The sequence below is a fragment of the Amycolatopsis sp. cmx-8-4 genome (genome assembly GCF_046548675.1).
In the GTDB taxonomy this organism is placed as follows: domain Bacteria; phylum Actinomycetota; class Actinomycetes; order Mycobacteriales; family Pseudonocardiaceae; genus Amycolatopsis.
In genome coordinates this window covers 57672-105149 of the sequence record NZ_JAEBDZ010000031.1, presented here as the reverse complement: position 1 = coordinate 105149, position 47478 = coordinate 57672, and the positions used below count along the sequence as shown (strand labels likewise).

The 47478-nt window shown below is 69.4% G+C and carries 43 protein-coding genes and 2 pseudogenes (1 of these 45 cut by a window edge); 26 read left to right on the top strand and 19 right to left on the bottom strand.

Features of this window, described 5'->3' with window-relative positions; translation table 11 throughout:
- A pseudogene (locus tag ACLJQZ_RS41000) lies at positions 1-219 on the bottom strand (IS256 family transposase); the annotation flags it as partial.
- Positions 220-439: 220 nt separating this feature from the next.
- Between ACLJQZ_RS41000 and ACLJQZ_RS40995 the strand changes: the two are divergent.
- On the top strand, positions 440-1708 hold the full coding sequence (locus ACLJQZ_RS40995) for an IS110 family transposase (protein WP_410626271.1): 1269 nt from the start codon (positions 440-442) through the stop codon (positions 1706-1708).
- Between the two features lie 848 nt (positions 1709-2556).
- On the opposite strand, the gene ACLJQZ_RS40990 is transcribed toward ACLJQZ_RS40995, so the two are convergent.
- Positions 2557-2925 carry a DUF6355 family natural product biosynthesis protein gene (locus tag ACLJQZ_RS40990; protein WP_410626269.1) on the bottom strand — a complete coding sequence of 123 codons (369 nt, stop codon included), beginning with the start codon at positions 2923-2925 and terminating at the stop codon, positions 2557-2559.
- 427 nt (positions 2926-3352) lie between these two features.
- A complete protein-coding gene (locus tag ACLJQZ_RS40985) occupies positions 3353-3919 on the bottom strand; it encodes a hypothetical protein (protein ID WP_410626267.1) in 567 nt (188 codons plus the stop codon).
- Positions 3920-4147: 228 nt separating this feature from the next.
- Here ACLJQZ_RS40985 and ACLJQZ_RS40980 point away from each other — a divergent pair, with 228 nt between their 5' ends.
- Positions 4148-6943, top strand: coding sequence for an AfsR/SARP family transcriptional regulator (locus tag ACLJQZ_RS40980; RefSeq protein WP_410626265.1), 2796 nt, complete (start codon positions 4148-4150; stop codon positions 6941-6943).
- A 300-nt stretch (positions 6944-7243) separates the two neighbouring features.
- Here ACLJQZ_RS40980 and ACLJQZ_RS40975 read toward each other — a convergent pair whose 3' ends face one another.
- From ACLJQZ_RS40975 to ACLJQZ_RS40925, 11 genes are all read right to left on the bottom strand, one after another.
- Positions 7244-9952, bottom strand: a complete 2709-nt coding sequence (locus ACLJQZ_RS40975) for a tetratricopeptide repeat protein (RefSeq protein WP_410626263.1) — start codon at positions 9950-9952, stop codon at positions 7244-7246.
- A gap of 4 nt (positions 9953-9956) precedes the next feature.
- On the bottom strand, positions 9957-10289 hold the full coding sequence (locus ACLJQZ_RS40970) for a CU044_2847 family protein (protein WP_410626261.1): 333 nt from the start codon (positions 10287-10289) through the stop codon (positions 9957-9959).
- 224 nt (positions 10290-10513) lie between these two features.
- Entirely contained in the window at positions 10514-10972 is a 459-nt protein-coding gene (locus ACLJQZ_RS40965; protein WP_410626259.1) for a DUF3558 family protein, read from the bottom strand.
- On the bottom strand, positions 10887-11834 hold the full coding sequence (locus ACLJQZ_RS40960) for a WXG100 family type VII secretion target (protein ID WP_410626257.1): 948 nt from the start codon (positions 11832-11834) through the stop codon (positions 10887-10889). The genes ACLJQZ_RS40965 and ACLJQZ_RS40960 overlap by 86 nt, the downstream gene beginning before the upstream one ends.
- Positions 11831-12208 (bottom strand): hypothetical protein, encoded by a 378-nt coding sequence (locus ACLJQZ_RS40955; RefSeq protein WP_410626255.1) that lies wholly within the window; start codon positions 12206-12208, stop codon positions 11831-11833. The genes ACLJQZ_RS40960 and ACLJQZ_RS40955 overlap by 4 nt, the downstream gene beginning before the upstream one ends.
- A complete protein-coding gene (locus ACLJQZ_RS40950) occupies positions 12205-12516 on the bottom strand; it encodes a hypothetical protein (RefSeq protein ID WP_410626253.1) in 312 nt (103 codons plus the stop codon). The genes ACLJQZ_RS40955 and ACLJQZ_RS40950 overlap by 4 nt, the downstream gene beginning before the upstream one ends.
- Entirely contained in the window at positions 12513-13037 is a 525-nt protein-coding gene (locus tag ACLJQZ_RS40945) for a YbaB/EbfC family nucleoid-associated protein (protein ID WP_410626251.1), read from the bottom strand. The genes ACLJQZ_RS40950 and ACLJQZ_RS40945 overlap by 4 nt, the downstream gene beginning before the upstream one ends.
- A 324-nt stretch (positions 13038-13361) precedes the next feature.
- On the bottom strand, positions 13362-14027 hold the full coding sequence (locus ACLJQZ_RS40940; RefSeq protein WP_410626249.1) for a hypothetical protein: 666 nt from the start codon (positions 14025-14027) through the stop codon (positions 13362-13364).
- A gap of 241 nt (positions 14028-14268) precedes the next feature.
- A complete protein-coding gene (locus ACLJQZ_RS40935; protein WP_410626248.1) occupies positions 14269-14688 on the bottom strand; it encodes a hypothetical protein in 420 nt (139 codons plus the stop codon).
- Positions 14689-14767: 79 nt separating this feature from the next.
- On the bottom strand, positions 14768-15007 hold the full coding sequence (locus ACLJQZ_RS40930) for a hypothetical protein (RefSeq protein WP_410626246.1): 240 nt from the start codon (positions 15005-15007) through the stop codon (positions 14768-14770).
- Positions 15008-15542: 535 nt separating this feature from the next.
- Entirely contained in the window at positions 15543-15878 is a 336-nt protein-coding gene (locus tag ACLJQZ_RS40925; protein ID WP_410626244.1) for a hypothetical protein, read from the bottom strand.
- A 275-nt stretch (positions 15879-16153) separates the two neighbouring features.
- Between ACLJQZ_RS40925 and ACLJQZ_RS40920 the strand changes: the two are divergent.
- The 15 genes and pseudogenes from ACLJQZ_RS40920 to ACLJQZ_RS40850 all read left to right on the top strand — a co-directional run bounded on the left by ACLJQZ_RS40920 (position 16154) and on the right by ACLJQZ_RS40850 (position 30307).
- A pseudogene (locus ACLJQZ_RS40920) lies at positions 16154-16926 on the top strand (GP88 family protein).
- 162 nt (positions 16927-17088) lie between these two features.
- Complete coding sequence (locus ACLJQZ_RS40915) at positions 17089-17712, top strand: hypothetical protein (RefSeq protein ID WP_410626243.1); 624 nt, start codon at positions 17089-17091, stop codon at positions 17710-17712.
- 124 nt (positions 17713-17836) lie between these two features.
- Complete coding sequence (locus ACLJQZ_RS40910; RefSeq protein ID WP_410626242.1) at positions 17837-19339, top strand: ATP-binding protein; 1503 nt, start codon at positions 17837-17839, stop codon at positions 19337-19339.
- 348 nt (positions 19340-19687) lie between these two features.
- Complete coding sequence (locus ACLJQZ_RS40905; protein WP_410626240.1) at positions 19688-21796, top strand: hypothetical protein; 2109 nt, start codon at positions 19688-19690, stop codon at positions 21794-21796.
- Positions 21797-21895: 99 nt separating this feature from the next.
- Positions 21896-22852 (top strand): PP2C family protein-serine/threonine phosphatase, encoded by a 957-nt coding sequence (locus ACLJQZ_RS40900; RefSeq protein ID WP_410626238.1) that lies wholly within the window; start codon positions 21896-21898, stop codon positions 22850-22852.
- Positions 22849-23838 carry a bifunctional DNA primase/polymerase gene (locus ACLJQZ_RS40895; protein ID WP_410626236.1) on the top strand — a complete coding sequence of 330 codons (990 nt, stop codon included), beginning with the start codon at positions 22849-22851 and terminating at the stop codon, positions 23836-23838. The genes ACLJQZ_RS40900 and ACLJQZ_RS40895 overlap by 4 nt, the downstream gene beginning before the upstream one ends.
- Before the next feature lie 16 nt (positions 23839-23854).
- On the top strand, positions 23855-24565 hold the full coding sequence (locus ACLJQZ_RS40890) for a hypothetical protein (RefSeq protein ID WP_410626234.1): 711 nt from the start codon (positions 23855-23857) through the stop codon (positions 24563-24565).
- A gap of 191 nt (positions 24566-24756) precedes the next feature.
- Positions 24757-25356, top strand: a complete 600-nt coding sequence (locus ACLJQZ_RS40885) for a hypothetical protein (RefSeq protein WP_410626232.1) — start codon at positions 24757-24759, stop codon at positions 25354-25356.
- Positions 25357-25368: 12 nt separating this feature from the next.
- The gene (locus ACLJQZ_RS40880) at positions 25369-25722 is read left to right on the top strand and encodes a hypothetical protein (protein WP_410626230.1); all 354 of its coding nucleotides are present in this window, start codon (positions 25369-25371) and stop codon (positions 25720-25722) included.
- Between the two features lie 214 nt (positions 25723-25936).
- On the top strand, positions 25937-26173 hold the full coding sequence (locus ACLJQZ_RS40875) for a hypothetical protein (RefSeq protein ID WP_410626228.1): 237 nt from the start codon (positions 25937-25939) through the stop codon (positions 26171-26173).
- 187 nt (positions 26174-26360) lie between these two features.
- The gene (locus ACLJQZ_RS40870) at positions 26361-26777 is read left to right on the top strand and encodes a hypothetical protein (RefSeq protein WP_410626226.1); all 417 of its coding nucleotides are present in this window, start codon (positions 26361-26363) and stop codon (positions 26775-26777) included.
- Positions 26770-27204, top strand: a complete 435-nt coding sequence (locus ACLJQZ_RS40865; RefSeq protein ID WP_410626225.1) for a hypothetical protein — start codon at positions 26770-26772, stop codon at positions 27202-27204. The genes ACLJQZ_RS40870 and ACLJQZ_RS40865 overlap by 8 nt, the downstream gene beginning before the upstream one ends.
- A gap of 425 nt (positions 27205-27629) precedes the next feature.
- Entirely contained in the window at positions 27630-28673 is a 1044-nt protein-coding gene (locus ACLJQZ_RS40860; protein WP_410626223.1) for a DUF4192 domain-containing protein, read from the top strand.
- 404 nt (positions 28674-29077) lie between these two features.
- Positions 29078-29584: a single-stranded DNA-binding protein gene (locus ACLJQZ_RS40855; RefSeq protein WP_410626222.1), complete on the top strand. Its 507-nt coding sequence runs from the start codon at positions 29078-29080 to the stop codon at positions 29582-29584.
- A 258-nt stretch (positions 29585-29842) separates the two neighbouring features.
- Positions 29843-30307 (top strand): hypothetical protein, encoded by a 465-nt coding sequence (locus tag ACLJQZ_RS40850; RefSeq protein ID WP_410626220.1) that lies wholly within the window; start codon positions 29843-29845, stop codon positions 30305-30307.
- A gap of 76 nt (positions 30308-30383) precedes the next feature.
- Here the strand turns inward: ACLJQZ_RS40850 and ACLJQZ_RS40845 are convergent, their stop codons facing one another.
- A complete protein-coding gene (locus ACLJQZ_RS40845; RefSeq protein ID WP_410626218.1) occupies positions 30384-31004 on the bottom strand; it encodes a hypothetical protein in 621 nt (206 codons plus the stop codon).
- 871 nt (positions 31005-31875) lie between these two features.
- Between ACLJQZ_RS40845 and ACLJQZ_RS40840 the strand changes: the two genes are divergently transcribed.
- The 4 genes from ACLJQZ_RS40840 to mobF all read left to right on the top strand — a co-directional run bounded on the left by ACLJQZ_RS40840 (position 31876) and on the right by mobF (position 39341).
- The gene (locus tag ACLJQZ_RS40840; RefSeq protein ID WP_410626216.1) at positions 31876-33192 is read left to right on the top strand and encodes a hypothetical protein; all 1317 of its coding nucleotides are present in this window, start codon (positions 31876-31878) and stop codon (positions 33190-33192) included.
- 65 nt (positions 33193-33257) lie between these two features.
- Positions 33258-33560, top strand: coding sequence for a hypothetical protein (locus ACLJQZ_RS40835; protein ID WP_410626214.1), 303 nt, complete (start codon positions 33258-33260; stop codon positions 33558-33560).
- Positions 33561-33631: 71 nt separating this feature from the next.
- Positions 33632-33862, top strand: coding sequence for a hypothetical protein (locus ACLJQZ_RS40830; protein ID WP_410626212.1), 231 nt, complete (start codon positions 33632-33634; stop codon positions 33860-33862).
- A gap of 364 nt (positions 33863-34226) precedes the next feature.
- Complete coding sequence (mobF, locus tag ACLJQZ_RS40825; RefSeq protein ID WP_410626211.1) at positions 34227-39341, top strand: MobF family relaxase; 5115 nt, start codon at positions 34227-34229, stop codon at positions 39339-39341.
- Between the two features lie 120 nt (positions 39342-39461).
- Here mobF and ACLJQZ_RS40820 read toward each other — a convergent pair whose 3' ends face one another.
- Both ACLJQZ_RS40820 and ACLJQZ_RS40815 read right to left on the bottom strand, forming a co-directional pair.
- On the bottom strand, positions 39462-39896 hold the full coding sequence (locus ACLJQZ_RS40820; RefSeq protein ID WP_410626209.1) for a histone-like nucleoid-structuring protein Lsr2: 435 nt from the start codon (positions 39894-39896) through the stop codon (positions 39462-39464).
- A gap of 81 nt (positions 39897-39977) precedes the next feature.
- Positions 39978-40400, bottom strand: a complete 423-nt coding sequence (locus ACLJQZ_RS40815; protein WP_410626207.1) for a hypothetical protein — start codon at positions 40398-40400, stop codon at positions 39978-39980.
- A 264-nt stretch (positions 40401-40664) separates the two neighbouring features.
- On the opposite strand from ACLJQZ_RS40815, the gene ACLJQZ_RS40810 reads away from it, so the two are divergent.
- From ACLJQZ_RS40810 to ACLJQZ_RS40790, 5 genes are all read left to right on the top strand, one after another.
- The gene (locus ACLJQZ_RS40810) at positions 40665-41699 is read left to right on the top strand and encodes a tyrosine-type recombinase/integrase (RefSeq protein WP_410626205.1); all 1035 of its coding nucleotides are present in this window, start codon (positions 40665-40667) and stop codon (positions 41697-41699) included.
- Complete coding sequence (locus ACLJQZ_RS40805) at positions 41696-43969, top strand: tyrosine-type recombinase/integrase (protein WP_410626204.1); 2274 nt, start codon at positions 41696-41698, stop codon at positions 43967-43969. The genes ACLJQZ_RS40810 and ACLJQZ_RS40805 overlap by 4 nt, the downstream gene beginning before the upstream one ends.
- Positions 43959-44336: a DUF6262 family protein gene (locus ACLJQZ_RS40800; protein WP_410626202.1), complete on the top strand. Its 378-nt coding sequence runs from the start codon at positions 43959-43961 to the stop codon at positions 44334-44336. The genes ACLJQZ_RS40805 and ACLJQZ_RS40800 overlap by 11 nt, the downstream gene beginning before the upstream one ends.
- A gap of 62 nt (positions 44337-44398) precedes the next feature.
- The gene (locus ACLJQZ_RS40795; RefSeq protein ID WP_410626201.1) at positions 44399-45661 is read left to right on the top strand and encodes an MFS transporter; all 1263 of its coding nucleotides are present in this window, start codon (positions 44399-44401) and stop codon (positions 45659-45661) included.
- A gap of 370 nt (positions 45662-46031) precedes the next feature.
- Positions 46032-46499 (top strand): hypothetical protein, encoded by a 468-nt coding sequence (locus ACLJQZ_RS40790; protein WP_410626199.1) that lies wholly within the window; start codon positions 46032-46034, stop codon positions 46497-46499.
- On the opposite strand, the gene ACLJQZ_RS40785 is transcribed toward ACLJQZ_RS40790, so the two are convergent.
- Both ACLJQZ_RS40785 and ACLJQZ_RS40780 read right to left on the bottom strand, forming a co-directional pair.
- Positions 46435-46911 carry a hypothetical protein gene (locus ACLJQZ_RS40785; RefSeq protein ID WP_410626197.1) on the bottom strand — a complete coding sequence of 159 codons (477 nt, stop codon included), beginning with the start codon at positions 46909-46911 and terminating at the stop codon, positions 46435-46437. The genes ACLJQZ_RS40790 and ACLJQZ_RS40785 overlap by 65 nt on opposite strands.
- Positions 46908-47478, bottom strand: partial view of an integrase gene (locus tag ACLJQZ_RS40780; RefSeq protein WP_410626195.1) — the 3' end only. Its footprint extends 1259 nt past the window's final position; the window shows 571 of its 1830 coding nt (coding positions 1260-1830); its start codon lies beyond the right edge, outside the window; the stop codon is at positions 46908-46910. The genes ACLJQZ_RS40785 and ACLJQZ_RS40780 overlap by 4 nt, the downstream gene beginning before the upstream one ends.

The following is a 47478-nucleotide window of genomic DNA, read 5'->3' as shown; positions in this document are numbered from 1 at the left end:
CCGACCCGACTCGGCCTGGTGCTTCTCGTGCCCGAGATGCTCGGTCATTTCCTCGTTCAACGCTGTTTCCAGCACGTTCTTGGTGAACAGCTTCAGCAAGCCGTCCGGGCCGGTCAACGCCAGCCCCCGGGCCTTCGCCTCGGCCACCATCGCCGCCGCAGCGGCCTGCTCCGGCGACAGCTCCCGCGCCGGCTGGGACTCACTCTTGCGTGGACTCACAACCTCAGATGTCATCACTCACAGTGCCCATCCCGCCGGACCTTGGCCCGGCGTAGTAAGGGAACTATGACGAAGCGAGTTGATCAGAACGACGTCCTCCTGATGTCGTGTGCGGGCTTGCAGTCCCAAGACATCGAGGAGGACGTCATGGTCCAGGGTAGTGGCCTGTCGCGCGGCGACAAGCGCCGGAACGAGCGGTTGGCTCCTCCTGCGGCAGCTGGTGCCGCCGCAGAACGCGATTTTGGGGATCGACCTCGCCGATGAGAAACAGGCGATGGTGCTGACCGATCACGACTCACGAGTGCTGGCACGCAAACGGGTCCGGGCCAAGGCGTGGCGGCTGGGATCAGCACTGGAATGGGCCCGCCAGGTGGCGCGCCGGCGCGGGTTCGTCGATGTCACGGTGGGCTGTGAGCCGACCGGGCACCGGTGGCGGGTACTCGACCAGCTCGCCGCCGAACTGGACATGCCGCTGGTGTGCGTCCAACCGCTGTTGGTGGGCCGGGCAAGGGAAAGCGAAGATTACACGCGTGACAAGACCGACGATAAGGATGCCGTGCTGATCGCGCGACTGGTCGGCGAACTGCGCTGTTACGTACCGGAACGGGCGGATGAGACCTGGGTGCGGCTGCGGCATCTCGGTGCCCGGCGGGAGCGGCTGGTCGCCGAGGCCACCGCAGACGTGCAGCAGCTGCGCGACCTGCTGGAGTGCGCGTGGCCAGCGGCACTGGGCTGCGCGGCCAAACCGTTCGAGTCCAACAGTTGGTGCGCCGCGCTCACCGTGGTGCTCGGGCGCTGTCACGGCCGGCCGGAACGGCTGACCAGAATGGGCTTCGATCGGTTTCTGCGGGCAGTCAACCGAGAAGTCTTGCACTGGGGAGGACGCCAGGTCTGGCAGCGCATCGTCCGCGCCGTGTTCACCGCGTTGTCAGACCGCGCCGGCGTGACCGCTCAACGGATCGGCGCGCTCGAACGAGCCGGCTTCGTGCTCGCCGACTGGCACGCCACTAAACGTCGACTGTCCGAAGTGGAGACTCGCATGGTCGACGTCCTGAACCACCTTGAACTCACCGACCTGGTCACCACCATCCCGGGACTCTCGGCCGTCGGTGCGGCCGCGATCCTCGCTGAAACCGGGGATATGAACCGGTTCGACAGCCCGCGCGCAGTCGTCAAACACGCGGGGCTCTGCCCCCGCCAGAACTCCAGCGGCACCATGGAGGGCCGGACCCGTATCGCCCGCCGAGGACGACCCAAACTGCGCCTGGCCGCGTGGCGGGCGGTCTGGGGCGCCCAAGCGAACAACCCGGTACTCGCCGCCCGCTACCGGCATCTGACCACCCGACCGGACAACCCGCTCGCGCACGGCCAGGCCCACGCCGCACTCGCCGCCGCGCTGCTGCGCTGGCTGCATGTGATCGTCACCCAGCGTGTCCCCTGGAACGCACAGGCCGCCAGCGGCGCCATCGAACTGCAGACCGCCGCCTGAACCCGGCCACGACACCCTGACCAGGGACGGGCCAAGCTCAACCCGGCGTTGAGGACCACCTCGACCGACACCCTGAGCAGGCCCGTCGCCTCCTCCACGAACTCGATTGCGCGCTGTCGGGCCAACAGCCCCATTGCCAGCTACGTAGAGCCGAGGAGGCGACGAGCCCCCCGACCCACTTGACAAAATCCGTCTTACGCTGGTGTCGGGCCGGAAACACCGATCCTGGAACAGTCCCGTCGTTCCCTCGATCTCCTCTCTTGGGGCGCCGGAGCGGAAAGCTCAGTTACGTCGTAACTTTCGAGCTGTCGCAGTTCCGCCGCTGTCCGGTGCTGAGCGGCTGTGACGGTAAGGCGTTGCGCGTGCTGATGTACAAGTACAAGACGTCCGTCGACGGCGGTGGACCGCGGCGGTTCGCTGGCGTTCGACGGTGCTGCAGCAGCAAGCCCTGACCGGCTACCTTGCCGAACTCGACGCGGCGCTGATGCACACCGACGGGACCTGGTGCGCCCGCACCGCGTCGACCGCGTACGGGATAGTCGTTCGGCCGGCCGTCGATGCAACATCGGATCGCCGCGCACGGCGAGCGACATTGGCTCAACCCGTCGCGAAAGCCCCCCAGCCGGCCAGGCTGGGGGGCCTCGTGTGCCCGTTCGCGGCCGATCGTCACGCCCGTTGCGCCCGCCCTGGCCGAGCGCGCCTACTGCGACTCCGACACGACCGAGCAGTCACCGACGAGCAGGAGGCCTCCGGGCCGCTGGACGAGCGGACCTGCTGAGCGCCTACGACCAGATCACCGCCATAGCCGAGGCCGTCCTACGGTCAACCCACGCCGTGTGCCATGCGGCTCAGCAGCCGCCGATCTCCCTTGCGCCTCGGGTACGGGCGGCACCGCTGTCGAGCAGGTTGTCCCCGGGCAGGGCGCAGTAGTCGTAGTCCGTGTACAGGATGACGTCGACGCGGATCTTCACGTTCGTGGATCGGCAGTTGTACCAGTACGTGAACGGGGATTGCTCACGGTAACCGCACGCAGCGGCGATCCGCGCCGCGCCCGGCGCCGCCGAGACCGTGGTGCTGGCCATCGCCGCCGGCGCCGCGGTCAGCAGCAACCCGGACGCCGCGGCGATCGCGGCCGCACCGGCGATGAACGGGCGAACGCGACGGCTCGCCCGGGCTCCCGTCCGACTGTCACCTCGAGTGAGATGCCTGTCCCTCATGGATTCGTCCTCCCTCTCGCACAGCGCCGAATCGACGCCGGGCGCCGGCGGCGCCCGGTACGTCCACGCATGGGTCCGCGACACGGTTTAGCCGGCCGTCGACAACCACGCTGGCGACCTCGGCAGCAAGTGGCCGCCCTGGCTGAGCATGGCGGACTCAGCTGTGGGCCCGAGCGGACCGCAACGACAGCGGCGAGTGGCCAAGGCGTCGACATGACCCAATCGGCGCAGGTCGCGTTCGCAGCGTTGGGACGCTCGCCGATCAGCGGGTAGTCGGTCCGAATCGACGGCGATCTCAGCGGGAAGCTGGCGCGGGTTTCGCTCAGCCGCCAAACGAGTGATTGGGGATCGGGTAGCCACGGGCATCCGGACACGGGGAAACGCCCCACGGTGACGATACACCGTGGGGCGTTCCGGGACCCCTGCCCTACCAGCGGCCACCTTCGACGTGCGGCGGGGCCCAGTAGATCGCCGCCCACACGCCGTGGTTGCTGGCCGAGCCCCAGCCGGAGGCCCAGTTGGTCAGCAGGGTGCCCGCCGTGCTGCAGAGCCAGCCCGGGAGCCTCGTCTGGCAGGCCCGGACGCCGACTGCAATGGCGCCGTTGACCACGTCCGCGTACGAGGCCGTGATCCAGAAGTGGTCGCCGGTGATACCCGTCGCCAGGTCGGTGTGGGCGCCGCCGGAGGGCCGGGCCGTGCCGACCGTGGCCAGGCCCTGGAACGCCGCCTGCATCTTGGCGACCACCTGGGCGCGGCCTTCGGGCGTCGCGGTCAGCCGGTCCCATTCCGCCTGCTCCTGGGCGTCAAGCCGGGGCACGGCCGTACCCAGCGTGGGCAAGCCGGCGTGCACCGGGTCTCCTGTGCCCGGACGGGCCGGAGTGCTCGCCGAGTGCGTCGCCGCAGGGGCCGGCGCGGCGTTGGCCGCCGGGGCTAGGACGGTGGCGAGCACCGTTCCGGCCGCCGCGGCCGACGCGAGGTAAGTCGGGATCTTCATGGTCACTCCAGTGTCGGACGAAGTGCGCTGGCGGACCGCCGGGGCGCCGGCCGGGCCTCGGGAGCCCGGCTGCTGTCCACCTTGAGCGGCGCAGCTGAGTCTCCGATGAATCCGCGCTGATGTACTGCTGAGTGACACTTCTAGGAACTTTGTCGCAGGGGGTGACGAAACCCTCACCCGTCGCCACTATGGAAAGGAGGTGTGTCGCCATCGAGTCAAGGGAGGGCGATGGAAGCGCGCTTCGCCCTGCTGGGCGATTTCGAGGTGCGGACGGCGTCGGGACCAGTGCCGATCCCCGCCGGACACCGGCAGGCCGTGCTCGCCCTGCTGTTGGTCGCGGGAGGGCACCCGGTGCAGCTGAGCACCCTCGTCGACGACCTGTGGGAACAGAACGACGACAAGCAGCCCGGCAAACCTCGGGAGGTCGTGCACCAAGCGATCAAGTCCCTGCGCACCGCGCTGAATGACACCGGCAAGACGCTGCTCGTCACGGTGGGCCGGAGCAGCTACCGTCTTGACGTTCCGCCCAGCGCCGTCGACCTCCACCGGTTCGACGCTCTCCTGCGGCAGGCCGACAAGGAAAATACGGCCCTCGGCCGGTCCGAGCGGCTGGAGGAAGCGCTCGGACTGTGGCGTGGTGAGCCGTTCGCCGGCATCGCCGCGCCCGGGCTCGGGCCGCCGCGGGCGCGGCTGGTCGAGCAGCACCTGCAGGCGCTTCAGCTCTACATCGACGCCCAGCTCGACCTGGGCCGACACCGGGAGATCCTCCCGCTGGTCCGGCAGTGGGCCGAACGCGAGCCGACGCGCGAGTACTTCTGCCGGCAGCTCATGATCGCGCTCTACCGCAGCGGAGAGACGACCGAGGCGGCGAACGTCTACCAGGCATTCCGGGAGAACCTCGAGGAACAGATCGGCGTCGAGGTCACTTCTGAGCTCAAGAACCTGCACGCTCGGATCAGTAGGCAGGACCCCGCTCTGCTGCACGCCGGACCGCCGACGCCGCCACCACGCCGATCCGCGCCACCGCGGTCGCTGCCGCCAGTCACCGCGAACTTCGTCGGCCGGGAGGCCGAACTGGACGAGCTGACGCACTGCCTGCAGCGAAAACCGGAAGCGGCGACCGGGCCGTTGGTGGTCGCGATCGCCGGGCCCGGCGGGATGGGCAAGACCAGCCTCGCGCTCTGCTGGGGCAAGCAGCACCAGGACGAGTTCCCTGACGGCTCGCTGTACGCGGACCTGCGCGGGTTCGACCATAAGAACGAACCGACCCCGGTCCGCGTCGTGCTACGTCGGTTCCTCGAAGCACTAGGGGTGGCGCCCGAGGAGATCCCCGCCGGCACCGAGGCCCGGGCGGACCTCTTCCGCGGCCTGGCCGACGACAAGCAGCTGCTGATCGTGCTCGACAACGCCGCAAACGCAGGCCAGGTCCGCTCGCTGCTGCCCGCCGGCGCGCGATGCTGCGTGCTCGTCACCAGCCGTCACCAGCTGGCCGGGGCGCTGGCCGGGCTCGGCGCGGTCCACCTGCCCTTGGACCCGCTGGCCGGAGAAGCGGCCCGAGACCTGCTCCACCGCTCGGTGGGCCGGCGAGCCGATGATGACCCGGTCGCCGTCACGCGGCTGCTGGCGGCGTGCGAGGGGCTGCCGCTGGCGCTGTGCCTCGTGGCTGGGCTCGTCCAGCTGCAACCTCGGATCGCCCTCGCGCAGATCGCCGGAGAGCTCGAGCAGCACCGGCTGGCCACACTCGACTCGGCTGACCCCGATTCCGGCTTCCGCGCCGTGATGTCGTGCTCGTGGGACGTCCTCGACGCGCGGCAACAGCGGCTCGCCGGGCTCCTCGCGCTGGCGCCCGGCCCCGACATCGGCCGGAGCGCCGCCGGCGCCCTGCTGAACATCCCCGCAGACCGAGTAGACGGCGAACTGCGGTCCCTCGCCCACGCTTCCCTGCTGGAACAGTCGCCCGGCCGATACCGCATGCACGCCCTGGTGCGGGCCTACCTCGCCGAGCGGTGCGCCGAGGCGCTGCCCGCCGCCGATATCCGCGAGTCGCTGCACCAGCTGACCCGGTACTCCCTGCACGCCGCCGACGCCGCCGATCAGGTGCTGCACCCCCAGCGGGGGCGCATCCCGCTCGTGCCGCACCCCGGTGCGCCGCCGCGGTTCGCCGATCGCGGTGCCGCGATCGCGTGGTTCGACGCCGAGCACCGGTGCCTGCTCGACACCCAGCGCGCGGCCGTCGAGGCGGGCTGGCACGAGGAAACGTGGCAATTGGCCTGGACCATGCACACCTTCCACCACCGTCGCGGTCTCACCGACGAGCACCTCGCCAGCTGGCTGCGGGGACAGCACGCCACCACGCACATCGGCACCCCGGCACAGCGCTCGCTCGCCCACCGGATGCTCGCGGGCGCCTACACCCGGGCTGGGCGGCACGAACGGGCGCGCGAGCACCTCGAAGCGGCACTGGCCTTCGCCGAGGACTGCGACGACCGGCTCGCCCAGGCGCAGACCCTGCAGGTCATCGCGTGGACCCGCGGCGAACGGGGAACCTTCCCCGAAGCGGAAGCCGCAGCGGAGAAGGCTTTGACCCTGTACCGGGACCTGGGAAACGACGCCGGGATCGCACAGGTTCTCAACGCAATTGGCTGCTACGCCATGGGAAACGGGGACTTTCCCCGGGCCCGGCGGTGCTGCGACGAAGCGCTGCTGCTCAGCCGGAAGCTCGCCGACCGGGACACCGAGGCGGCCACTCGCGACAGCCTGGGGCAGCTCGACGTGGCGACCGGCGACTTCCTCGAAGCCACGACGCACTACGAAAACGCGGCCGCCATGCTGTCCGAGCTGGACAACACCTACGCCGAACCCGCGACCCGCGAACGGCTCGGCGAGTGCTACCTCCGGCTGGGCCGCCCCTCGCCGGCGATCGAAGCCTGGACCTACGCGGTGCGCCTGTACCGCCGCCAGCACCGGCACGGCAAAGCCGACGAACTGGCCGCCCGGCTCGCGGAGCTCACTGGCACTCCTTGAACAAGCGTTCATTACGCGGGCGTTCTCCTCGATCGCTTCGGGCTTGCCTGGGACGAGGGCGGTCGGGTCGGTGGTGTCTTCGGGTTCAGCCATCGTCACCGGTCCCTGGCCCGGGTCGGTGGTGAACGAGCCGGCAGCGGCTGAGTCCGCCGCTCGGTACGCGGCGGCTTCTGCAGTGAAGGCAACCGCCCGCTCTTCGGCAAGAGAGTGCGTTTGTGCCACGGGTCCACTTGCAGTCGAGTCCGGGGTTCTTGCAGTGCAGTTGCAGCGCACGTGTTCGCAGCAGTAAAGACCCTGCGGTCAGGTGGGTACGCTCTTGGATAGTCGATTTCGCCACTGCGCGAGGTGGTGGCGGGTGGCCAGGGTGTCGGGGTGGTCGGCACCCAGCACCCGCAACCGGTCAGTCAGCAACTCGGCGAACGCAATGGCCGCGCTCGCCGGATCTCCTGCCTCTCCCTGCCATTGGGCGAGGTGATGGCGGGTGGCCAGGGTGTCGGGGTGGTCGGCACCCAACACCTGCCTCCGGTCGGCCAGCAACTCCTTCAGCGCAACTACCGCCCCCGCTGGATCACCGGCCTCTCCACGCCATCGAGCGAGGCTTTGGCGGGCGATGAGAGTGTTGGGATGATCGGCTCCCAGCACCCGTACCAAATCGATCAGCAACTCTTCCAGCGCGGCGGCTGCCCCTGCTGGATCCCCGGCCTCCCCACGCCAGTAGGCGAGGTGGTGACGAGTGGCCAGAGTGGAGGGGTGCTCGGCACCTGACACCCGCAGATGGTCGGCCAGCAATTCTTCCGACACGGCGGCTGCGCCCGCCGGGTCCCCTGCCTCCCCAAGCCAGCGGGTCAAACTGTGGCGAGTGGCGACGGCATGGGGATGCTCCGCACCCAGGACCCGCACCCGGTCAGCCAGCAACTCCTTCAGCGCAGCAGCTGCACCACCCGGATCTCCCGCCTCGCCGCGCCATCGGGCGAGGCTGTGGCGGGAGTCCAGGGCGTCGGGATGGTCAGGACCCAGGCGACGAACCGCGGTGGCACGCAACCGCTGGAAGTAGCTCGTTGCTTGGGCGGCCGAACCACTCTCGCCGAGGCTGGTTCCGGCGCGGAACAACAGCGGGTGCGCGGCCGGCTCCCACAGGCACGCGTCGCCGGCCGCGGACAGCGCATCGGCATTTGCCCGCAATACCTGACCCAGGACAGTATCCGTCTCGATGTCCGGCCACACCGAGACCAAAGCGTCGGCCACCGCACGCGCCAGGACCGCTAGCCGAGCCTGGGGCAGGCTGTCGCGAGTGGCGCGCTGCACCAAAGCATGGGCCCGCACCGCCCGGAGCGCGGAATCCGGCTTCCAGGTGATCAGGCTCAACCGGTGCAGACACGCCAGCCCATCCCGCGCGTCGTCCTCGCCGACAGGACGCCCGACGGTATCGCCGAGCCACTGCAGTACAGGGGCGGCGGTGAACACCACGGCTGGAACACCGTTCGGATCCAGCAGGCTGACAATCTCCAGCAACACCCCGGCCAGCCCGGCCGGCTCCAACCGATTGGCCTGCTCGACCGACAGCGACCACGTCGCGGCCACTGTCGCCTGATGCTCATCGGGCAGGCTCTCGGCCTCGGGTAGCAATGACCTCAGCCGGCGTAGCCGATCTGCCAAGCGCGCGTGGTAGGTAAGACACGAGAGCTGCCGGTCCAGCATGAACGCGGCGGCCTGGGCCAGCGCCAGGGGCAAACACCCCAATGCCCACGCCAATCCGGTGGCGCCCTCGATCAGATCCGGATGGTCGGCGAGCGCAGCCGACAGGTACGTTGCCGCCTCCGCATCGGAGAACACGTCGACTTCGATCAGGCGGCGGTGCCGGCCGCGCAGGGCGGCATCGCGGCGGCGAGTGGTCACCACCACCCGCCCCCACGACGTCGCCGGCGGCCACAACCCTCGCAGGTCACCCGGGCTTTGCACGTCGTCCAGCACGATCAACCACCGCTTCGACGCGTTCACCAGCCACGACAGCAGCCGCTGCGCTCCTTGCTCGGGATCGGGTTCGTCCACCCCGGTCAGGTCGGCAGCGACGCGGGTATAGGTGGACAGAATCGCGTCGCGGGAAGCCGCAGTGATCCACACCAGCAGATCCAGGTCACCAGCGGCCCACGCCGTCTCAGCGTGGTCGGCGGCCAACTGGGTCTTGCCCACTCCGCCCATGCCGGACAACACACTGGTCGATACGGCCGCCTCGCCTGCTCCGACCGCGTCTGCCGCCCACCCGCCGGTAGCACGGACCTGCAACGCGTCGGCCCGTGGTGGCACGACTCCGCAGCGGTACGGCCATTCGACCCGGCGCCCCGACGGGCGTGCGTCGCCTTCATCGGCCGCCTCAACCGGATCAGGCCTGCGCTCGAACGTCACGTCTTCGATCCCGGCCAGCAAACGTCGTACGTCTTCGCTACGTGCCACCCAGACCGAGTGGGCCAGCCAGCCATCGCCCGAGTTGTACCGCGCGGACACCACCCCGACCACATGATCGTCGGACCGTCGGCGGACTGGGGCGCCGCTCATCCCCCTCATCACGTCTTTCGCCGACAACCGGCCCAGCGGCACCTCGCTGTCCCGGGTCGTCCCGCCTGCCCACTCGCCCGGTGCGTCGAGGTACTCCAGTTCGTGCCCGGGGTCGTCCACGTGCGACACACCGGTAACCACCACCGGCTCGTTGAGCGGCACCCGGTCGGTCGCGAACCACCCAGTCACCGACCGTTGCAACGGCGCGTCCGCCCGCAGCACAGCCAGATCGCGCAGCAGATCTGTCCGCAACACCCGCGCCTTGGTTACCTGAAGGGCTCCGTTGAGAGCATCGACGTCGACAGCGTCGTCCTCAGCCCCACAGTCCAGGTCGTTCAGCACGTGCCAGGCCGTCACCAGCACCATGGGAGCGACCTGGAAACACGTACCCACCGGCAAACCCGCTGCGGTCAGGACCCGGCCCAGATAACCGGGAATACGCGGATCCGCCGGCATCTGCCTACTCCGTCGGCTTCGACTCGTAGGTCAACTTCACCTTGAGCGTCGCATCGATCGAGCCGCCTGTGATGATCACGTTGCCTTTGGCCGAAAACCCCAGCCCGAACTCGACCTCCAGCTTGTCCGGCCGCGTGGACTCCGACGCCAGCTTGCCCAGCACCTGGGCCGCAGACGTCGCCGCGCCCACGATCGCATCCTGTGCACGCCCGAGCGCGTCCAGGGCCTTCGTTCCGGCGTTACCGAGCGTCGATGTCGGCTCGGTTCCCGCTACCGGCACCGTCGACACCAGCACTTCGACGTCACCGAACCGCATCGGCACAACCTGACCAGCCATCACGACTCCCTCGTCACTGGTATCTCAGGCAGTCGCTTCTGCTGGCCACCGTGTTACCCGGCCCGAGTCCGGCGATGTCGAGCCGTAGTCCAGCAGCGTCCGGTCATCGGCATGAGCGTGCGTCAGTGGGAGGTGCGATCGCCGACCGAGTGTTCGTCAGTGCACGGCTGGCCAGAACCCGGCGTGGTCGAGTGGGGGCACCGACAGAAGCACCTACAGCGCGGTTACGCAGTCAGGTTGGCGACGGCGAGGGCGGCGATCTTCTGTGCGGCGCCGCAGGGGTCGTGCTGCCACGGCCCGGCTTCGGGTTCGTCGGCGGTGGCGGCACTGATGTAGACGAGGGTGGTGTTGTCGGCGGCGAGTGCGAGGGTGCAGCCGCGCGGCCCGTCGGCTTGCTTGCTGGGAACGTTCTCATCGATGGACACGATGACCGCCGGGTAGATGGTCTCGACGAGGATCGGCTCCCAGTGGTTGCCGGTGTCATGGCCCAGGGCGTGCTCTTGATACAAGATTGGCAGGCTGTCGCTCCGGTTCGAGGTGCTGACGTTGGCGACCGCGCCGAACTTGGTGTCACACCGGTTCCCGTCGCGGCTGCGTTCACCGCCGGTGAAACCGAGGGCGGTGAGCTGCTCGACGGTGACAGCGGCGCACGGATCGGTGCGGAACCGGCCGGCCCCGCTCATCCCGACCCCGGGGATCGGCGGAACCGGCGGCCGAGCCGTCGAGCAGCCGGCACTCAGCCCCGAAACCAGCAGGGCGGTAAGGGCAGCGCAGAGGGTGCGGCGATCGGTCATGAGTGGGTGGCTCCCGGCTTGACCTGCCAGCGGGCCGGGTCGTCGATGACGCCCGGCTATCGCCGACGTCAGGCAGCGTGGCGAAGTTGGCTTCGATGATGGACAGCTGAAGGCGGTTGCCGATCTGCTTGCCGATGTCGGTCATCATCCCGCCGAGCAGGGTCAGGCAGTCAGTCCAGAATGTCGCGAACGCGGAGTTGATCGCGTCGGCGACGTCCTTGAACCCGATGACCGCCAGCGGGGGCACGGCAGTCGATTCCGCGACGGCGATACCGATCTTCCCGCCGAGCTGGGCGAGGTTGATCGCGCACTTGCCCATGGTCGTGAGCAGGTTCTTGTAGGTGTCGATAATCGTCTGGGCGATGGCGGACATCGTGTTGGTCAGGCTGATCAACGAGTTCTGGTTCTGCCCCAGGACGGTCACGGCGTTACCGGCGTAGTCGCTGAACTGGTCGGCGGCGTCGCCGTGCCAGGCTTTCGACAGGCTCAACTTGGCTTCGCTCAGCTGCTTGGCCGCGTCGGACAGGGCCGATTCGTTGGCGAACCTGTCTGCGAGCTGCAGGACCTTGCCGATGTCGCCGGCGATGAAAACGCGAAGCTTGTCCAGCAAGGTCACGATGCCCTGCGCGCCGATGAACTCGGCCCAGTAGCGGATCTTCTCATCGGAGTCGGTGGGATAGGGCATACCCGCCTGAGGTGGCGTGACCGGCGCCGGCGAGTCCGTCGTCCATGGCGTAGGCGTGTCGCTCACGGAAGGCCTCCCTCGAGCTTCTTGAGCCGCTCGTACTCGGCGGCGTCCTGCTGTTCGTAGTAGGAGGCGGCGGTCTTCAGAGCCTGGGCCAGCTGCTGTAGCGTTTCGGCGTTCTTGGCCGACACTCCGCGGATGGTCTCGACGGCCCGGTTGTACTGCTCGGCCGTTCCCGCACCGTGGACGTTGGGCATGATCGTCGTCAACGTCCCGGGCAAGCCCAGATCAAACTCGCCGATCAGGGTCCCGGCGAGATCCGTCCGGGCGAACGTGGTGACCAGCTCGGCCGCGCCGGCGACGTCGTCGGCGGCTTTGCGCAACGCTTCGGGATAGACCCGGTAGCCGCGGCCGGAGATGTCGTTGGGGTCGAAGGTCATGCCAGCCCCGTTTCGGTGACGGCCGCGGCGACGGTGTCGCTGCGCTGCCGATCGGCTTGGTGTTCGGCATCCCGGATGCTCTGCAGCAGGGTGCGGGCCAAGGCGTCGGCGGAGTACTGGCGCAGCTCGGCGACCTCGAGGGTCACTGCGGTCAGTTCACCGGCGCCGGACACGGTCACCGAACCCAGCTCGCCCGGCAGGCGCCACTGCAGCGGAGCTTGTTCGGCGCCGCGCGCGGTCTGCGCGACCGTGGCCACGGCGGTGTCGATCTCCCGCGCGAGGTTGTGCAGCTCGTCCTGGTAGTTCACCAGTGTCCCCGTTCCTCGTGCTCGCTGCTGTCGTCGGCGAGGAAGTCGAGGTTCTCGAAGTTCTCCTCCTCGACCTCGACCCGCCGGGGACGCGCGGACGCCGGCGCGAGGTTCGGTTGGACCGGGTCCGGTTGCGTGCGGTCGTCCTGGGCGGGGCCGACCCAGTTGTTGACGGCGACGCCGCCTGATGGCCGGACGGGAGCGGGCTGCCACACCTGGTCCTTGTCCAGGACCGCGCGCATCTTCGCGGTGGCCACGGTGCTGGCTTGCCGGCGTGCGGCCGCCACGGCCTCGACCACGTCAGGCCCGACGACGTGTGGGTGGGCGCCGCGCATCGCGGCGGCGCTGATCTTCAGGTCCAGGAGCCGGCCGTGGCCGCTCACGGCCGCGGTCACCGCGCCGTCGCGGGACTGGCCGGTGAACCGCACCCGCTCGAGTTCTTCGTCCAGCTCTGCGGCCTGTCGCCGCATGACGTCCGCGTTGAACACCACGTCGGTGTCGCCTCCCCACGTTCCCGACACGCACTTTCCGAGGTCAGGACCTGCGGCCATCACTGGTGGTCGCAGGCTGGTGACCCCACGCGGGCCAGCGTAACTGATCAGGTCTCGCGCCGACGGAACCGGAAGTCCATCACTTTCGCGTAAGGCTTCTTCGGGTGCTGGCCACACGCCATACGATGGCTTGATCAGGGCAGGACTCGCGAGGCGACCAGTCGATCGGCAGGATCTCAATGCCTAGGCCGTCGGGCCGGGTGACTGGAGCCCGACGGCCCTTGCGTCTCACCGGCGCGCGGACCAGTCACCTGGTTATCCGGGGGCCGTAGTGGATCGGGCCGTCGGGCATGGTCAGTTGCCGTCTTCGTCGCCGCGGTGGGAGCCCACACAGCGGGACGGTGTGTCGCGCAGGCAGACCTTGCCGCTGGCGACCCGCAGGCCGGCGTCGTCGAAGGCGGTGGTCCAGTTGCTCGCGATCGCCTTCTGCGCGGTGGCCAGCGGGACCAGCCCGGAGCAGACCGCGGAGTGCAGCTTGTTCTCCACCGCGTCTTTCGGGTTCGGGATCTTGCCCGGCTCGACCCACAGGTTCGCCGGGTCACTTGGTGCGCCGCCCAGCTCCAGGCTGACCAGGTGATCCAGCTCGCCGGTGGTCGAGGTGGGCAGCCCGTAGGCGGTGTCGATCTGGGTCTTGAGCTTGCCGGTCACCGACGTCGGCGGGCGGATCGTCTTGGTCCAGCCGGATTTGCAGATGGTGTCGCCGATGGTGGCCTGGGTGACCTGGCCGTTGATGGTGCCGGGGGTGCAGTGCGGGTCGGGCAGGTCCTGGCCGTTGTGGCTGCCCAGCTTGCAGGTTCCCGCTGCCGGAACCGGCGCGTTGGTCGTGGGCGCGGCCAGGCTGGCGGGTGTCTGGCCCGCGGCGCTGGCGGCTTTCAGCGGGCCGGGCGCGCAGGCCGCGAGCGCAGTGACGGTCAGGATCGCGACGCCGACGTGGCGGATGCGGGCAGCGGGTGTGATCATCGAGTTCTCCACGGGGCGTTCAGGCGGGAATGGGTCAGGCGAGGGTGGTCAGGTGCGCGCGTTCGGGCAGCGCGGCAACGACATTCTCGGGTAGCCCAGTCAGCGCGGTGAGGCCGGTGGGACCTTCTGCCACTTCGCCGACCTTGCCTTGATGTTGGCCTCGGCCGTTGGACGAAGCCGTAGATCGTCGTCAGGTACAACTCGTCGCGTCGCCCGGTCGTCTCTTCCGGCAACGGGTGGCTTATCCGGCGTCCTGCGCGACGCCCCCGGCCGGTCGCGACTCGCCGGCCGGCGGTTTCGACTGGGCGGTGGGCGGTCCGGACGGTATCTTGATCTTGGATGCCCGCCGTTTCAGGGCTTCTTGCTTAGCCGCAATGATCTTGCGCTGGGTTTCATGTTCGGCTTGCTTCCTGATCTCTTCCTCTACCTTCGCCAGCTCCTCCGCCGCCGCTTTGTCGGACGTGTGCGGCTCGCCCTCGGAACCGCTGTCGTGTTGTGGATCACGCTGCTGCTCAAGTTGTGGATCAGGCTGTTCCGGTGGAGGCAGAGGCGGCGGCGGTTTCGGCAGGCCCCGGCCGCCAGACAGCCATCGGGCGATGGCTGCGGCGAACACGCCGAACCCGGCACCGCCGAGGACGGCATAGATGAGCTGCGTCGTCATTTCGCGCCTGGCTTCAGGCTGTTCGCGACGTTGACGACGGTTGAGGCTCGGACGCTGATGCTCATCCGCGTCGCGAACATCAGCAGTCCGGCCGCGCCAGCATGCAGCCCAGCACCGCGATACCCGGCACATCGATCTTGATCTCCTCTTTGAGTAGCGCGACGATCATTGAGGTCAGGAACCCGGTCGCGCTGGTCGCCGTGCCCTTGGCCACCGCAAGTACCCGGTCCCGTTCCCAGCCGAAGAACTCCGGGGACGGGTCCGCAGGCCACGACGGAAAGCCGACCCTGCTCAGCAACCAGAACGACAGCGGGGCCACCAGAGCGAACGCGCCGGCGAAGGTCAGCGGCTGGCTGTGGGCGGCAGGAAATGGTCGATCACGTCGACCTCCCCTTGACTGGTCCCCACTTCGGTGAAACGGGTGTACGAGGGGAGTCGCTCCTGCGCCGGCCGATGCAACACCTCGGCGACATTCCGGCGATGCCCTCGTCAGCGTCCAGGCGTTGCAGGTCTGGGCTCGCCACCGGGATCAGCTTCCGCAACTGCGCGCCGAGCTGGCCGCGATGGTCGTTCTGCACTGGGCCAGATCGTCTGGGCGCGTACCGTGCGGTCGTCACGGACCTGACCGACGGTGGCGCTAAACGTCCGCCAATCGGTACGGGCGCGCGTCGTGGGTTTCGCTGTCCTGGTCCGCAGCAGCTGGTGTCGAACGTGGGATAGCCGGCACTTTGGCTGTCCGGGGAATACAGCGGAGGGTCGAAGGCATGCACTCGGCGCTCAAGCTGGTTGTTCGCCTGCCTGGGCTGTGCCGGCTTGCTCGGCGTGACGCGCGAGGGGCGGCACGGTCATGGCCGTCATCGCGATCGAGACCGCCACCACCGGAGTCGGACTCCGGGTGCGGTGACCAGTGCAGCGGCCGCATACCCTCCGGCCGTCAGGGCCAGCAGCGACACGGCGTTGAGCCGTCCGTCGCGCACGTCGAGGTCAAGCCAGAGCAGATCCAGCAGATGCCACATCGCCACCACGGGAACGGGAGCGAGCAGGGCGACCAGCCACGCCCGTTCCAACCTTGCCGCCCACAGCAGCGGCCAGGCCGCCAACGCCCCGGCCGGCAACCCCAAGACCACGATGCTCAAGGCCCCCAGCTCGGCGCGTGACAGGCAAGTCGCCAGCCTCACCACCTCGATCACGAGTTGCGTTCACATTTCCGGATGAGCTGTAGCCGGTCAGCGACGAGCACTCCGTCACTGCGGGTGTCCACGCGGCCGCCAGCCTGGACGTCCTCAGAGAGGGCATTCCGCCGGCGCGAGCTCGCCGAGCTGACCACAGGCCTGCATTCCCGCAGGACGAGCAGTTTCCGTTTTCCGGGTTTATCGCCGCAGCGCCATTCCAGGTGTACGGTGGAAGAACCGGATCTTGGTGTGGCCTCCCCATGCATCGAGTGGCATGAGGACGGTGGTCACCAATGACGCTGCTGCGGCAGAACCGAGAACTGAAACGGCTGGGAATCTGGAACTGGTCCCTGCCTGCCTTTGCGGGCAAGCTCCCTGATGGTCGCAACTACAACGCCTGCCCCTCGGCCGGCGTGTGCGCGCAGGCGTGTTACGCCCGCAATGGCACCTATCTCTTTCCCCAGGTGAAAGCGCGGCATCAAGAAAACCTGCGCTGGACACTGGATGACCTGTCCGGCTGGCAGCGTGCGATGCTGGATGAGCTGTCGCACAATCGGTTCATCGACGCGTGGGTTCGAGTCCACGACAGCGGCGACTTCTACTCCCGCGCCTACCTCACGGCGTGGCTGGAGATCATGCGCGCCCGGCAGCGCACCCGGTTCTACGCCTACACCAAAGAAAGTCGCCGCGTTCCGCGAACTCGTGGAGCCGAACCCGCCGCGGAACTTTCTGGTGGGTCTACTCCTACGGCGGCACCCAAGACTCCACGCTGGACCCGACCATCGACCGGGTCGCCGACGTCTTCCCCGACGAACAGTCCATCACCGACGCAGGCTGGCACTCCCAAGAAGAGTCCGACCTGCTCGCGGTCCTCGGACCGACTCCAGTCGGGATCCCGGCGAACAACATCGCGCATTTCAAGGCTCGACAGGCCGGGCGGCGCTGGAGTCGGTGGCAGGCCGGGGTCGATGCTGCTCGCGCTGAACGTCGTGCCCGCGCCACCGCAGCCACCCAGGTCGCTGCGGGCGACGACAGCCAGGCGGGCACGGCCGCCGACGCACAGTAGCGCGGCCCCGGGCGCGGCCCCGGCTTCCTGCTGGACCTCACCACCGACCACTGGGGCCGCGCCCGGAGCCGCGCTGTCACCGAGCCCCGTTCCGTGCCCACCGGGCCCGCCGGATCGTCCGGCCTCGGGTGGGCACCACCAGAATCGAAGGGGGACCTCACGATGTCGAACGAGCTGGTTCACTACCTGCGCGACGTCGCCGACGCACTCGGTGATCGCTGGCATGCGACAACAGCGCACTGCGTCGGGGAAGACGCCGCACTCGTCGGCCCCGAGGGTGGCTGGGTCGGAGTCACCGTCCGATCAGCACCGCGCGGGGAGCGCCTGGTGCTGGAGACGTGGCTCTCCCGCGACCTGTCGCCCCATCAGCCCGCGGGCATGGTCCGCCCCGATGTGACCGTCGCGCGCAACCGCCCGGCCGCCGAGGTCGCCAGTGATCTGCGGCGGCGGCTGATCCCGAAGGTGATCGAGTTGATCGACGCCGCACGGGACCTGGCCGAGCGGCGCCGCCGCGACGCCGCGGACCTCAGCAGCGTCCTCGACGCCATCGGCACCCGATTCGGTGCCCAGCACCGCCCCGGCGCGCACACGGTGTCGGTCGGGGCCTACGGCCAGCCGTTGTTCGCGACCGCGCAGGTCCTGCAGCCGCTGTGGCGCGACGGGCAGCACCGGGTCCGGTTCAGCATCGACGCCAGCCCCGACCACGCACTCGCGCTGGCCGAGCTGGTCGGCGATCGCATGGCCTCCCTCACCACCGACGTCGCCGAACGCGAAGCGGCCGGCTAGACACCCGGCACCCTTCGCCTTGCCCGCACGGCCGGGCGCTGCGCCCTCACCGAACGCGGTGGGGGCGCAGCTGTCTCGTCGCCACCACACCCCCTTTGTTCGCCTACCTGGAAGGACCTTGTTCATGCAGTCCCTTACCCGCGTCGTCACCCTGAAAGACCTGAAGCCCCTCATCGTCGATGTCCGTGTCGATCTCGGCGTCGGCGACGCCGAACTGCGCGTACACGGTCTCAGCGAGACCGTCTCGCGGGAGACCCGCGATCGCGTCCGCGCCGCCCTCCGCAACAGCGGCTACACCTGGGGCGAGCGGATCGTCCACGTCACCTGCTCCACCGCCCATCCGCGCTCCGACGTCGACCTCGCAGTCGCCGCCGCGGTGCTGCTGGCCTCCGGAACCGTCCCGACCCGCCGGCTGGTCGCCACCACCCTCGTAGGCGAACTCGGTCTCGACGGCACCGTCCGCCCCGTCCCGGGTGTGCTGCCCCGCGCGGTCGCCGCCGCGAAAGCCGGGTTCACCCACATCGTCGTGTCCGCCGCCAACGTTGCCGAAGCCGCCCAGGCCCCCGGTATCACCGCCGTCCCGGTCGGTGACCTGACCGAACTCGTCGCCTGGCTCGCCGTCGGCCCCACTGCAGCAGCTCACTCCGGTAGCGACGAGGACACGGAACCAACGGACGAGCTGTGGACCACCGACACCTGGACACACCTCGACCCCCTCGCTGTGCGAGCCGCCGCACTCGCCGCCGCAGGCGGGCACCACACCCTGTTCCTCGCCCGCCCCGGCACCGGAGCCTCACTACTGCCCCAGCTGATCACCACACTGACCCCCGACCTCACCGAGGCCGAAGCACTGGAGGTCACCAGCCTGCACTCGCTGGCCGGCGCGCCCCTTCCCTCGACCGGGCTGATCACCCGCCCACCGCGGATCTGCGTGCACCACAGCTGCACCACCGCGGCCGTCGTCGGGTCCGCCACCCGGCCCGGCATGCTGTCCCTCGCGCACCGCGGCGTCCTGGTGATCGAGGATCTGCCAGAGTTCACCCACGCCACCGTCGATGCGCTGCACCCGCTGCTCGAGGGCCGCGACGTCACCATCGCCACCGGCGGGCACACCGTCACCCGGCCCGCAGGCGCTCGCGTGGTCTTCACCGCGCGCGACTGCCCGGGCCGGTGCTCCCGCGCCTGCGACTGCACCTGCAGCCCCGGCGACCGAACCCTCTACCTCGACAGGATCCCTCGGTGGCTGCTCGCCGGCACGGACCTGTTCCTGCACCGGCTCACGCTCACCGACCCCGACCCGTCCCTGCGGCCGCTGCACGCGGTCCGCGCTGGTGTCGTCAAAGCACGCGAGCGGGCGTTCCACCGTTGGGGCGCCCTCCCCGAACCCGGCCAGCCGATCGGTCTCGGCGAGGCCGTCGACGGTGTGCCCGCCGAGGTCACCCAGGAATTGGATGACGCCACACGGAAAGGCGCGATCGCGACCCACACCGCCGTGCGCTGCCTGCACCTGGCCTGGACCATGGCTGACTTTGACGGACGCCCGCTCCCCAGTATTGGCGACATCAGGCTGATTCTCGCCCAGCGCCGCCGTGCCTTCCAGCTTCTGCACATCCCCCTCGAGCCATAAGCGCAGCGCGGGAGTGTGTCGCAGATGTTCTTTCCCGTGTCGGGAGAGGGGTTGAGGAAGTGCTGGTGCGGCACAGGAAGCGGTGCGGGTGTTCCGGTCGGGACGACGCACTCTAGCGGAGCCTGGCGACGGCAAAAGCCCGCCAGTTCGCAGCGCTGGCTGCGGAATCGCCGCCAGGGCGGGCTTTCCGCCGTCGCGGGCGGCCCCGCTGGGTCGAGTGCGTCCCGACCGGGACACCCGCACTCCGCCGTTCTGCTGCTCCACAACAGCACACGGGCAGTGCGGGGTTGGAGGTCGGTCACCGGCGCACGCAGGTGACCGACCAGCTCTCGTAAAAGGAGCTGCCCAGTGACCAGCACGATGGACCTGCCCACCCAGCGCAACACCGACAACCTCGACACCACCGCCACGCCGGAGGCCGTGACCACAGAGACCTCGGTCGCGGTGCCCGGCGTCGAGGACGACACCACCGAACACGACGTCGACGCCGACGAGGCGGTGTCCGGCGATGACGTGTCCGATGACTCCGGCGACACCCCGCTCGACGACCTGTCCGATGAGGATCGCGCGGCGCTTCACGCGCAGTGGGACACCGAGATCAACACCGTTGTCCTGGCCGACCCGCACGAGGTGCTGATCGCCGAGAACGTCCGCACCGACAACGCCGAAGCCGACGATGAGACGACAGCGAACCTCAAGACCCACGGCGTCAAGACCGCGACCAACGGCTACCGCGACTACGACACCGGCGCGATCGTGGTCACCGAAGGCCAGCGCCGCGTCCTCAACGCCCGCGAGGCCGGCTGCGAGCTGCCGGTCTGGATCAAGACGCCGCCGCCGGCCGACGAACGCAAGGCCACCATCGAGCGGATCGTCAACCAGATCATCGAGAACGACGACGCCATCCGCAAGCCGCTGACCCTGCAGGACACCGCCCGCGGTCTGCAGCAGCTCGCCGCGTTCAACCTCACCCCGACCGGCATCGCCCGCAAGCTCGCGCGCGGCAAAGACGGCAAAGCCTACGTCGAGAACGTCCTGAAGGCCGGGCGCAGCGAGCTGGCGGTCAAAGCCGCCGAGCGGTTCCAGCTGGATCTGCTGCAGGCCACGGTGATCGCCGAGTTCGACGAGGCCGGTGACACCGACACCGCGAAGGAACTGATCCGCATCGCCCGGGTCGAACCCAACAACTTCCGGGTGTTCGCCGAAAGCAAGCGCGCCGAGCGCACCGAGAACGAGCGGTTCACGGCCCTGACCGAGGATCTCACCGAGGAACTGACCGCCGCCGGCGTCACGATCTTCGACGACACGATCTCGACCTGCGACGGGGACGCCCGCACCCTCGACCGGCTGCGCCTCACACCCGAGCACGAGCCCCGCACCGAGCTGACCGTCGAGGACCACGCCTCCTGCCCCGGCCACGGCGCCTGGCTCGGGGAGGACTACGACGAGAGCGACAAGCGGATTCCGGTGGCCGTCTACGGCTGTGCCGACTTCCTGGCCCATGGACACGCCCTCAGCTACGCCCCGGCCGGCCGGGCGGACTTCACCCCCGTGGCCACCGGCACCACCAGCGTCGGCACCTCCGGCGAGGCCGTCGACCTCGACAACCTCGGCAACACCGACGCGACCAGCGACCACGATGAGATCGCGGCCGCTCGTGCCGCGCTGGCTGCCGCCGAACTCGAGCGCCAGAAGGCGCGGATCATCCGCAAGTGGGTGATCCAGAACAACAAGGACTGGGACGCCTCCGAAGCGCCGCGCCGGGATTGGCTGGCCGGGCTGGTGCAGCGCAAGAACGCGCCGCAGGGTGCGCAGCTGTTCCTCGCGCTGCAGAAGGCCAAGGGCGGCTACGAGCTGCGGCGGGCCTTCGAGCGCAACCACCCGCTCGCGATGAAGCTGTTCGGCCTGCCGGTCGGTGCCACCCTCGCCGACCTGACCGCCAAGATCGCCAAGGCCCCCACCGCGGGCAAGGCCACCCTCTACGACTTGGTCCTCACCCTCTGTGCGATCGAAGACGACATCTCCCGCAACACCTGGCGCACGCCGTGGGGCTCCTCGCAGGCGTACATGGCCGCGATCATCAACTGGGGCTACCCGGCCTCCGACGTCGAGCGGAAAGTGATCGACCCGGAAACCGAGCGCGACGTCATCGCCGCCCAGCTCGGTGGCCTTGACACCGCGGCCGCCAGCACGACCGCAGACGGGGACGAGACCGGCCACCAGCCGGACACCGACAGCGACCCGGCCGACGACGACGTCGACCGTGACGGTGGGCACGAGGACCCCGTCGACGTCCCGGACCTCGACGAGGACGTCGCCGCAGTCGACGACGTCTCGGGCGCCGACGACCCGCGCGACACGACGACCGACGCCACCGGTGACGACGCCACCGGCGGCGAGGAGGCGGTCCAGCCGGACACCGAGGCCGAGGCGGAGCTGACCGGCGCCGCGGTCTAGCCGGGCCGACCACCACCGCACCCGATTCCTCGCTGGGGCGGGCCCGCGCACTGCGATGCCGGGCCCGCCCCAGTCCCGCGTGTGAACGGAGTTTCCTCGATGCACCCGCACCTCCCACCAGTGCTCGACCACATCCACCGAACCAGCACCTACGCCGCCGGGCACCACCCCGGCTGGCCCTACGCCCCGCTGCTGCACGGCCCGTGCTGGACGCACGCGACCTGCCGCTGCGGGTGGGCCGAGATAGCCGAATCCCACCGCGACGCCCGCGCCCTGGCCCGCCACCACCGCCGCTACGCCGCCGAGCACCCGACCTTCCTGCCCGGTGCCGCTCTGCGGATCGGCGACCGCACCCACCAGGCCGACGCCACCGGCACCCACGTCTCCACCACCGGCACCCGCCACGGCTGGGCCCTCGCCGACGGCATCGGCGACAGCGCCCTGGCCGCCCACGCCGCCGGCAGCGCCGCGGCCACCGCCGCCTACGTCGCCGCCGACCGCGGCGCCCGCGCCGGACTGCTCGCCGCCACCGGCACCCTCGCCGCCGTCCACGCCGGCGACACCGTCATGGTCGTCGCCGCCCCGCTCCCGCCCGAGCAGGGTGGTGGGTGGGACCTCGCGTGGGTCGGGGACTGCCGCGCCTACGAATACGACTCCGACGCCGACGTGCTGACCCAGCTCACCGTCGACCACACCGAAGGCCAGCAGCTGCGCGACAGCCTCGCCGAGCACTACCGGGACCGGCCGCTGGAGCTCGAGGAGCTGGCCGCCCGGCGGGACAACGTCGTCACCAGCTCCGTAGCCACCGCCGACGACGCTTCCATCGGCCGCGTCACCACGACCGGGCCACGTCGCCGGTTGCTGCTGACCAGCGACGGCGTCCACAAACCCACACCGCACCCCTCCCTCCTCCGCGCGGTCCGGACGTTCAGCGACCCAGGCTCGTGTGCGAACCGGGTGACCCTCGCCGCCCGGTACTTCGGCGGCACCGACAACGCCGCCGCCATGGTCATCGACCCCGTACCCGCCCCGGTCGCGGCCGAGCTGGTGCCATGACCACTCCCACCACAACGATGTCGGCCGCGCTCGTCACCGGCTCCTCCGGTCTGCTTGGCGCCGCGCTGGACGCCGCCGCGCGGGGATGGCCGGTGTTCCCGCTCATCCCGCGCGTCAAGAGACCCGCCATTCCCGGCTGGCAACAGCGGGCGACCTGCGATCCCGACCGCATCCTCCGCTGGTGGCTCCGCCACCCGTTGTGCAACGTCGGCATCGCCTGTGGGCCGGCGGGGTTGCTGGTGCTCGACCTCGACGCCGCCCACGGACCGATACCACTCCCGTGGGTCCGGAGAGGCGTCACCCACGGCCGCGACGTCCTGGCCCTGCTAGCGCACCGGGCAGGCGAACCCGACCCGGTCGACACGTTCACCGTCGCGACCCCGCGCGGCGGCGAGCACCGCTACTTCTCCCGGCCGCCCGGATCGCGACTGCGCAGCACCGTCGGGGCCCGCGGCCGCGGGCTCGGCTGGCACCTCGACACCCGCGGCCCCGGCGCGTCCATCACCGCGCCGGGATCCTTCGCCGTCGTCCAGGGCGTGCCGGTGCCATATGCCGTCACCCGGGACCTGCCGGTCACTGTCCTGCCGGGCTGGCTGGTCACCGCCCTCACCCCACCGCCACCGCCGCGCCGCCCCGCAGTGCTCCCAGAACTGGCGGCGACCGGCCGCCGGATCACCGCCTACGTCCAGGCCGCCGTCACCGCCGAGTGCCGCAACGTCGCCACCGCCACCGAAGGCCACCGCCACATCACCGTCTACGCCGCCGCCGCGGCCCTCGGGGAGCTCCTAGGCAACGGGTGGATCAGCGCCGCCGCGATCACTCACCACCTCACCGACGCCGCCCGCCACCACCTCGGCGTCGCCGAGTTCGACCGCGCCGAACTGGCCCGGACCATCCACGACGGCATCGCCGCCGGCCGCGAACACCCCCGCATCCTCACCGACCGCCCCGCACCCCGGCACCGGCCGCAACCCGGAGCCCGCTGACCGAAGGGACCTCCTCATGCCCGACACCACACCGTCCGATCCGGACACCACTTCGAACCTCACCTGGCTCTGGCAGCGCCAACCGAACAGCACCGACCTGGAAAAGGCCCTCATCCCGGCCCACCTGATCCCCACGGACTGGCTGCCGATGCTCCAGCACCGCTACACCGCAGGCGACCCCGTCCGGTTCACCTACGACGACAACGCCCAGCTGGGCACCGTCGTTCAGGACCAGGGCATGTACCTGGCCATCGCCGGCGAACGGCCGGGCTCGGGTTTCACCATCCACAAGACCGACGTCCGCCCGCACGACGCCGAGCCCAGCGCACCGGCCGAACCGGTCATCGACACCGCGCTCACGCCGCACCCCGACCCGACCGTCCACTGGGAACGGCACACCGCGACGGCGTACTGGAACCTCGGCCAACCGAGCGCCGACGGCTGGCAGCCCCGGGCGCGCCTACACATCGCCTTCCAGCCCGACATCGGGTTTGCCGCCACGCTCTCCAGCGTCGAGGAACTCCACCAAGGCGGCGAGTACCGCGAACGTCAGCGGCCACTCGACCAGGTCGTCATCCATCACCGCCCGGCGCGCCGCCCCAGCCACCACGCCGTGCGCGAGTGCCTGCGCGACGCCATCGACATCGTGATTTCCTTAGCACGGCAAAGGAAATCGGTGGTCTGCGTGCACTTCGTCTCGCTCCTGTCAGCAGTCTCGCAGGAGTAGTAGCCAACGGCCGGACTCATCGGAACGCCGCGCGGCCCGCGCCGGTCACCAGAAAAGCACAACGCGGCCCGGGACCGGAAGCGTGCGAATGATCCGTCCGCCGATGGGCATCCCGGGCCGCGCCGTGCTCGCGAGGGCCCGTTCAGCCCGGCGGCACTGCCTGCCGGCGACCGACTCTTCAAGGAGAGCGCGTGACGGAGCCGACGTTCACGATTCCCGCGGGATACCGCAAAACCCACCTGCGCGGGCTATGGGCCCTCGCCGACTGCCGCGCGTGCGGCGGCAACGGCGAGTACCTGGTCAGCGACGACACCGACGAGCCGTGGGATCCCGAAGAACCCGAACCGCGGTACCCGCAGCCGTGTGACTGCCTCTGGTCACCGCCGCCGGAGATCTTACGCGCGCTCGACGCGGCGCAGGCACGCCTGCGGCGCCACCGGGAGCGGATGCTTGAGGTCCTCGACGCGATCGGCCCGCGACAGGCCGGCGGCACCTACTGGGACGGGTACTGGCATCGCCGCTACCTCGTCGAGACCCTCGCCATCCGCTTCCGCGACGGCGACCTGACCGACCCGGCCTGGTCGATCACGATCCGCTGGGACAACGGGACACGCTGCACCCACCACACACCGTGGGATTCCCGCTGCGACAGCACAACCGCCCCGGCGTTCCCGCCCGGCCCGGCACCCGCACCGCCAGAACTGCGCTACCCCATGCGCGCTACCTGCCGATGGTGCCGCTCCCCATTCACGATCGTCCGCGCCATTCACCGCCCATTCTGCGCCCGCTGAAGGGAAACCTCAATGTTCGCCGTCTCGCCGCACGATCTCGCCGACCGCGTCGCCGGGGCCACCTCCTCTCACGGCCCTGCGGCCGATACAGAGGGTCGCGCGGTCGGCATCCTGCGCCGCCGCGACGAACTCGTCCGCTGGCACGGAAGCGACGAAGCGGCCCGCGAGTACGTCCACCCGGGACGCACCGTGATCGAGGTGCCGAACCGGCCCTGGCCGATCGGGCGCCCGGAGGACTGCGACGACCAGACCCCGACCGGGCTCTGGTTCGACGCCGCCGGTACCCCGCAGCCCGACCAGGGCGACCACACCGCGTCCGACGGCGTCGCGCTGCTGTGCCGCCGCTGCGGCCTGGACTGCACCTGACACGAGGCAGACGACACCTACACATCCACTTGAGACACAAGGCAGGTCATCTCCACGCCCGATAAACCCCACAACATGCCCTCCCCAGCGGTGGCCGAGAACACCCTTTCCGCATTCGACCCGCAGACGCTCCGGCGCATCCGGCACCAACACCGGAACCCGGCGAATCCACCCACAGCACCGGCCCACGACAGCGACACCGCGGAGGCACACGATGAGTAACGACTACACCGGGATCTCGGCTCGGTGCGAGGTCGAGGCAGCGCGCCCTGGCGACGAGGCCGGTTGCGAGCTGCTCTCCGACGGCGAATTCGCTGTGGTCCTGAGCGACCACGGCAACGAGACGATTGTGGTCATTGAAGGCACTCCGGCAGAACTTCTCGCCCTGGTACGCCGGGCCCACCAAGTATTGAAGGAACAGGTGAGCATCACGACGGCGGCGAGCAGCTGACGGACCGCTGAGTCCGCCGCCGCACTCAGGCACTCCGGCCGGCGCGGACGACCACCGCCAGCACAGCACACCCCGGGCCCTCGGGCGCCGTCTTTCCCTGCCCCGTCGCGGAAGCCGACGGGGCGCCCGAGGACCGCGGGCGTGCTCGGGGAGACGGGTTCACCCGCACCCGACCCGGAGGCACCCCGTGACCACACCGACCATCCACACCGGACCGACCGACGACACCGAGTCCGTATTCGACCGGGCGTGCCGGCTGATCGAAACCGAACTCGGCGGCCGCCGGCTCGCACCGGAACCTCGAACCTGGCTCGACGAACTCGCTCGCACCCGGCGGCACAAGACCGCGCTCATCACCGCGGTCTGGAACAACTGCTTCCCCTCCGGTGTCGTGGAAGCCTGTCGGGTCGTCGAAGCGATCTACCCCTACCTCGGTCCCGACGGGCGCTGCACCGACGCCGCGCTCACCGCCGCCTGGAACATTCTCGAACCCGACGCCAGCACCTGGCCCGATCAGCTGCAGGACCAGCGGCGCCGCTTCACCAGCAAATGCCTCAACCGCGCGCTCGCCGAGGCGAACACGGCGGTGGCCGCCCATGGCTGAGCGGAAGTTGTGGTTCACCGCTTACGACTGGAGCCGCTCCTACGTGCTGCCCGAGTCGGTCAGCTGCAACATCCCCCACCGCGGCAGCCTCAACGACTGCGGCGCCTGGAATACCGCGCGCGGTGTCCTCGTCGAGCTGTGCCGAGCCCTACCCGCGGCACCAGTCTCGCTGCTCTACGAGCCCGTGCAGCGCCGCGACCGGCTCCGAGTCGCGATCCGGATCACCGCGCACACCCGGAGCGCCGACGGGCAGGACGTGCGCGTGATCTACCGCAGCGAACGCTCCGACGCCGAACCCTGGCCGGACTTCTGGAGCGTCGCGGTCAACGGGTTCATCCCGGCCTCCGGCCAGGACGCCCGACGGCCCTCACCGCCGTGGATCGCCCACACCGCCGCGCAGACGCTGCGCACCGAACTCGGCAGGTGACCAGCGGCTCTTCTCCAGTTCACACCGGGCGGCACATTCCTGCGACCTTCCCGACCAGGTGTCTCAGGCCGGGGCTTCCCTGCCAGCCTGAGCCACCGCCCCGAGGGCCGGTAGCGCAGTGCGCGCCGAACACCTCAACACCGCGCTACCGGTCCCTCCTGCGTCCACACGCTCCTCTGGGCCTCCCTGCTGCTCCCGCCGCCGCGCATCCACGCCCACGCCACGCGCCAGCCGCGACGGAGCGGCAGCCGCAGTAGGGCCCGTGTCTGGCCATCCGCCAACGACAGCGGCGACCGCACCGGACATCTGGCAGTTCGACGCGGACGTTCGCCGCCAGGCAAGCACACCCGGGCCTCCCAGCTCACAGCCCGTCCGTTCCCCACCAGCAACTTCCGCTCGCGCTTTACCGGAAAGGACCCTGATCGATGCCCCTCACCGTCGGCAGCACCACCACCGTCGTCGCCAGTATCCCGGCGTTCATCGGCTTCATTCCCGACAACTCCCTGGTACTGATCTCCACGCTCACCAACGACGACGGCTTGGTCACCACCGGACCGCTCACCCGGATCGACCTCACCCACCTCACCCGTCACGCGAAAAACTGGGTGCGGCAGTTCAACTGGCAATGCGGCGACCTGCCCGTCCTCTGCGTCACCGGCATCCTCGTCCGCACCATCGACGAGGACGCCACGAGCGACGACTCGCTGCCGCTGCGCGCCGAGGTCGACACCGTGGTCGAGCTGCTGGCCGAGCACAGTTTCACCGACGTCGACCTCGTGCACGTGCCGGCCATCACCGAGGGCGCGCGCTGGCGCTCCTACCTCGAAGCCGACCGCACCGGTGTCCTGCCTGACCCCGCGACCACCGCGGCCGCGGCGGCCGCCGTCGCCGACGGACACACCATCGCCGCCTCCCAAGACGACCTCGCGGCGCGGTTCACCCCCGCACCCGGACATCTCCGCGAACGTCTGCAGCCCCGCATCGCCGACGCCGTCGAAGCAGCCGTAATCGACCAGCACTGGCACCTCGCCGCACACGTACGCCTGGACCGCGCCGACGCCGCGATCCGCGCTGCCGCCCACGGCGAGCTGCCCGCCGACGACGCCGCCATCGCCGATCTCGCCGCGACCTTCGCCACGCTGCCGTTCCGCGACGCCCTGCTCGCCGTCCCTGACGACACCGCGCGCTTAGCCGCCGAGAACCTGGTCCTGCACCTGTGGCGCCACAGCTGCGACCCCATCGCCGGCCAGCTCGCCACCGTCATCGCGGTGCACGCCTACCTACGTGGCGACGGAACAGGCGCCCGGATCGCGCTCGAGAACGCCGACCCCGAGCATCTCATGATGCGACTGCTCTCGAACATGCTCGGCCACGCCGTCCCGCCGTCGAAGGTCCATCACGTCTTCCAGAACGCCAGCGCCGACGCTCGCCGCACACTGCTCACCGAGCCCGCGGTCGATCAGGCATAACGCCGTCTCGCCGCGCCGTTCGCGTCAGTTCGCGGGGCTGGGTGCGCGAGATTGCGAGCCCGCCGACCGAACGCCCCGTCGCACGCAACCTGGACGGTCGTGAGTGACGGCGCGGCGGTGAGAGGCGTGTCACCGGCGGTGTCCTCGCCTGGCTCGCTGGGTCGTGGATCGCCCGAAGGTAAGCACACCCCGGCCGGGGGCAGTGCGTCCCCGAAGCCCGGCCCGATCCGCCCGGGTGAACCAGCCCCATCACCTTGCCGAACTCCGATGCCGGTCGAGCTGTCGGCTGGTTCACGCCGGGCGGATGAGCCAGGGCCGGGGACGTCGCCTCACGGCGACCCCCGGGCCGCCGTGTGCTCAGGCTGCGCCGCGTTCCACACCCCAACAAGCCCAAGGAGGCCACCATGGCCGGCGACACCACCATCACCATCTGCGGCAACCTCACCTCCGACCCCGAGCTGCGGTTCACCCCGGCCGGAAACGCGGTCGCGAACTTCACCGTCGCCTCCACCCCGCGCACCTTCAACCGCGACACCAGCGAGTGGGAAGACGGCGAGGCGCTGTTCATGCGCTGCACCATCTGGCGCCAGGCGGCCGAGAACGTCGCCGAGTCCCTGACCTGCGGCGCCCGCGTCGTCGTCCAGGGCCGGCTCAAGCAGCGCTCGTTCCAGACCAAGGAAGGCGAGAAGCGCACCGTGATGGAGCTGGACGTCGACGAGATCGGGCCGTCGCTGCGCTACGCCACCGCCGAAGTCACCAAGAACGGCAAGAGCAGTCCTTCGAGGGTGAACCCGGACCTGGTCACCAGCACGCACACGCCCGCGACCCAGGCCGACGACCCGTGGGGCCCGGCCGCCGAGCGGGATCTGGTCGGTGCGGGCGCCGGGGGCGGCGACAAGCCGCCCTTCTGATCAAGCCCGGTGTCCGGCCGGTCTTCCCCGCCGGCCGGGCACCACCCCGTAAGGCCGGGGCCAGCCTGCCGGCTGGCCCCGGCCTTTCTCATGCCACCCGAGCACGTCCTGGAGGTCACGATGCCCGCCACCCGCAACACCAGCCGTCCCACCACACCGACCGCGCCGTGCAAGGCGTGCGCCGCACGAGAACGGCGAAAGCTTTCCCCTGCTAGGAAATCACCTTTTGGGGTGGCCGAATCGGCTTACGCTCGGAGCATGAGCATTCGTTACGGCGTCACGATTCCCGGGCTCGTCCTCGCCGGAGGAACCGGCGTCTACCTCGGCATCCAACCTGTCGGCTACATCGGACTGATCGTCACGCCCTTCACCGACCCCGCCGGGCTGCTCGCCCTACCCGGCGCGCTCCTGTTCGGCGCGCTCATCGGGTGTGTCGTCGCCTACCTCACCCGCCGCCGCATCAAACCCAAGCTCGACGGCGCCAAGCGCTACCGCCTCGCCGCCATCCTCGGCGCCGCAACGCTGCCCGGTTACGTATTCGTCTCGCACTTCCCCGGCGCCGACGGCGACGGACCCGGGAACCGCTGGGCCGTCGGCTTCGCGCTCTGCTGCGGCGTCGCCGCCATGGTCGTCTACTACCGGCGACGCAAGCGCCTCACCCTCGCCCGGCGCGCTCGACGGCTCGCCGAGCAGCAGGCCGACCGCCAGTCAGCGACGCGCTGAACCCACGGACGTGAGAATGGGGCGGGGGCACCTCACGGTGCCCCCGCCCCATTCTCATGCCCATACTCTTTCTCCATCAGTCCACCGGTGTGTCCATCGCGCCATCCACGTCCGGCGTGCGCACCGACTCGCCCTCCGGGACCTCGAACTCCGCAGCGTCAGCCGCGTTCGACTCGTCGTCGATGTTCTCGGCGACCTCATCAGCCTGTCCCTGCCGATCGCCGGACTCCGACACGGCCATAGCCGCGGCACTACGCGACAAGGCCGTGACCGCCTTCGCCGAGATCCCCAGCAATGCCGCCGTCTCCGCCGCGCCCACATCCGCCGCGCGGATCTGCGCCACCGACGTCGCCATCACCGCACGCCACTCGCCGATCTCCATCTCCGCGTCCACACGCACCTGCTCGGCCTGGCGCTCGAACTCCGCGACCTTCTCCGACCTCTGCCGGTTCAGCTCCGCCAGCTTCCGATCCAGCTGCGACTCGAGCGCGGCCACGCGGTCCTCGCGCCGGCGCTCCACCGCCTCGATCGCCGTCACCGCCTCCGCGAACGGGACGAGTGCCGCGTCCACACGCGCCTCGTTCTCACGCTCGCGCTCCAGCTGCTCCGTGCGACGGCGCCGCGCCGCCTCCAGCCGCTCCAGCGTCGCCGACGACCGACGCTTCCGCCGCGAACTCGTTGTTTGACGTTCACCCATGACGCACCTCCCGCACGGGGAGGGCAGCGGTAACACCAGCCAGCCTACCCGCGCCGGCGACGCCACCGCGCCACGTCGGCCGCGCAGCGCTCGCCCCGTCCGCAAGAGGCCGAGGGCGTCCACCCTGTTCATGCATGGCGACGGCCGACCAGCGAGAGGAAGGGGCGCGGTACCGCCGCAGTAGCCCCGAAGGGCCACGCCGCCGAAGCAGCGAGCTGCAAGACTCGCGGCGGCCCGCTGACGCTCCGACTCAGGGACACGTAAGCCCGCGAAGCGCTGCCTTGCAGCGTACCTGCAGGTCGGCAACAACCTCACTGACGGGTCGAAGGTCAGTTTCAGCCAGCCAATCATCCGCCTCTAGAACACGGCGGTCGCGGAGCCTTCAGGTGTTCTTGTCACGTCCGCGGGTGGTGGGTGGCCCCGAAATTGTATCGGTCGTCCCCCCAAATACAAGGGCACCCCAAACTATTTTTGACCGAAAAGCGTGGCCAAAAATAGTTCGAGGCCCCACCCTTGCATTCGGGGCCCCTACTCCCTTGGGCAGACATTAAGGGCAGGCCGGGGGCCTGCCCTGGTTGCTTCGGGGCCACCCACCACCCGCTCAGCACAGGGGTCACCCTCACCGCACTGACCAGCCGCACTAGGAGGACTTTAGAGCCTGCCGACAGCCACGTCAGCGCACCCAAACGGCCCATATCGACCAAACAGGAGATACGCAGTCCTTATCGCCTGAAATTGACGCAATTCTTTTTTTCCAAAACTCCATTTCGAGTGGAATACAGCGAGATCGCACGCTAATATAGAAACTGCAAGGCGATCGGGACTGCAAGCCCGAGAGTCGAACTCATTCAACTCGTAAGGACTAACTGTCATGGTTTCGACCATTCACCGTAAGCACCGCCCGAGCATCACGCGCGCCGTGCAGGCGTTGCAGGCGCAGCCGCCGCGCGTGCGAACCGCGCTCACGGAGCTGCGGAACGTCTTCACCGACAGCGGGGAGAACCCGCCCGCGATCCTCACCGCGTGCGCCACGCTGCTCAACACCGACGCCGCGATCAGCGGTGACGTCCTCGCCGCCGTGCGCAACGCGCACGCCGAGTGGGACAGCTACGGCGAGCAGGAGCGCGAGCTGTTCCACCGGTGCGTCTACACCAGCCAGACCCGCCGGAACGTCGCCGTCACCGACGTCAACGACGTCACGGCCATGCTGCGCGAGGCGCCCCCGCGCATCACGGCCGCGCTCGACGGGATGCGATGGCTCAACGCCCAGACCAACCACGAGCACCAGGCGACGTTCATCGTGTGCGCGACACTGCTCAAAAACCCCAGCGTCGACCACCCCGCCATCGTGGACGCCATCCGGACCGCTCACGACTTGTGGCCGACGCTCACCCCGAACATGCGCACCCTGGTCACCGCGTGCGTGCACGCCAGCAAGGCCCGCGCCGAACACGCCCGCGCCCGCGCCGCCGCACAGCAGCAGGCCATCGACGCCGGGGCGCAGGGTGTCACGGCCGAAGTCCGGGAGCCGCACCGGTGCGGCTCATGTGATGGCAACCTCGCCGACACTCCGGACCTCCCGTACTGCTCGGATGCCTGCCGCCGGGAAGCCGAATCCGCACAGCTCCCCAGGCCCGAGGAGGACCCCGCCACCGACGCACCCGCCGAGGCGACGACCACAACTACCGCCGCCCCGCAGCCGGAGCCCGCGTCAGCGGGCAAGGCGAGGACTCGCGCCGCGAGCACGGGCCGGAAAGCGAAGCGGACGACCGCGCACGAGCCCATCGAACAGCAGGCCGCCCGCCGCTACGTCGCCGGTGAGGTCGAAGCCGAGTACGACGAGCAGTGGCGCCAGATTGAGCAGGCGATCCCGTCCGCCGGAGTGGTGCGCAAGAACGAAAGCGGCGTCGACGCCTACGAGCAGGAGCGCCAGCGCCACCGCGACACCGACAGCAGCCGGGAACTGATCACCGACCTGACCGGCCACCTGGTCAGCGAAGACGACTACGACCGTCTTGCCCTGCGCCCGGTCGCGCCCGGCGGACTGTGCGCCGCGTGCAACCTCGAACGCGCCGCCATCGAGCAGCGCGCCCAGAGCACGGATGACCGGTGCGAGATGTGCCGGGACCGGGACATGCCGCCGCTGTTCGCGTTCGCGCCGTCGCGCGAACTCGCCGCCGTCGCCTGACCACCCGCCGCTAGCGGGGGCACCCGGACCGGGTGCCCCCGCCCCGCCCCACAGGAGCCGCCACCGTGCGCACCTTCCATGCCCTTCTCGCCGACATCGACCGCGAGCTAGCCGCCGCCGACACAATCCCGACAATCGCGCCCGCTCACGTAGCTCTCTACCTGCATGCTCTGCTCACCCAGCACACAGCGTGGATCACCGACAACCAGGGAACCGTGACCGAGATCGTGCCCGCCGACGCGATCCGCCGCGAACTGGAGTACCTCACCCAGCCAAGCCGCCACGGCAGCGGCGAGGCCGACAAGCGGCCCGCCATCCCGTGTTACGTCGGCTGTAAGCACATCGATTGCGACGACCGCCTGTTCTAGCTACCCGCCCAGCAACAAGCGGTCGCGTCGCAAACCGCACGCGACGGCACCCGAGCCTCAGGAGAACCGTCATGTCCGACACCGACCACGCCCCCAGCGCACCCGACTGGATCGCCCAGCACGCCGCGCGCCGCACCGCAGCGCAGATCCCGACCGATCAGCCGCGCGCCGTCGCCGCGTACCTGCGTACGCTGCTGCGCCAGTGCACCGAGTACGCGACCACGCCGAACGGCGGGCCGATGACCGAAGTCGTTCCGGTCGAGCAGATCCGTCACGCACTGCAGTACCTCACCAGCCTGTAGCAGCCCTCGCGCCGACAAAAGCGGCCGCCGGTCACCCGACCGGCGGCCGTTTTGTCGTGCCCGCCGGCCGGTGGACCGCGCAGGCGCCGGCACACGGCGCCAGGGGCGCCTCAGTGCAGGCGCCGGCGCTCGCTGGCAAATTTCGTCGCCACCACCTCACCCCACCGCCTACCTCACCCCGCCCACCACCTCACCCCAGCCCGCCACCACACCACCCCGCACCTCCCTGCCGCCCCTCACCCGCCCCGCCACACCACCGCCCCCACCTCACCCCTGCCTGCCCCTGCCCGGCCCACAGCACGTCTTGCAGACGTTCTGAAACCGGGTGGGCTCCGCCTGGTTTTCGGCGTAGTCTGGTGTGGACATGATGGGCTTGCGCAAGCTGAGCCCTGGTGGTCATGAGTACCTCACGAACACGGTGGCGTGCGCGGATCGCGACCGTGAGCTCGAGCCCGGCGAGCTGTTAAGTGATTACTACCTCTCCCGTGGTTACCCGGCAGGCCAATGGTTCGGCGCTGGAGCAGAGCACTTAGGACTCTCCGGCGCAGTCGCCCCTGCCCAGATGAACGCTCTCTTCGGTGAGGGCCGTAACCCGCACGCCGACGCCATCGAAGCCGAGATGATCGCCGGCGGCGCCACCGCCGAAGAGGCCCTGAAGGCAACCCGGCTGGGTCGCCGGTTCCCGCAGTACTCCGAGCTGGATCACCTGCGCAGCCAGGTGGCGCAGGCCTACAAGGACCACAACCGGTCACACGGCCGCCCGATCGGCGCGCCGATCTCGGCGGCGATACGTGCTGAACTCCGTCGCGGCGTGCAGCTGCAGCTCTACCGCAAGGCCCATGACGGCCACGGCCCCGCCGACGACAATGAGCTGAGCACATGGCTGGCGGAGCAGAAAAGCAAACTGAAGTCCGCGGTTTCGGGCTTCGAGATGGTGTTCGCGCCGGACAAGTCGGTGTCGATCGCGTGGGCCATGGCCCAGCCGGTGGAGCGGGAACTGATCGCCGGCATGGTCCGCCAAGCCGCTCGTGACGCCTTGTCCTATGTAGAGCAGAACGCCGCGTTCACTCGACGGGGGAACATGGGCGAAGCTCAGGTCGACGTCGACGGGATCACGGCGGCGCTGTTCGAGCACTGGGACTCGCGCGCCGCGGACCCACATTTGCACATCCACGCCCTCATCTCGTCGAAGGTCAGGCGCAGCGACGACGGCGAGTGGACGGCGCTCGACGGCCGCACCATCCTCGCCGCGACCGTCACCGCGTCAGAGTTCTTCGACAACCGGCTGCGCGATCTGTTCCGCGAGCAGGGCGCGTCGTGGGTGCAGCGCGGCGCGGAGGGCGTGGACCTCAAACGTCCGGTCTGGCAACTGGAAGGCGTGCCGGTCGAGCTGGTGAAGCTGTTCTCCCAGCGTCATCGCCAGTTCGAGGCCGCCCGAGCCAAACGCATCGTCGAGTTCAAGGCTCAACACGGGAAAGAGCCCTTGCCGAAGGACATCTTCGCGATCGACCGTGCCGCGCAGTATGACAACCGGCCCGGCAAACAGCCCCCGAAGACCCTGCCAGAACACCTTGCGGCCTGGCGCGAGCACGCCCTCACCCTCGTCCCCGCAACTATTTTGGACACGTTGAGCCGGCGGGTGTTCCTCAGCGGAGGACGCGAACCGGACGCGTTCGACATTGCGAAGCTCGCCGAGGTCACGCGGGAGGTCGTGTCGGACAACTACGCGCACTTCGCCTGGTGGAACCTCGCCGCCGAAGCCCACCGCCAGTCCGCGCACCTGCGGATGCCGGTCGACAAACGGGGGCAACTCATCATCGACGTTGTCGACACCATCCTCGCCCAGCCCGACACCCTCGCCCTCGTCGGCCCGGTGGCCGTCAACGAACCCGCATCGCTGCGCCGCCGCGACGGGGAATCGGTGTTCGTCGAACACCACTCCACCCGCTACACCACCACCGCGACCCTCGCCGCCGAAGGTGACCTGGTCGCCTGGGCACGCCGCGGCGGCGGGCACCGGCTGCGCGTCGACACCGTCGAGAAGGCCCTCGCCGGCCAAGGCCTCAACGCCGGGCAGACGGAGATGGTGCGCCAGTTCGCGCGCTCCGGGCGGCGGCTGCAGCTCGCGCTCGCACCGGCCGGGGCCGGGAAGACCTCGGCGATGAAGGTCCTGGCGACCGCGTGGCGGCGCACCGGGCACCGGGTCTACGCCTTCGGCCCGTCCGCTCGGGCGGCGCAGGAGCTCGGCTCCTCGATCGGTGCCAAGCCGCACACGCTGCACCAGCTGACCACCGCACTGAAGTTCGGGTTCGCTCGCGTCGCGTTCCCGATGGAGGCCGGTGACCTGGTCATCGTCGACGAAGCCGCGATGGCCGGCACCCACACGCTGCACAAGGTCGTGAAGTACGCCCTGAAGAAAGGCGCCGACGTGCGCCTGATCGGCGACGACGCACAACTGGCCGCAGTCGAGGCCGGCGGGGCGATCCGGCTGATCGCCCACGACGTCGGCGCCGTCCGGTTCCGGGAAGTCGTACGGTTCCGCGGCGAAGACCGCACGGAACAGGCAGCCGCCTCGCTGCAGATCCGGGCGTCGAATCCAAAGGGGCTCGAGTACTACTTCGACAGCGGCCGAGTCGCCAACGGCTCGCTGGAGACGATGCGCAACGCCGCGCGCTCACGCTGGCAGGCCGACCTCGACGCCGGTGTCCAGTCGCTGCTGATCGTCCCGACCAACGAAGACACCGTCGCCCTCAACATCGAAGCCCGCGAACTGCGCCTGCGCCGCGGCGCAGTCGACAGCAGCCGCGAGGTGGATCTGCACGACGCCACCAACGCCGGGGTCGGAGACTGGGTCGTCACCCGCCACAACCAGCGCCTCCTGTCCCTGTTCGGGGGGAAGGACTTCGTCAAGAACGGCGACGTCTGGACCGTCACCGACATCCACAGCGGCGGCAAGATCACCGTGCAGCACCGCGCACACAAAGCCGCGATCACGCTACCCGCCGGGTATGTGCAGGCGCATGTCGAGCTCGCTTACGCCGCCACCATCAACCGGGTGCAGGGCATGACCAGCACCGGCAACGCCCACCTCTTGGTGCCGCCGACGATGACTCGTGAGCAGTTTTACCCGGGCATCACCCGCGCGATGCTGCGGAACTTCGTCTACGTGGTCACTCATCACCACGTCATCGATCAGCACCAGGAAACCCCTGAACCGGTAACTCCGGAGTCAGTCCTCATCGGCGTGCTCAACCACTCCGGTGCCGAAGTCTCGGCTACCGAGACGTTGCGGGAGAAGCAGGACGAGGCGGTGTCGATGGGCACGCTGGTACTGCGTTACAACTACACCGCCACCTACCGCGACGAAGACCGCTACCGTGACATCCTCGCCCGGCGCGCGCCGTCCACGCTCGATCTGGACAGTGAGCCGGCGTTGATCCAGACGTTGCGCAATGCCCGCGATCTCGGTTGGGAACCTGACCCGCTTGTAGTCGCCGTGATGCGCCGCCGGCAGTCCCTCGACGATGCCGACAACCCGGGCGCGGCGCTGCAGGCGCGCATCACCAAGCATCTCGAAGGCCGCGCCCCACCCTCGCCGACCGGGCCGCCGCAGCCGGCCGACGTGACCCGCTGGCGCGGCATCCTCGACGCGATCGCCCCGCACGCGGCCGTCGAAGACCCGGAATGGGGCAAGGTCTGGCAGCGCGCCGCCGGCGCCTTGGCGGTCGGGTTCGACGTCGACGCGGCGCTGACCGTCGTCGCCCACCACCTCGCTGCACGTCCGGTACTGCCGGATCCGATGCCCGATGACCGCTACGCGGACGCGGCGTTGGCAGCTGAGCTGGAGCGTCGGGCTGATCGCGGCGAGGCCCATCAACGCGCCGTGCCGTGGCAGGCCAGGCCGGACTTTGCCCACGTTCGTCACCATCCCGGGCACGCCCAGTACCTACACGAGATGAACCTCGCGATCGGCGACCGCGTCGAGCATCTCCGCGCCGTAGTCATCCGCGACCAGCCGGAATGGGCGGCACGGCTCGGGCCGCGACCGGACAACCCGATCCGAGCCGAGGACTGGGACGATCTCGTCGGCCTGGTCGCCGCCTACCGTGAAACGTTCCGTGTCACCGACAGAGCGCCGCTGGGCTCCAAGCCCGACAGCCACGGAGCGAGGGCACATGCCTGGCACACGCTGAGCAAGCGCTGCAAAGCCTTCGGCCAGCCGCTAGTACCAACCGCGGCCACACCCGAGAGGCCAAGCACGGCTGCCCGAACCGTTGAGCTGGAGGAGGTGTTCGCGGAGTTCGACCAGGGTGACGAGCGTGTAGTCCTCGAGCCCTTGAACGTGCTGGTCCGCCGTTATGAGCTGCTGGCGCGCGATGGTGATGAGGACCGCTACCTCGACGTCCTCGCCCGTTACGTCCCGGACGCGGTCAACGCCGGTGCCGAGCCTGCCGCGCTGGCAGCGCTCGCCCGCGCCCAGGACCGCGGCTGGCAGGCCGACCGTCTCGTCCGCGACCTCGCTGACGATGACGGGTTCAGCTGGGCCGATGATCCGGCTGCGGTGCTCGCCAAGCGGGTCAGCGACCATGTCCGTACCCACGACGCGCCGGCCCGGATCGCGCCGCCCACCGACCAGCAGGTCAGCCGCTGGCAGCAGATCGTCGCCGCGCACCTGCCCGACGCTGCAGTCACCGACGAGCGGTGGGGCATCGTATGGCGCCACGCCGCCGGCGGCGCCACCGCGGGACTCGATCCCGACACTGCTCTCGCCGACGCTGCCCACCAGGTCGCCTCGATCACGACTGGCGCGCAGGAGACCGATCCTCGCCGGACGGGTGTCGCGCTCGTCAGTGCGCTGGTGCGCCAGCACGACGACGGCGCCGGACACCACTCTGCTTTGCCGTGGCAGGCCCAACCCGATCGGGCGCACGCGGCGAACTATCTCGGTTCTCTGGAACGGCTGGCGACGGTGAACGCGGAGATCACCGCGAGAACTGACCAGTTGCGTGAGCAGGTCACCCGCGAACAGCCGGCCTGGCTGGCACGCTTCGGTGCCCGTCCCGACGATGCTGCGCTGGCGCGGCACTGGGATCAGGTCGTGGGGCTGGCTGCGGCGTATCGTGAAACGTACGGCATCACCACCGCCGATGCTGCCTCCCCGCTCGGCAACCAACCCGCCGGCAACGACCTTCGCGCCGACGCCTGGCGGGACATCACCCAGCAATGGAGGCACCTGATGACCACACCAGACCGCGAAGACGCCGCATCGGACAGCATGCTGACCCGAGAGTCATTGCGCGACGCCGCCGACGCTTACGCCGCACGGTTCTTCGCCGGACTCGCCGCCGAGAAGGAAGAGGCAGCCGAGGCCGCGGCGGACACCGCCGCGGCTGCGCGGCGCACCGAACTGGAAGAAGAACTGGTCGACGGACACGACCAGGGTTACGGCGAAGGCTCTCACCGCGGACTCAGCTATTGAGTCGGCGGCAGACATCGTCCGGCGAAGACGGTCATGAATCGTGCACATGACCGTCTTCACCGGACGTCGTTATCCTGGGTCCTCTTCTAGATGCTATTCAGCGTCGTCGGCTGGCCGTCATTACTTCTTCGCGGCCGCGACCTTCTTGCGCGGTGCCCGCTTCGGCGCAGCCGGGGCGGTTTCGTCGACGACGATGGGCTGGCCATCGTTTGCCTCGAATGCCTTGATGACCTCAGCGGACAAGCGGCCACGCTCGGACACGACGTAGCCGTTGGCGTTGGCCCACTCACGGATCTGGCGTGACCGCTCGCGATCCTCAGCGGTAGCGCTGGCCTTCCTCGGCTGCGCGGACTCTCCGGCCGCCAGTCGCACCTTGCGGCCACCGATGCGTCGCCCTGCTGCGAGGTAGCGGGCGAGTTCGTCGCGCAGCGCGGCCGCGTTGTCGTCGGACAGGTCGATCTCGTAGTTCACACCGTCGAGGCTGAACGGGACAGTCTGGTTGGCGGCGCCACCGTCGATGTCGTCGACCATCTCCACGAGAACCTTTTGCGCCATATCGGCAGAACCTCCACTAGTACCGGCTGTCAATGAGAATGTGCCGGACGTCGTCACTATAACTCAACACACGCAAGCGCGTCAGCTGCCGTGATTCTCGAAACTATCTACCGTTTCGATGACGCGGCGGCGCCAGCGCAGTGCGAACGTCATGCAGTTGTTGCATCGACGGTGCCCTCGGCATTCAGGCAACGCCGGTTGCCAGCGCGCTGCGAAAGACCAGGCGAGGGAGTCGCTGCTCGCGATGGCGCCGGCGTATCGGGCCAGCCCGAGCGTTTTGGCACCGAACGCGTGCAACCGGAAGCCGCGCCGTGCCAAGGAACGGAGGATCGCCTCGACTTCGGCGGTGTGCTGACGCCGGCAGATGCTGCCCACCCCCACCAGCGCGGCTGCGGCAAGGTCGACACCGCGGTGCTCGTAGAGGTCGGCGCAGCGGTGATAGTCCTTGATGGACTGTCCTTGCAGGACGGGGACGAACGGCAGGTCCGCGTCGATGGACCGCAACTCCAGATAGTTGCTGATTGTCAGGTTTTGGTGCTGTGCGACGTCCAGTCCCGTCCGTTTCAGGATCGCGCTTATCTGGAGTCCCCGACGCGGTGTCTTCGAGGTACTCCACGCAGCTGTGGCCCAGTGCACCGTCCCTGGTGGACGGGTTATCTTCCGCTGTCCATCAGGCACTGAAGCGGAGGTGATGTGAGGGTTCAGCGGGTCCGGGCGCCTGGGTCGTTGGTCGAGTCGTGGACTTTGCTCGGAACGGATCATCTGCCGGTGGCACCGGCTGAGAGGTGGCTGGCGTACCTCAGTGCGGCAGAGCGGTCGCCGAACACCATCAAGAGCTACGCCCACGACCTCAAGGACTGGTTCACGTTCCTGGCCAGTAACGATGTCGATTGGCGCGAGGTCCGCCTGGAGGACTTCGGCGGGTTCATCGGCTGGCTTCGGCTGCCGCCGGCCGCCCGCTCCGGCGCCGTGGTCGTGTTGCCGTCGGTCGAGGCGCACTGTGCGAGCAGCAGCATCAACCGCAAACTCTCGGCGTTGAGCTCGTTCTACGAGTTCCACAGCCGCCACGGCCTTGACCTCGGTGAGCTCCTGATCACCTGGCGCCCGTACTCGGGATCCCGAGCGAGCTGGAAGCCGTTCCTGGCTCACCTCGCCACCGGCCAACCACAACGCCACCGAACCGTGAAACTCAAAGCCCCCAAGCCGCTCCCACGGGTGCTGACCATCGCCGAAGTCCAGGCCATCCTCGACGCTTGTGCGCGGCTGCGGGACCGGTTGCTGTTCGCGGTCCTGCACGACTCCGGCATCCGGATCGGCGAGGCGCTCGGGCTGCGGCACGAGGACTTCGCCGTCGCCGACCGCGAGCTGACCGTCGTCCCGCGGGTAAACGACAACGGGGCGCGCACCAAGTCCGGGAAGCGGCGCACCATCCCGGTCAGCGCGGCCCTCATGCGGCTCTACGCCGACTACCTGGAGATCGAGTACGGCGACCTCGACAGCGACTACGTCTTCGTCAACCTCTGGAGCGGCACCGTCGGCCGCCCCCTGGCCTACGACACCGCCCACGACCTCGTCGAGCGGATCCGTCGCGTCACCGGGATCGAGTTCGACCCACATTGGTTCCGCCACACCTACGCCACGGATCTTTTGCGCCGCAAGACACCGATCGAGTCGGTGTCGGCGTTGCTGGGTCACGCATCGATCACCACGACGCTGGAAATCTACGGACATTTGACGCCCCAAGACGCTCGACGTGAGCTGGAGGCAGCCGGTTGGCTGCCAGAACGACAGGTGACGTTGTGACGACCCCCGCAATGCCCGGCCAGCCCGGCATTGCCGCCACACCAACGAAACTGCTGGAGAAGCTGCTCGGCGCGGTCCGGCCGGAGTTCCGAGTGGACGTCCTGATCCCCGACATCGATGACGCGATCCTCGGCAACGCCGCCTGCGTGGTTCCGGACTGCGTCCGAGTGTCGCGCTATGACGGAATGTGCACCGGGCACGTCCAACGCTGGAACCAACTCGGCCGGCCCGACCTGGGCACGTTCATCACCCAGACCGACCCGAACATGCTCGGCCGCGGACCACTGCAGCCCTGCGTCATCGACGGCTGCCGCTACGGCCGATACACGAAAGGCCTGTGCAACAATCACTCCTGGGCGTGGAAGCGAGACGGACGCCCGGACGTCGATCTCTGGATCACCACCGCCACCGTTCCCGAGCGCAACCGTCCGGACTGCGCGGTGCCTGGTTGCGCGTTGTGGGCGGGCCGGCGCAGCGGCTTCTGCTCCTCCCACCACGGCCGGTGGATGCGCTGGACGGCCCGGACTGGGCAGGACGACATGGACGCGTTCGTCCGCTACTGCGACACCCGCGGCGACGCGCGGATCGACTTCAGCAAGCTGCCGCCGCAGCTGAAACTGGAACTGCAGTACGCCACGCAGTGCCGGGTGGACGAACGGCGCGCCAAAGCCAAGCCGTATGACCTGCAGCTGGTCGTGCGCATGGCCGTCGACAGCGGAGCCCGGTCGCTGCTGGACTGGCCACAGGACGTCTGGGACGCGAAGTTCGCCGCGTTCACCCCACGCACCTACAGCAACGCCAACGCCATCCCGCTCGGGTTCCTGCGCACCGCACGCCGCAAGGTCGACGATCTCGCCCACGGGCTGGGCTGGGACACCGAATACGACCGGGACACCTGGGACCTGCACCGCGTCGGGATCCACAGCAAGACCCGCCACGTCCGCTTCGGCGGCATTCCCCAGCCCTGGCTGCGGGCGCTGGTCAAGCGGTGGGCGCGGTGGAAGCTGACCACCGACATCAGCCCGGTGCACATCGCGCGATCGGTCACCCACCTGACCCGATTCGCGGTCTTCCTCGCCGACACCAGCGCGCCCCAGGCACTCGCGGAGCTCACCCGCGACGGGATCGAACGGTTCGTCGCGCACATCGCCCAGCGCGGCGAGTCGATCCGGTCGCGACGGCTGTCGATCGGCTCGATCAGCAGGTTCGTGCTCGCCATCCGGCAGCACCGCTGGGACCCGACCCTGCCCGCCGAGGTCGTGATCCACCCCGAGGACTACCCGCGCCTGGCCGAAGCGCCACCCCGCGCGCTGCCCGAAGCGGTCATGGCCCAGCTGGAACGCGAGGACAACCTGGCCCGGTTCGACGACCCCGCCACCCGGCTGCTGACCGTCATCCTGATGAGCACCGGGCTGCGAATCGGCGACACCCTGGCGCTGGCGTTCGACTGCATCGTCCGCGACGCGCAACAGGCGCCCTACCTGCGCTACTGGAACCACAAGATGAAACGCGAAGGGCTGGTCCCCATCGACGATGCCCTCGCCGACGCCATCACCGCCCAGCAACAGCGGGTGCTGCAGCGCTGGGCGCAACCGCATGTCCTGCTGCCACGGGCAAACGCCAACCCCGACGGGCGCTGGCCGATCCCGGTGAGCACCTATCGCGTCCACCTCGCACAGTGGCTTGCCGACTGCGACGTCCGCGACGAACACGGCCGCCCCGCGCACGTCACACCGCACCAGTGGCGGCACACCTTCGCGACCAGGCTGATCAACCTCGACGTTCCGCAGGAGGTCGTCCGCCAGCTGCTGGACCACTCCTCCCACGCCATGACCGGGCACTACGCGCGGCTGCACGACACGACCGTCCGCCGGCACTGGGAACAAGCCCGCAAGGTCTCCATCACTGGCCAGGCCGTGCAGCTCTCGCCTGATGGTCAGCTGGCGGATGCGACCTGGCTCAAAGACCGCCTCGCCCGCGCCAAGCAGTCCCTGCCCAACGGCTACTGCGGCCTGCCGCTGAAGCAGACCTGCCCGCACGCCAACGCCTGCCTGACCTGCCCGGTGTTCATCACCACCCCGGAATTCCTGCCCGAGCACCACAATCAGCGCCGCCGGACCCTCACCCTGATCGACGTCGCGAAGACCGCCGGGCAGACTCGCGTGGTCGAGATGAACGAGCAGGTCCTGGGCAACCTGGACCGCATCATCACCTCGCTGGAAACCGGCGAAAGCCCGGTCGAGCACACCGGCGACGCCGATGCGGGCTGACAATTCCCACCACCTCGTCACCGCGGCCCGGCAACGCAGCACCGCGACCCGGGAGCGGGCGCTGCGCGCACTGCGGCGGCTGGACACCGCCGGACGCCGGATCACCATCGACGACGTCGCGCGGGAAGCCGGGGTCTCGCGGTCCTGGCTATACCGGCAGGCCGATCTGCGCGCGGAGATCGACCGCCTCTGCCCCACCCACACCGGGACCTCTGCGGTTGTCCCGGTCCGGCAGCGGGCGTCCGAGGCGTCGCTGCGCCAGCGGTTGCAGACCGCGCAGGACCGCATCCGAACGCTGACCCAAGCCAACGAGGAGCTGCGCGAGCAGCTGGCCGCCGCCCTGGGCGAGCTGCGCTCCCAGCGGTGACCGCGGCCGGCCGACGCGGACGAGGGCTGGTGTGATGCGCAGCGGTTTGCGAAGGTCCACTGGTGACCGACCAGCCCGAAGATCAGGACGACACGAACCCGCAGCCCACGGCCCCTGAGCAGGCGTGGATGACCCGCGGGGTCGGCGGCATCGGCTCGGCGAGCTTCCTCGCCGACGTCGGGCACGAAATCCCGACCGCGTTGATGGCCAGCCTCGTCACCAGCACCCTCGGCGCACCGGCCGCCGCGCTCGGGCTCATCGAGGGCATCTCCGACGGGCTCGCCGGCGCCGGCCGGTTCCTCGGCGGACCGCTGGCCGACAACCCGCACCGTCGGCGTCGCCTCGCGGTCGGCGGTTACACCGCCACCGCCGTGCTCTCTTCGCTGATCGGCACCGCGGGCAACGTTGTCACCGTCGGGCTGCTGCGCGGCGGCGCCTGGGCCGCCCGCGGTCTGAGGGTCCCCGCACACAACGCGCTGCTCGCCGACGTCGTGCCCGCCACCGCCTACGGCCGGGCCTACGGCTTCGAACGCACGATGGACAACCTCGGCGCCATCGTCGGCCCGCTGCTCGCCCTCGGTCTGGTCGCCGTGTTCAGTGTCCGGACCGCGATCCTGCTCTCGGTCATCCCCGGCCTGCTCGCCGCCGCGGCCATCGTCTACGCCATCCGCCAGGTCCGGCTTCCGGCCGCGCGGGAACGCCGGTCGATCCGCATCCGGCTCCGTCCGGTCCTGCACGGACAGCTCGGCCGCCTGATGGCCGCCTTCGCGGTGTTCGAAGTCGGCAACCTCGCCGCGACGCTGCTGATCCTGCGCGCCACCGACCTGCTCAGCCCCGGCCATGGGCTCGACGCGGCCACGCAGATCGCATTGGCCCTCTACACCGCCTACAACATCGCCGCGACCGCCGTGTCGTTCCCGGCCGGACGGCTCTCCGACCGACTCGGAACCCGCGGCCCGGTCATCGTCGTGGCCGTGGGCGTCGCGACCTTCCTGGCCTCCTACGTGCTCTTCGCCGTCACCGGACCGGTGATCGTGCTGCTCGCCGTCGCGTTTGTCGCGGCCGGCATCGGGATCGGCTGCGCCGAAACCGCCGAACACGCCGCCGTTGCCGCGCTCGCGCCCGAGCACCTGCGAGGATCCGCCTTCGGGCTGCTCGCCACCGTTCAGGCCGTCGGCAACGTCGTGGCCAGTACCGTCGCCGGACTGCTCTACACCGTCGCATCGCCCGCGGTCGCGTTCACCTTCGTCGCCGCCTGCATGGCTCTGGCCCTCGCAGGCCTGGCCTGGGCCGCGAAACCCGCCACCACTGTTGATCTCCGCTAACGCTTCAATAACGGTCGGCAGGGCCACGGCGAACGGCGTCGGACCAGCTGCCGCCGCGTCAGAGAAGTCGTCCACCACAAGGCGCTGCAGGTCAGCGGCTCGCTGGCCGCTGCGGCTCCAGATAACTTCCGTTTCGCACATGTGGTCTTGTGGCGCGGCCCAGAGCAGGCGGCCGATCTCGTCGCGGTAGCGGCGGATCCGTGTCGCGTACTCGCGTGGACTCGGGCCGCACGCCCACGTTCCACACTGCGACAGTTGACTGAAACCGCCGTTCCCCAGAATCTGGTGTCTCACGAGACGCCTGGTAGTGCGGATACTGCGGCGAGTGCCGGCCCGCAGGCTCGGCCAAGGGGCATGCTTGGATGCTGCGATGGACATCGCGTCGTTCGTGATTTCGTGCTTGGCAGCCGTCGCCGCAGTTGCTGCGGTGTGGTATGGCCGCGGCCAGAAGCGTGCGGCTGATCGGTCGGCGGCGGAGGCTAAGCGTTCCGCCGATGCTGCCGCGGAGATGACCGAAGTGGAGCGAGCCCGTCGAGCCGAAGAGATTGCCGAGGCTGAGCGTCGCCGGGTGCGTTTCGAGCTCGTTCCCGAGTGCGGCAGTGCGCATGTGCTCGTCAACACGGGAACAGATGCCGCGTATGGCGTGCATGTCGAAACTGGCAACCTTGGTGTCATGGGAGAAGACACGGACTTCGACGTGTTCGAACCTGGCGACCAGCACAGGTTCCTTCTCTCCAGGAGGGTGGACGCTGACCTCGCGGAGCATGTCGTGGTCACCTGGCATCACCGTCCCGACCAGTCTGACGAGCGTCGAACGGTGAAGCTGCTTGGCCCGTAGTCCTGTCACGTGAGGTGATCGGAACGACGGTGTCGCCGCGGCTGACTTGTTGCCGCAGGGCCGTGTTTTCGTGGTGCAGGGTCGCGATGACTGTGGCGGCGGCTTCGAGACGTCGACGTAGTTCGGCGCACTCATCGGTTTTCTGGGCCAGGTGTATTTGCAGTGTGGTGTCTGCGTCACCGACCGGTGTGGATCGGATCGTCTTTGTGCCGAGTGCTGCAATGGCCTCATCCCACTCGGTAAGCGCGGCCTTGGCGCGGTAGAGAGTGGCGTGGCTGACGCCGGCTTCCCGTCCGAGGTTCGCTTTGGTCAGGCGGCCGTCGGTGTGCTTGGAGCGCCCCGCCAGGAGCCGTTGTGTGGCATCGCGGAGGGCTTTGTGGACGCCAGGTGAGACGTCGTCAGTGTTGTTCATCGAGCTGCTTTCCGTAGGACCGCGCGGACGTCGTCGAGTTCTCGCCGGAGCGCCGTCTTGCGGCAGGGTGCGATCTTGGGCGTGTCGAGGAGAGTGAGCAGGTTCTGTTCTTCGATCCGCCAAGCGGGGACATGCTCGGGCCCGAAGAGGCTGTTGCCACAGCGCGCGGGCTGGCAGCGGTCGACCAGCGCGCCATGATGCCCGGCCGGGACGACGGTGTTCTCCAGGCACTTCGCGCCGACAGGGTTGGCTTCGTCGAGGGTGCAGTGGTTGAGCTTGCCGAAGCGGATCGAAATGCTGGCCCTGCGGAGCAGGTCGTATTCGACTCGCGCGTCGCCGTGCTGCGCTTGTTCGGAGGCGCGGATGACGCTGTCGAAGGTGTCGCGGATCCGGTCAGCGGCCGGTCCGTAGCCGATGGTTTCGCCGCGCCGGTGAGCGTCGTAGAGGTCTTGCAGGCGCTGGAATTGCGTGGTGGCCAGCGCGTCGTCGAGGTGGCGAGCCCAGGCCGGCGCGGCTTTGGTGTAGCCCTGGGTGGAGCGGTTGGCCAGGGCGCGGGTGGTGACGTGT

Coding starts and splice junctions, on each gene's coding strand:
- mobF (WP_410626211.1), top strand. CDS start 34,227: ATGATGGGCTTGCGCAAGCTGAGCCCTGGTGGTCATGAGTACCTCACG.
- ACLJQZ_RS40820 (WP_410626209.1), bottom strand. CDS start 39,896: ATGGCGCAAAAGGTTCTCGTGGAGATGGTCGACGACATCGACGGTGGC.
- ACLJQZ_RS40935 (WP_410626248.1), bottom strand. CDS start 14,688: ATGACGACGCAGCTCATCTATGCCGTCCTCGGCGGTGCCGGGTTCGGC.
- ACLJQZ_RS40970 (WP_410626261.1), bottom strand. CDS start 10,289: ATGGCTGGTCAGGTTGTGCCGATGCGGTTCGGTGACGTCGAAGTGCTG.
- ACLJQZ_RS40955 (WP_410626255.1), bottom strand. CDS start 12,208: ATGACCTTCGACCCCAACGACATCTCCGGCCGCGGCTACCGGGTCTAT.
- ACLJQZ_RS40800 (WP_410626202.1), top strand. CDS start 43,959: ATGCGGGCTGACAATTCCCACCACCTCGTCACCGCGGCCCGGCAACGC.
- ACLJQZ_RS40980 (WP_410626265.1), top strand. CDS start 4,148: ATGGAAGCGCGCTTCGCCCTGCTGGGCGATTTCGAGGTGCGGACGGCG.
- ACLJQZ_RS40880 (WP_410626230.1), top strand. CDS start 25,369: ATGTTCGCCGTCTCGCCGCACGATCTCGCCGACCGCGTCGCCGGGGCC.
- ACLJQZ_RS40830 (WP_410626212.1), top strand. CDS start 33,632: ATGTCCGACACCGACCACGCCCCCAGCGCACCCGACTGGATCGCCCAG.
- ACLJQZ_RS40785 (WP_410626197.1), bottom strand. CDS start 46,911: ATGAACAACACTGACGACGTCTCACCTGGCGTCCACAAAGCCCTCCGC.
- ACLJQZ_RS40985 (WP_410626267.1), bottom strand. CDS start 3,919: ATGAAGATCCCGACTTACCTCGCGTCGGCCGCGGCGGCCGGAACGGTG.
- ACLJQZ_RS40915 (WP_410626243.1), top strand. CDS start 17,089: ATGTCGAACGAGCTGGTTCACTACCTGCGCGACGTCGCCGACGCACTC.
- ACLJQZ_RS40840 (WP_410626216.1), top strand. CDS start 31,876: ATGGTTTCGACCATTCACCGTAAGCACCGCCCGAGCATCACGCGCGCC.
- ACLJQZ_RS40860 (WP_410626223.1), top strand. CDS start 27,630: ATGCCCCTCACCGTCGGCAGCACCACCACCGTCGTCGCCAGTATCCCG.
- ACLJQZ_RS40850 (WP_410626220.1), top strand. CDS start 29,843: ATGAGCATTCGTTACGGCGTCACGATTCCCGGGCTCGTCCTCGCCGGA.
- ACLJQZ_RS40975 (WP_410626263.1), bottom strand. CDS start 9,952: ATGCCGGCGGATCCGCGTATTCCCGGTTATCTGGGCCGGGTCCTGACC.
- ACLJQZ_RS40865 (WP_410626225.1), top strand. CDS start 26,770: ATGGCTGAGCGGAAGTTGTGGTTCACCGCTTACGACTGGAGCCGCTCC.
- ACLJQZ_RS40900 (WP_410626238.1), top strand. CDS start 21,896: ATGCACCCGCACCTCCCACCAGTGCTCGACCACATCCACCGAACCAGC.
- ACLJQZ_RS40875 (WP_410626228.1), top strand. CDS start 25,937: ATGAGTAACGACTACACCGGGATCTCGGCTCGGTGCGAGGTCGAGGCA.
- ACLJQZ_RS40965 (WP_410626259.1), bottom strand. CDS start 10,972: ATGAGCGGGGCCGGCCGGTTCCGCACCGATCCGTGCGCCGCTGTCACC.
- ACLJQZ_RS40940 (WP_410626249.1), bottom strand. CDS start 14,027: ATGATCACACCCGCTGCCCGCATCCGCCACGTCGGCGTCGCGATCCTG.
- ACLJQZ_RS40910 (WP_410626242.1), top strand. CDS start 17,837: ATGCAGTCCCTTACCCGCGTCGTCACCCTGAAAGACCTGAAGCCCCTC.
- ACLJQZ_RS40845 (WP_410626218.1), bottom strand. CDS start 31,004: ATGGGTGAACGTCAAACAACGAGTTCGCGGCGGAAGCGTCGGTCGTCG.
- ACLJQZ_RS40855 (WP_410626222.1), top strand. CDS start 29,078: ATGGCCGGCGACACCACCATCACCATCTGCGGCAACCTCACCTCCGAC.
- ACLJQZ_RS40890 (WP_410626234.1), top strand. CDS start 23,855: ATGCCCGACACCACACCGTCCGATCCGGACACCACTTCGAACCTCACC.
- ACLJQZ_RS40990 (WP_410626269.1), bottom strand. CDS start 2,925: ATGAGGGACAGGCATCTCACTCGAGGTGACAGTCGGACGGGAGCCCGG.
- ACLJQZ_RS40895 (WP_410626236.1), top strand. CDS start 22,849: ATGACCACTCCCACCACAACGATGTCGGCCGCGCTCGTCACCGGCTCC.
- ACLJQZ_RS40790 (WP_410626199.1), top strand. CDS start 46,032: ATGGACATCGCGTCGTTCGTGATTTCGTGCTTGGCAGCCGTCGCCGCA.